This window comes from Peribacillus sp. FSL H8-0477 (assembly GCF_038002765.1).
Taxonomy (GTDB): domain Bacteria; phylum Bacillota; class Bacilli; order Bacillales; family DSM-1321; genus Peribacillus.
In genome coordinates, this window is the sequence record NZ_JBBODE010000002.1 from 1093430 (window position 1) to 1151100 (window position 57671).

The window sequence follows — 57671 nt, forward strand, 5'->3', positions numbered from 1 at the left end:
AGCGGTGTTTCTTGTTGGAACAGCGGCACTTCTTGTTGGTACTACGGCACTTTTTGTTGCTACTACGGCACTTCTTGTTGGTACTACGGCACTTCTTGTTGGTACTACGGCACTTCTTGTTAGTCCTACGGCGCTTATTAGAACAACGACGCCGATTACTGCATGTGTTCTTTCTAGAACAGGAATTGGATTCGGGGCTCTCAAACATAAAGTCGCAACCGCCGATACGATTTGCCCTTTCTACTGCTCTTTGTATATCATCATTGCAAAAATTCGACATACTATTTTCCTCCAGTTCATAGTTATGAAAAGGAATGAAATGTACTGTAGGGTGTACACAACTTATCCTTCTATAATCTATGTAGCTAGTACAACATTTGTAAACTCCAAACGCCCAGCAAGCAAAAAATTCTGAAAGACGATTTTTGGGGAAACAAGAAGGCGAGGGTTTGAGATGGAGCATACTAAAAAACTTGCTGAATATCAGCTGTTTATTCATCCCATAGATTTTAGCGAACTGAGACGGGATATTTGGATTGATGAGCCCGTTCCAGCTACGCTGACTGTAAACAAAAAAAGGTATAACATCGATTTAGCCTACCGAGGTTCGCATATTCGTGAATTTGAAAAAAAATCCTACCATATAATGTTTCGAAAGCCAGCGATGTATCGAAATGCAAAAGAATGGCATTTAAACGCTGAATATGTGGATCCATCATTAATAAGAAATAAATTATCTTTAGACTTTTTTAAAGATATTGGCTCGCTATCACCAACCTCACGATTTGTTAATCTGAAAATAAACGGGAAAAACGAAGGAGTTTATTTAGAATTAGAATCAGTGGATGAATACTTTTTAGAAACTCAAAAACTACCTAAAGGGGCAATATTTTATGCTGTAGATGGTGATGCCAACTTTTCATTAATGAGTGAACTTGACCAAGATGTAAAGAAGTCGCTCGAACTTGGGTATGAAAGAAAGTGTGGAACAATGGAAGATGAGCATGCCTTGCATGAATTCATAATAAAAGTAAATACAATTTCAAGAGTAGACTTTGAAAAGGAAATTGTCAGATACTTAAACGTTGAAAAATATATAGCCTGGCTTGCTGGAGTGGTCTTCACCCAAAATTATGACGGGTTTGTACATAATTATGCGCTATATAGAAACGGAGAGTCTGGTCTTTTTGAGATGATTCCATGGGACTATGATGCGACTTGGGGAAGGGACATCCATGGAGAATTAATGGCTGAAGATTATTTGAGAATAGAAGGGTTTAATACACTGACCGCACGAATTCTTGATGTGAAAACATTTCGTCATCAATACCAAAAGCGGTTAGAGAATATATTACAACACCAATTCACTGTAGAATATATGAAGCCTAAAATTCGAACATTGATGGAATTAATCAGGCCATATATTTCAAAAGATCGTTATGTAAATAAAAATATTCATTTGTTTGATCAAGAGGAAGAAATGATCTGTGGATATATTGAAGCACGAACTAGGTATCTTAAAAATAATATAAATATATTAAATTAATCGTATAGAGAGCGGGGTTTTGGTAGAAATGTATTCAAAATCCCGCTAAATGTGTCAATAATATACAGGAATTCATAAAATGTTCACAAAAAACATGTAAACGTTTTCAATATTATTGTATAATAAATGAGTAATAACTAATCTAATCTTTATGAAATGTAAACGCAATCATTTAACCAAAAGATTTTCCTATAGATGATCAATACATAAGAGGAGGTGATGCATCATGAGAGACTACGTTTTTATTCTTGATAATGAAAAGGAATCAAAGAAAATAACAATAGAAGCTTCTGGAATGATGGATGCATTTTTGAAAGCTAAGGATTTCCAGAAAAAGAAAAGTGAAGATAAAAAATCAAAAGTTAACCTACTTTTCCAAGGTGTTATTTATTCATAACCTATAAATGAAATCAAAACGCAGCTGTCAATTATATTGATGGCTGCGTTTTTTATATACTAGGATGATCAATCAATAAAACTCTATTATCTCTATTAATTACCTTTGTTGTATTATATTTGTAATATAGTTGTAATATAACTCCTACCATTTTACTAGTATAATAGGTTTAAGAAAGTACAACTGGGGGTATACTAAATTGGTTAAAAAGATCATTTCAACTTTGTTCTTGGGGATTTTATTAGCAGCTATGATACCAACATTTGTCGATGCAGCAATTACTAGTAAATATGTCGACGTACCTATAGATGATTCATTAAATATTCGAAAAAGTCCTAAAGCAACTGCACCTATCATTACTAAATTAGAGGCTGGCACTGAGGTCAATGTTTATTCCGAATCTAAAGGGTGGGCAAAAATCAGTTCCAATGGTATAGAGGGATATGTTAACAGCAGCTATTTAACCTCAGAAAAGATTAGCCCTGCCAGCATTTCAAGTTATAAAGTAAAAGCAATTTCAGTAGCTAAACAGTATTTAGGGACAAGGTACCGCTGGGGTGGAATTACACCAAAAGGGTTTGATTGTTCCGGTCTTGTTAAATATTCATATGCAAAAGCTGGGAAGACATTGCCGCGTACTGCAGCAGCTATGTATAAAAAAGGAAGCTCGGTCAATACGTTGAAAGCTGGCGACCTGATGTTTTTTGCGCCTAATCGAGCATCGAAACCAACTCATGTATCCATTTATATCGGCGGTGGTCAGATGATCCAATCGGCTACTTCTAAAGGGGTTTCAATCGCTTCTATAAGTAATTCTTACTGGAAGCCTAAATATATCGGAGCTAAACGAATTTAATATAAAAAGAGGGACCCTTTAAGTAGACTAAGTAGTTTAGTCCTGCTTGAAGGGTCTTTTATTTTGACCAAATTTTATTTTATATTACGACAGGAAATTGTAGGATCAGACTGTAGACAAACTCGGGTGAGATTTAAAATTGAGATGTTGATTTCCATTCCAGGCGCTTCGCTTTCCGCGGGCGGGCGGTGAGCCGCATCAATGCTCACGCTCCTGCGGGGTCTCACCTGTCCCGTTGTTCCCGCAGGAGTCTTCACGCCTTCCACTTCAATCAACCGTCTCTCTAAAATTAATCTGAATAAAACCTTGCGAATGAAAGGGCTATCCTAGAACAAATTCAGCAGGACACAAGTGATTTAAAAAGCGGATACTATGTCAATAAAGAATTATAAAATAACAGTAAGCCTATTAAATGCCATAATCTGAGTTAAGATATAGTTTTTTAATAAACTATGTATGTAAAGGATTTAACTTCATACCTTTTAAAGTGGGTTTAATCAAGTGTTGTTTATTGAAAAATCAAAAATTTATCTATACTATGGAGAGAAATAATGAATTCATCTCAGTACGTGGGAAAAAGTTTGATTACTGGGGGAAGCACATGGGTGAAAATAAAAAGTACTTTAAAATATTGTATGCGCTTATCCCAATCCTATTAGGGTGTTTATTTTATTTTATGAATCAGGATTTGTTTAAAGCGTTGACCAATGGGGATACGAAACAAATAAAGCTGCTGTTAACCGATAATATGATCTATTTATATTTGTTTATGCTTATTATTATGGTTATTCAAAACAGCTTTACACTTATTCCTTTAATACTCATTATAACCATAAATATTTCACTCTTCGGATTGGTAATTGGGTTTATATGGAGTGTATTTACAAGTATTGTGGCAGCAGTAATCATTTTTTTCTGCATCCGGTATCTTTTTCAGGATATGCTGACCAAGAAGGTTAAACCAGAGTTGATCCAGAAAGTAGAAAAGAATGGATTTATGTATGTATTCCAGGCGCGGATTTTTCCATTCGTCCCAACCAGTTTAGTGAATATTCTCGCTGGTCTTAGCTCTATTTCCTTTTATAAATATTTAGTAGCAACTAGTTTAGGGAACTTTATTTATTTTTTTGCATTAGCTCTTGTTCCGGCGGGGTTAATTTCATTAGATTTGAATAAAAACTTACTGTGGGCACTGGTTGGGGCAAGTATTGTAATCTATGTCTGCTTTAAAAAGTTTTATAAGAAGAAGAAAAAGGATTCAGCTAATTAAAGGAAAACGTTTATCATCTTTAAGTGATAAGCGTTTTTTTATTTTTATGAAACAAGTTCTTGGTCCACTCAAATGATATAATGTCATAAAAAGGAAAAGAGGAGATGGATTTGAAAGCAATTATTGTTACTGATTTTGGCAGCCCAGATGTTTTAAGATATGTTGATATGGATATTCCCGTTATTGCTCCATCGCAAGTATTAATCAGGGTAGAGAAAACCAGTGTCAATTATGCTGATGTTAAATCCAGATATGGGAAAAAGGGGAGTAATGTGTTTCCATTCGTACCAGGGCTAGATGCGGCAGGGGTAATTGTAGAGGTAGGCTCGGAAGTAGACAACTTCAAAATAGGACAAAGAGTGATGGCTTTTCCGTCCAGCGGATCTTATTCAGAATATGTTGCAGCAGAAGCCATGCTGACGTTTGAACTGCCAGATGAAGTTGATTTTGAAATGGCAGCAGCGTGCCCCACCGTTGCATTTCTATCTTATAAGCTCCTTGTTGATATTGCACGAATTGAACCAGGTGAAACCATTCTTATCCACTCAGCCTCAGGCGGTGTAGGAACAACAGCTATTCAATTAGCAAAGATTCTAGGGGCAGGAACAATTATTGGAACGGTTGGGAGTGAAAGTAAAGCAGCGGTTGCACAACATGCTGGAGCAGATCACGTTTTTTGCTATGAAAATGAAGACTTTGCGGAAAAGGTGAATTTAATAACGGAAGGAAAAGGGGTGCAGATTGTTTTAGATTCGGTAGCTGGTCCAATTACGCAAAGAAGTTTGGCATGTCTAGCACCATATGGGCGTTTAATACAATTTGGAAACTCCAGCGGACAGCCGGGTATCATTCAAACGAGTGACCTGCATTCAAGCTGCCGGTCGATTCTTGGATTTAGTTTAGGTACTACACGGATAAATCGACCCGAATCATTAAGACATACAGCTAAACAAGTACTAAATTATTTAAAAGATGGGGAACTCAACATTAAAATAAGCTACCAATTTCCTTTAGAAGAAGCGAAAGCTGCCCATAAACTAATTGAGAGCAGATTGAGTACTGGAAAAATATTATTAGATGTAAAGAAATAAGTAAAAAGACTGTAGACAAACTTAGGTGGAAATCAAGTTTGTCTATTTTTATGGCTTGTAGAACTTTCTGGCACTCGCTTTCCGCGGGCGGTCGGTGAGCCTCCTCGGCTGGCTCTCCCCTAGACACGCTTTTCCCGCAGGAGGTAGGTTTGCAAAATCGAAGAAGCCCTGGATTTTTCTTTCATTTATGAGTTGGTCAAAGATATATATTCGGTAGCAGGTCGCCTTAAGAAGAGGCAATGAACAGTCTTTATCACCAAAAAGACCTCCATGAAAAATTTCAAAACAAAGAGTTCCGGAATGTTTCATTCCAGAACTCTTTTGTCGACAAACTGAAAGGCTGTTATCTGACAGTCTTCTTTTTTTTGACCATAACAGCCCGGTCATGGAGTGCGATTTAGCAAGAATTTCTTTCATTAAGTTCAGGAGCAAATCTATAGGTTATAAATGGAGTTTGGGCTTGATTTTCAATTCGCTCCAATAATAGTTCAGCTGCCTTGATCCCCATTTGCAGGATAGGCTGTCCGATGGTGGTAACAGAAGGCTGGTAAAACTCTGAATAATCAACGTTATCAATACTAACAACGGCTACTTCTTCAGGAATGGATATGTTCTGTTTTTTCAAGTAGCTTAAAACTTCACGAAGGACTAAATCATTTCCTGCGACAATAGCTGTTGGGAGAGTGTTTTCTATAAATCTTTGGGACAATGTTTCTTTTATTTCACCGCTTGGTAAAGCATAAATACTCTCTTGATTAACCTCTAAATGATAAGCTGCCATTGCCTTCTTAAATCCTTCTATTCTCTCCACACGGGGTGTTATGGGAATATCAATCGGTAAAGTTATAAAAGTGATGTCCTTGTGCCCTTTCTCAGCAAGCATTGAAACAGCTAAAAAACTAGCTGCGTGATTATCTAAGAGAACTGAATCAGAAGCAATTCCATCCACTAAGCGATCGACAAACACCATTGGAATAGAATGGTCTACTAGATAGTTATAAACTTTAAAATCATTTCCGACTGGGAAGATAATCATTCCATCCACACGAGTAGAGATGAGCAAATCAATATACTCTTTTTCTTTTTCTGGATCATCTGCAGAGTTACAAATAAACACTTTGATGCCATTCTGCTGAAGACGTTCTTCGACAATTCGAATAATTTCAGTAGACAATGTATGTAGGATATTAGCTACTAAAATGCCAATAACCTTTGTTTTTTTTACTTTTAAATTACGGGCATTATCATTTGGACGGAAATCAAGTTCTTTAATAACTTCTTGGATTTTTTCTTTTGTGTCAGCACTCATATATCGATATCGTTGGTTGATGAACTGAGAAACCGTACTTTTGGAAACGCCTGCTTTTTCAGCAACATCGGAAATTGTAATTTTCTTTTTTTTATTCATGGTGTTCTCCTAATGGACAAATTTAGTGTTACAAATTAACTTCATCATAACAAAAGGTAGAACAGGATACCATTGCTGCCATTATCCGAAGAAAATCTTTTTTTAGAAGAAAACCCCTAACGATGAAAGTATATCGCTAAGGGTAGTTTCTTTTTTCAGTATTAACGAACGAGCCATCCGCCATCTACTGCCAAGATATGTCCATTCATATAATCAGAGGCTCTGCTTGAAAGGAAAACGACTGTTCCCATGACATCGAAAGGAGTTCCCCATTTTTCAGCAGGAATTCTTGATAAGATTTCTTTATTTCTCGACTCATCTGCACGAAGCGCTGCAGTATTGGCTGTTTCAATATAACCAGGTGCTATCGCGTTTATTTGAATATTATGACCAGCTAATTCATTGGCAAATGCTTTAGTGAGGCCGGCTACACCATGCTTGCTGGCAGTATATGCAGGGACGAATTTCCCCCCCTGGAAAGTAAGCATGGAGGCAATATTAATAATTTTGCCACTGCCTTGCTTAACCATTTCTTTAGCGGCGAGCTGACTAAGAAAATATAAGGCATTAAGATTAATATCCATAACCGCATTCCAATCTTCATCTGTATATTCTAATAGGGGAGCTCTACGGATTGTTCCAGCATTATTAACAAGAATATCTACTTTTCCATAAGCTTCAAGACAGCCAGTAATAACACCTTCTAAACTTTCTTTGTTTGTCAGGTCTGCTTGATAGAAGACGGCTCTTTGGCCAGTTGTTTCGATTAGTTCTTGTGTTTCTTTCCAGTCATCGCTATGGGCGACAATAAATACATCGGCCCCTGCTTTAGCTAGGGCAACAGCGTAACCTTGTCCTAAACCAGTATTTCCTCCTGTAACGATAGCTGCTTTTCCTTTTAAACTAAAGAAATCCATTGAAAAATCGAGTAGGCTCATCTTAATTCCTCCAAGAGTAGATTGTTGTTTGTGATTGGTTTTATTTTTTCGATATATTCTTTTGCAAGTCTAGTAATCTCAGAATAATTATCATCTTTTGCTGGCGCGATCAAGTTTCCTCCGATACCAACTGCGACACAGCCGTTATTTAGCCATTGGTCAACGTTGGTAATATCAACTCCACCGGTAGGCATTAGATTGATATCTGGAAGAGGGCCTTTAATTGCTTTCACATAATCTGGACCAAATGCGCTTCCAGGGAATAATTTAATGACATCTGCTCCAAGAGACATAGCTGAAACCATTTCTGTAATCGTTTCACACCCCGGCATATAGGGGATTTGATACAAATGACATAGTTTCATAATGTCCTCATTACATGAGGGACTTACAATGAATTGAGCTCCAGCCATAATGGCAATACGAGCAGTTATCGGATCCAAAACAGTGCCTGCACCCACAACCATATCTGGGTGCATTTTATTTAAGAGAGTGATAGCTTCTTCAGCTCTTGGGGTCGTGAATGTAATCTCAATATTTCGTATGCCGCCTTCAAGGCAAGCTTCAGATATTCGGATTGCCTTCTCTGGAGAATCCGCTCTGACTACAGCTACTAAAGGAATATTAGTGATCTTTTGAAGGATTTTCAATTTTTTCATGAGTTCCATCCTTTACTAGATTTATTAGTAAACATTACTTCATATCTGAAAGTGGGAAGGTATCCATATCTTCATACGTATAGTTTTCTCCGGCCATTGCCCAAATAAAGGTATAACTGCTGGTTGCGGCTCCGCTGTGAATAGACCATGGCGGCGAAATAACGGCCTCTTCGTTCTTCATCACAATATGTCTTGTTTCATCTGGCTCACCCATCATATGGAACATGAGCGCGTCTTTTTTCATATCGAAATACATATAAACTTCTACTCTGCGGTCATGGACATGCGGGGGCATAGAGTTCCAAACATTCCCGGACTCTAACTCGGTCATTCCCATGCACAACTGACAGCTTTGAATACCTTTTTCATGAATCATTCTTCGAATGGTACGTTTATTTGCTGTTTCATGTGACCCCATCGCGTCTCCAGGTACGTCATTGAATGCGACATGCTGGATAGGGTAATGTTTGTGTGCAGGTGCAGATACTAAATAAAACTTAGCAGGATTAGATTCTGAATCACTTATGAACTTGATGTCTTTACAGCCTAAGCCTATATATAAACAATCACGATTTTGAAGAATATATTCTTCTCCATCAACAAAGATTTTCCCAGATTCCCCTATATTAAAAATGCCTAATTCTCTTCTTTCTAAAAAGTAATCGGCCTTTATAAAATCATGACTTTCTAACTTTACTTCTTTAGATACGGGCGCAACACCGCCAACAATAATTCTGTCATCCAGTGAGTAGCATAAGGAAATTTCATCTGCTAAAAAAAGATTTTCCACAAGAAAGTTTTTGCGGATCTCCTCCGTACCAAACTGTTTGGCTTGTGTTGGGTGAATAGAATAACGTTTCTCCATTTTCATATAATAACCTCCTCATATTAGTAAAACGGTTTATCATTAAAAACAACAGATGTTAGCGCTGCCAATACCTAAAATATATATAACATTTTCCAAATAGTCAAATAAATAAAGTAGTTTAAGAGGATTATACATAGAAAACAATGGATATTATGTAGATTTGGTGAAAAAAGAAAAACATTCTGAATATTATTGTTAAAAACCGGTTTATATGATAATCTGACGTTATTACAAAAGAAAACGCTTTCTTATTTCAAGGTTTACTAAACTTTTTTCTTTAGGAGGAATAGAAATGAAAAATTTAGATGTCATTACCTTTGGAGAGCCGATGGCTATGTTCTATGCGAATGAGGTCAAACCTCTCCATTTGGTTAAATCTTTTTCTCGTGCTCTAGCAGGCGCAGAGTCAAATGTGGCTTGTGGATTAGCGCGTCTCGACTTGCATGTGGGGTATATGACGAAGCTCGGTAATGATAGTTTTGGAAAATTTATTATGGAAGAATTGTATAAAGAAAAAGTAGATACGATGGGTATTCGGTTTACTAGTGAGAAGGCTACAGGAATGCTGATTAAGTCGAAAGTGGTTGAAGGAGATCCAGAGGTTGAGTATTTCAGAAAAAATTCGGCAGCGTCTACTTTAAATGTAGATGACCTTTCTGAAGAATACTTCGGGCAAGCAAAGCACTTACATGTGACGGGGATTCCTTCAGCACTGTCTTCTGGATGCCATGAATTTTCTTTAGCGGCGATGAGGTATATGAAGCAAGAAGGAAAGACTATTTCCTTTGATCCGAATTTACGACTTAAGTTATGGAAGGATAAACAAACAATGATTAAAGAAATTAATCAGCTTGCTTGTTTGGCAGATCTATTCTTACCGGGAATGTCAGAAGCTGAGATATTGACTGGTCTTTCCACACCGGAGGAAGTGGCGGATTTCTATATAAGTAAAGGAGTTAAAACGGTTATTATCAAGCTTGGTGCGAAGGGTGCTTACTTTAAAAAGGATAGTGAGGAAGGTTACATAAATGGGTTTGCGGTTGAGGAAGTAGTGGATACGGTAGGTGCTGGAGATGGCTTCGCTGTCGGGGTGATTAGTGGATTACTTGACGGTAAAACGATTCAAGAAGCTGTTATCCGAGGAAATGCAATTGGTGCTCTTCAAGTTATGTCGCCAGGAGATATGGATGGAATGCCAACCAGATCAAAATTAGATGAGTTTATTGAAAAACAGCATAAAGTTCATAATAGTTAAATGCGGCACTCAATTATCTGATTACGAAGCTTGAGAAATCATTAATGGATATGATTGGAGAGATTATAATGAGAATAAAAGCGAGCATTGAAAAAGTTCCTGGTGGTATGATGGTTGTTCCGTTATTTTTTGGGGCCTTGATTAATACTTTATTTCCTAATACAGCTACTTACTTTGGTGGATTTACTGGCGCTTTATTAACAGGTACGGCATCGATACTAGCGGTTTTCTTCTTTTGTGTAGGAGCAACCATTGATGTGAAACAATCAGGTTACATCGCCAAGAAAGGATTGACCTTACTTATAGGGAAAGTTGTGTTTGCGGCATTATTAGGATATGCGGCTGCCTTAATACTTCCGGAAAACGGAATTCAGACAGGAATATTTTCTGGTTTATCTGCGTTAGTCCTCATTGCGGCATTTAATGAAACAAACGGCGGATTATACACGGCTTTAATGACTAAGTTAGGCAGAACAGAAGATGCAGCGGCCTTTCCTTTTATTAGTATAGAAAGCGGTCCGTTTTTCACGATGATTATTTTAGGGGTAGGCGGTCTAGCTACGTTCCCATGGCAGACTATTGTTTCAACACTAATCCCGTTTGTAGTAGGGATGATTGTTGGGAACATTGATAAGGAATGTCGAGCATTCTTTGGACAAGCGGTACCCGTTCTTATTCCGTTCTTCGCCCTGGCTCTAGGGTTTGGTTTAGATTTTGGAATGATTATTAAATCTGGATTTATGGGTATTCTGATGGGAGTAGCAGTTGTTTTCCTTTCAGGTGGAGTCTTGTATGTGTTGGATCGATATGTAACTGGCTCGGATGGAGTCGCTGGTGTGGCTGCTTCTTCGACAGCTGGTGCTGCAGTCGCTGTTCCGTTTATCATTGCTGAGTTGAATCCGCAATTTGCTCCAGTAGCTGAATCAGCAACAGCAATTATAGCGACGAGTGTGTTAGTAACAGCAATTTTAACGCCTATGCTTACAATGTGGGTAGCGAAAGTACAGGAGAAGAGAGGGATTCCTCAGCGTAGGTACAAAAAAACAACTGTTACGCCTGGATCTTCCGTTCGTAAGGCACAATAAATAAAATGTAAGCGTTACCTCCTTCAACTGTGGTTTTTTGCCGCAGTTGTTTTTGTATGTTTATAATAAGCTATATACTAGTAGAAATGGGTATAGAATTTATAGATGTAAGGGGTGATTGTCTTGAATGAAAATTCGGTGTTAAACAAGCTAAGGAAGCATACGCCGATAATATTAGGGAGCGAAGCTTTTAATAAGTATGCCGTGTTAGTGCCTCTAGTAGAAGTTAATGGAGAAACTCATATACTATTTGAAATTCGTTCTCTTGAGATGCGTAGGCAGCCGGGGGATATTTGTTTTCCGGGAGGTAGGAAAGATCCTCTTGACCGAACTGAACAGCAGACGGCAATTCGGGAGACAACGGAGGAGTTGGGTATTAAAGAAGAAAACATAACTGATGTTACTCCGCTTAACTATATCGTTTCTCCGGGGATGATCGTCTATCCATATGCAGGAGTAATTGATCCTGCTGTACCTATGAAGCTGAATCCTTCTGAAGTTGGCGGGGTTTTTACTGTCCCATTAAGTTATTTTTTGGATAATCCTCCCGCGATCTATCCAGTTAATTTAAGAGCTGAGCCGGAAGAAAACTTCCCCTTCGAGCTTGTAGTCGGCGGGGAGAACTATCACTGGCAGACGAGAAAGGTGGATGAGTATTTTTATTCTTATAAGGGGAAAGTAATCTGGGGAATGACGGCGAGGATAGTAGCTCATCTAGTAGATATTATTCGATAATCCTCAGTCTAGAAGAGTTTGAACCTGCGAATGTTATTCGCAGGTTCTTTTTTGAATTTAAATAGAAAAATTTATATACTACTACTAAATTATAGTAAGATAGATGTGAGGAGAAAATAGGGAAGGGGATTGATCAATTGTCAGGAGATCAGATTGGAACGAGAACTGAATGGATGAAGCAGACTAACGGTGGTCATATTTTTTATAATTTTTATGAGTTAAATGGCTATTATAAAAATGCGCTAACTTATATTAAGACAGCTATTGAGCAAGGAGATGAAGTGTTATTCATTGAGAATGAACGGCTATGGAGTTCTTTAAAAAAGAAACTAGTTGTGTGTTTGTCGACTGCTCAATTAAGGAAAGTTTGTTATATTAATAATTTCGACTTTTACTGTATGAATGGTGATTTTGAATCAGCTACCATTCTAGCTTATTTTAATAAAACACAAGACGAATATACGAAAAAGAACAGCTCTTTTCGCACGTGGGCCCATGTTGAGTGGGGCTGCGAGGAGGACATTGATAGAAAAATTAGTGAATATGAACGTATAGTCGATGCGACTCTTAGTAAGAGTGGACTTATATCAGTTTGTGCTTATGACGCATGCAGAGTTTCACCTTCTCTTGAAGCGATACTAAAGAAGTTCCATAACTTCTTATTATATGACGACGAAAGATTGATCCATTCGGAAGAGTATAGCGGGTTGTAAAATATGAGGTGTTAAAATGATCGTATATTTAAATGATATCAATGTAGCTCTGGCTGATGAAATCTTAGCGATACAGATTCCATCATATAATATAGAAGCAACGTTAATTGGTTTTTCGGAGATTCCGCAATTAAAGGATTCAGTAGATAGTATCATGATGAGTGGAGAGTCCTTTATTGGGTATCGACTGGAACACGAGTGGACAGGTTTTCTTTCTTATTCCGTTGAAAGGGATACCATGGAAATTTGTCGACTTGTGGTGCACCCGCGGTATTTTCGAAAAGGAGTAGGCGGAAAGTTAATAAAAGCATCATTGGCTCTAGCATCTGGGAAGAAGATTACCGTCAGTACAGGATCGAAAAATCAACCTGCTTTGAATCTTTACCGACATTTTGGTTTTGAAAAAGTAAATGAAATTGAGATTGCCCCTGGTGTTTTACTTAGTTTGCTTGAGAGGACTGTGAACGATAAGGAATTGACATAAAAATCTTTTGAAAATAAAAGTTGACTATCTGAGAAATTAGAAGTATGATTAAGGAGTCGCAAAGAAAACGACTGTTTCAGAACAAAAAAACTTCTTCGCAGAAGTTGACAACTGTTCTAGACTATGATACTATTAGTTGTGTCGCAAGTGAAACAAATTGCTCTTTGAAAACTGAACAAAACAAAGCGTCAACGTTTTAAAGAAGTGAGTACACACTATAAAAACAACCGAGCAAGTCAAACATTCTACGGAGAGTTTGATCCTGGCTCAGGATGAACGCTGGCGGCGTGCCTAATACATGCAAGTCGAGCGAATTGTTGAGTTTACTCAACAGTTAGCGGCGGACGGGTGAGTAACACGTGGGCAACCTGCCTATAAGACTGGGATAACTTCGGGAAACCGGAGCTAATACCGGATATGTTCTTTTCTCGCATGAGAGAAGATGGAAAGACGGCGTCTCGCTGTCACTTATAGATGGGCCCGCGGCGCATTAGCTAGTTGGTGAGGTAATGGCTCACCAAGGCAACGATGCGTAGCCGACCTGAGAGGGTGATCGGCCACACTGGGACTGAGACACGGCCCAGACTCCTACGGGAGGCAGCAGTAGGGAATCTTCCGCAATGGACGAAAGTCTGACGGAGCAACGCCGCGTGAACGATGAAGGCTTTCGGGTCGTAAAGTTCTGTTGTTAGGGAAGAACAAGTACCAGAGTAACTGCTGGTACCTTGACGGTACCTAACCAGAAAGCCACGGCTAACTACGTGCCAGCAGCCGCGGTAATACGTAGGTGGCAAGCGTTATCCGGAATTATTGGGCGTAAAGCGCGCGCAGGTGGTTCCTTAAGTCTGATGTGAAAGCCCCCGGCTCAACCGGGGAGGGTCATTGGAAACTGGGGAACTTGAGTGTAGAAGAGGAAAGTGGAATTCCACGTGTAGCGGTGAAATGCGTAGAGATGTGGAGGAACACCAGTGGCGAAGGCGACTTTCTGGTCTATAACTGACACTGAGGCGCGAAAGCGTGGGGAGCAAACAGGATTAGATACCCTGGTAGTCCACGCCGTAAACGATGAGTGCTAAGTGTTAGAGGGTTTCCGCCCTTTAGTGCTGCAGCTAACGCATTAAGCACTCCGCCTGGGGAGTACGGCCGCAAGGCTGAAACTCAAAGGAATTGACGGGGGCCCGCACAAGCGGTGGAGCATGTGGTTTAATTCGAAGCAACGCGAAGAACCTTACCAGGTCTTGACATCCTCTGACACTCCTAGAGATAGGACGTTCCCCTTCGGGGGACAGAGTGACAGGTGGTGCATGGTTGTCGTCAGCTCGTGTCGTGAGATGTTGGGTTAAGTCCCGCAACGAGCGCAACCCTTGATCTTAGTTGCCAGCATTCAGTTGGGCACTCTAAGGTGACTGCCGGTGATAAACCGGAGGAAGGTGGGGATGACGTCAAATCATCATGCCCCTTATGACCTGGGCTACACACGTGCTACAATGGATGGTACAAAGAGCTGCAAACTCGCGAGGGTAAGCGAATCTCATAAAGCCATTCTCAGTTCGGATTGCAGGCTGCAACTCGCCTGCATGAAGCCGGAATCGCTAGTAATCGCGGATCAGCATGCCGCGGTGAATACGTTCCCGGGCCTTGTACACACCGCCCGTCACACCACGAGAGTTTGTAACACCCGAAGTCGGTGAGGTAACCGCAAGGAGCCAGCCGCCTAAGGTGGGACAGATGATTGGGGTGAAGTCGTAACAAGGTAGCCGTATCGGAAGGTGCGGCTGGATCACCTCCTTTCTAAGGAAAATTAACGTGACGCTTTTGTTTTGTTCAGTTTTGAATGAGTAATTCATTCAACCTTGTTCTTTGAAAACTAGATAATAGATAGAAGGCAAATTTTGCATCAATTTTTAAAACACCGAATGTTTTTTTAGTAGGTTAAGTTAGAAAGGGCGCACGGTGGATGCCTTGGCACTAGGAGCCGATGAAGGACGGGACTAACACCGATATGCTTTGGGGAGCTGTAAGTAAGCGTTGATCCAGAGATTTCCGAATGGGGAAACCCACTGTTCGTAATGGAACAGTATCTTTACCTGAATACATAGGGTACTGAAGGCAGACCCGGGGAACTGAAACATCTAAGTACCCGGAGGAAGAGAAAGCAATAGCGATTTCCTGAGTAGCGGCGAGCGAAACGGAATCAGCCCAAACCAAGAGGCTTGCCTCTTGGGGTTGTAGGACACTCAATATGGAGTTACAAAGGAACGGGGTAAATGAAGAGGTCTGGAAAGGCCCGTCAAAGAAGGTAAAAACCCTGTAGTTGAAACTTCGTTCCCTCCTGAGTGGATCCTGAGTACGGCGGGACACGAGAAATCCCGTCGGAAACAGGGAGGACCATCTCCCAAGGCTAAATACTCCCTAGTGACCGATAGTGAACCAGTACCGTGAGGGAAAGGTGAAAAGCACCCCGGAAGGGGAGTGAAATAGATCCTGAAACCGTGTGCTTACAAGTAATCAGAGCCCGTTAATGGGTGATGGTGTGCCTTTTGTAGAATGAACCGGCGAGTTACGATCCCATGCGAGGTTAAGTTGAAAAGACGGAGCCGCAGCGAAAGCGAGTCTGAATAGGGCGAATTAGTATGTGGTCGTAGACCCGAAACCAGGTGATCTACCCATGTCCAGGGTGAAGTTCAGGTAACACTGAATGGAGGCCCGAACCCACGCACGTTGAAAAGTGCGGGGATGAGGTGTGGGTAGCGGAGAAATTCCAATCGAACCTGGAGATAGCTGGTTCTCTCCGAAATAGCTTTAGGGCTAGCCTCAAGATGAGAGTATTGGAGGTAGAGCACTGATTGGACTAGGGGCCCCCAACGGGTTACCGAATTCAGTCAAACTCCGAATGCCAAATACTTATTCTTGGGAGTCAGACTGCGAGTGATAAGATCCGTAGTCAAAAGGGAAACAGCCCAGACCACCAGCTAAGGTCCCAAAGTATACGTTAAGTGGAAAAGGATGTGGAGTTGCTTAGACAACCAGGATGTTGGCTCAGAAGCAGCCACCATTTAAAGAGTGCGTAATAGCTCACTGGTCGAGTGACTCCGCGCCGAAAATGTACCGGGGCTAAACGTATCACCGAAGCTGTGGATGGACACCGTAGGGTGTCCGTGGTAGGAGAGCGTTCTAAGGGCGTCGAAGCTAGACCGTAAGGACTGGTGGAGCGCTTAGAAGTGAGAATGCCGGTATGAGTAGCGAAAGAAGGGTGAGAATCCCTTCCACCGAATGCCCAAGGTTTCCTGAGGAAGGCTCGTCCGCTCAGGGTTAGTCGGGACCTAAGCCGAGGCCGAAAGGCGTAGGCGATGGATAACAGGTTGATATTCCTGTACCACCAATTTATCGTTTGAACGATGGGGGGACGCAGGAGGATAGGGTAAGCGCGCTGTTGGATATGCGCGTCTAAGCAGTTAGGCCGGAAACGAGGCAAATCCCGTTTCCATTAAGGCGGAGCTGTGATAGCGAGGGAAATTAAGTACCGAAGTTCCTGATTCCACACTGCCTAGAAAAGCCTCTAGTGAGATAAAGGGTGCCCGTACCGCAAACCGACACAGGTAGGCGAGGAGAGAATCCTAAGGTGTGCGAGAGAACTCTCGTTAAGGAACTCGGCAAAATGACCCCGTAACTTCGGGAGAAGGGGTGCTTTTTAGGGTGAATAGCCCGGAAAAGCCGCAGTGAATAGGCCCAGGCGACTGTTTAGCAAAAACACAGGTCTCTGCGAAGCCGCAAGGCGAAGTATAGGGGCTGACGCCTGCCCGGTGCTGGAAGGTTAAGGGGAGAGGTTAGCGTAAGCGAAGCTTTGAACCGAAGCCCCAGTAAACGGCGGCCGTAACTATAACGGTCCTAAGGTAGCGAAATTCCTTGTCGGGTAAGTTCCGACCCGCACGAAAGGCGTAACGATCTGGGCACTGTCTCAACGAGAGACTCGGTGAAATTATAGTACCTGTGAAGATGCAGGTTACCCGCGACAGGACGGAAAGACCCCGTGGAGCTTTACTGTAACCTGATATTGAATTTTGGTACAGCTTGTACAGGATAGGTAGGAGCCTTTGAAACCGGAGCGCTAGCTTCGGTGGAGGCATTGGTGGGATACTACCCTGGCTGTATTGAAATTCTAACCCGCGCCCCTTATCGGGGTGGGAGACAGTGTCAGGTGGACAGTTTGACTGGGGCGGTCGCCTCCTAAAGAGTAACGGAGGCGCCCAAAGGTTCCCTCAGAATGGTTGGAAATCATTCGTAGAGTGTAAAGGCACAAGGGAGCTTGACTGCGAGACCTACAAGTCGAGCAGGGACGAAAGTCGGGCTTAGTGATCCGGTGGTTCCGCATGGAAGGGCCATCGCTCAACGGATAAAAGCTACCCCGGGGATAACAGGCTTATCTCCCCCAAGAGTCCACATCGACGGGGAGGTTTGGCACCTCGATGTCGGCTCATCGCATCCTGGGGCTGTAGTCGGTCCCAAGGGTTGGGCTGTTCGCCCATTAAAGCGGTACGCGAGCTGGGTTCAGAACGTCGTGAGACAGTTCGGTCCCTATCCGTCGTGGGCGCAGGAAATTTGAGAGGAGCTGTCCTTAGTACGAGAGGACCGGGATGGACGCACCGCTGGTGTACCAGTTGTCTTGCCAAAGGCATAGCTGGGTAGCTACGTGCGGACGGGATAAGTGCTGAAAGCATCTAAGCATGAAGCCCCCCTCAAGATGAGATTTCCCATAGCGTAAGCTAGTAAGATCCCTGAAAGATGATCAGGTAGATAGGTTTGAGGTGGAAGCGTGGTGACACGTGGAGCTGACAAATACTAATCGATCGAGGACTTAACCATTCGTTTTAATTACATGCAAAAACCTTCTTATTATCTAGTTTTGAAGGAACAACGTTCCTTTATAGTCTGGTAATGATGGCGAAGAGGCCACACCCGTTCCCATTCCGAACACGGAAGTTAAGCTCTTCAGCGCCGATGGTAGTTGGGGGTCTCCCCCTGTGAGAGTAGGACATTGCCAGGCAACAAGAAAGAAAAGATCAGCTGCATAGCTGGTCTTTTTTTTGTGGCGTTTTTTGAAGTACCGCATTAAACATGATGCCCCATGGGGTATTTTTGTGCTAAAAATCGTGCCCAGACGGGATTACGGGGTATCTAGACGGGATTATGAAGGAACTGGACGGGAATAACGTGATCTCAGACGGGAATACGTGAAGACTAGACGGGATTAATGGCCGGAACAGCAGAAAAATTGATAAAATACCCCCCGGGGAAACTAATTCATCAGGTCTTCCTAAAAAGTGTATCTAAAGAAAAAGACTTAAAGATTAGCGACCCATTTTCAAACCCGTTAAAAAAATGATGCCCCACGGGGTATTTTAGAGCTGAAAATAGTGCCCAGACGGGAATATGCTGCCACTAGACGGGAATAAATAAGATCCGGACGGGATTATCGTGGTCTCAGACGGGAATACGTGAAGACTAGACGGGATTAAGAGCTGGAATAGCAGAAAAACAGATAAAATACCTCCCGGGGAAACTAATTCATCAGGTTTTCCTAAAAAGTGTATCTAAAGAAATAGACCAAAAGATTAGCGACCCATTTTCAAAAAACCTTTAAACAATCGTGCCCCACGGGGTATTTTGTGCTTAAATATAGCACCCAGACGGGAATACGTGAAGACCAGACGGGATTAACAGCCGGAACAGCAGAAAAATAGATAAAATCCCCCCCGGGGAAACTAATTCATCAGATCTACCTAAAAAGTGTATCTAAAGAAATAGACCAAAAGATTAGCGACCCATTCTAAAAACCCCGAAATAATAGGCCTCAGGGCTAAATAAACTCAAGAGTCAGCAAGTCTTCATAAAAAGTTGCAGTAACACATAAAACAAGCCCTTCTAAGGAGAAGGGCTTGCACAGTGAGTATCGCGGAAGGTTATAGAGTTTATTTATTTTCACTTAGTACGTGGTTCAGCCATTGTTTATTCTTTATATACCAGTCAATAGTTTGGTGTATTCCCGTTTCAAAGGTATATGTTGGTTTCCAGCCTAACTGTTCAAGTTTAGTTGGATCAATTGCGTAGCGTTTATCATGTCCTAGACGGTCTTCGACGTGTTCAATTAACTTCTCGGATTTTCCGATGGTATGGATGATGGTCTTAACGACGTCTAAATTTGTTTTTTCGTTATGCCCGCCTATATTGTAGACTTCGCCATTGATTCCTTTATGAAGAATGACATCAATAGCTGTACAATGATCGTATACATGCAGCCAGTCTCGTATGTTTAGACCGTTCCCGTAAATGGGTACCTTTTTATCATTGAGAATCTTGGATATGGTTAGTGGAATTAGTTTTTCTGGAAATTGAAATGGGCCATAATTATTTGAGCATCTGGTTATATTTACTGGTAATTGGTAGGTTTCTGCATAGGCGCGAACGAGTAAATCGGAAGAGGCTTTGCTTGCACTATAAGGACTGTTTGGTTGTAATGGTGTAGTTTCAGTAAAAAAATTTGTTTTATCAAAATCTAATTCTCCATATACTTCGTCCGTGGAGATATGAATGAATTTTGAGATTTTCGTTTGTTTTGCTGCTTGCAGTAAGTTCTGTGTACCAAGTACATTGGTTAAGATGAACTGTTCGGGATTAGCAATGGATCGGTCCACATGGCTTTCAGCAGCAAAGTGGATGACATAGTCGAACTCTTTTTCTATGAATAGGTTACTTAGTTGTTCGTTATCTGTGATATCTATCTGTGTAAAATGATAGTTTGGAAGATTTTCGATTACTTGATGCTTCGTTAACTCGCCAGCATATGTTAATGCATCAAGATTAACTATTTCATATTCGGGGTATTTATTTAGTATATAGTGAACGAAATTCCCACCAATAAACCCTGCACCACCAGTAATAAGGACCTTTTTTTTCACTATTTTATTTCACCTCATCATTCAATTCCGTTAAATAACGTGCGAGTGCGTCCTTCCAATTGGGGAGGGGACTAAAGCCATTTTCTATAAGTTTTGCTTTTGATAGACGGGAATTCTTGGGACGTTTTGCTTTTGTAGGGAATTCCTCACTTGTGATGGGGTGGACTGAAACAGAGCGATTTTCTAGTTTGAATAATTCTTCTGCAAAATCTGACCAGCTGCATACTCCAGAATTGGCAGCATGATATATTCCATATTGCTCTGTTTGAATCATATCAAGTAATAAGATAGACAAATCCCTTGTGTATGTTGGCGCACCGACTTGATCACCTACTACACGAACTATTGGTTGTGAATCGGCCAGCTTACGCATCGTTTTAATAAAGTTGTTGCCATTAATACCGAAAACCCATGAAATTCGCACAATAAAGAAGTGAGATAACGTGGTTTTAATTATTTGTTCGCCTTCATATTTTGTTTTGCCATAGTATCCGATTGGATTGGGTTGATCTGACTCTGTAAAGGCATTAGTCCCTTTTCCATCAAATACATAATCTGTGCTAAGATAAACAAGCTTTGCTCCTGTTTCTTTTGCTGCTTCAGCTAGATATCTTGTTCCGTTTACATTCACATCGTAACATCGTTCTTTATCGTCCTCAGCAAGATCTACAGACGTATAAGCAGCACAATGAATAATAGCGTCAGGGTTTAGTTGACGTATATAGGCTCGAACATTTTGTTCATTGGTGATATCTAAATCCTTTGATCCTGTTCCATACATCTCGAAACCTCTTTGTTTTCCTTCTCGAACTACATCGTAACCAAGCTGCCCTGTATATCCAGTGACAACTATTTTCATTCTATTTCACCAAAATGATGTCGAGCATTTTTTAATAGTGGTGCCTCTTCATCTTTTTTGGATAAAATTGGAGTGATGTCGCGGGGCCATTTAATATCAAGAGCAGGATCATTCCAAAGAATTCCGTAGTCATGTTCTTTTGAATAGAGTTCGTCTACTTTATATTGAACTTCTGTATCAGCAATCAACGTCATAAACCCATGAGCAAAACCTTTAGGAACCAATAATTGCTTTTTATTATCCGCACTAAGTTCTATGCCAACCCATTTAGTGTATGTTGGGCTGTCTTTACGGATGTCCACTGCTACATCAAAAATTGCACCTTTGGTACAGCGAACAAGCTTTGACTGAGCTTTTGGATTTAGTTGATAATGCAATCCACGAACGGTTCCTTTCTTTTCTGAAAAGGAATGATTGTCTTGTACGAAGTAAAGAGAGAGTCCAGCTTTTTTAAGTGTCTCATCGTTATATGTCTCCATGAACCAGCCGCGACTGTCCCCGAAAACCGAAGGAGTAAGTATGAACACTCCATCTAGTATGGTTTTGATGATTTCCATCTGACACCTCTTTTTTATTTTGTAAATGGTTTTTGATCAGCAATTCGAATTAGGTACTGTCCGTATTGATTCTTCTTTAAAGGGGCGGCTAATTCGAGTAAGTTATCTTTAGTAATATACCCCTGGTTATAAGCAATTTCTTCGATGCAGGCTATTTTCATACTTTGGATCTTTTCAATGGTCTCAATAAATTGCGAAGCTTCTAGTAAGGATTCGTGTGTTCCTGTATCTAACCAAGCAAATCCTCTTCCTAAAATTTCAACGTTCAGATTACCGCTTTTTAGATAGGCTTGATTAATATCCGTAATCTCGAGTTCACCGCGGGGAGAGGGTACAATTTTTTTTGCAAGTTCAACCACGGAATTGTCATAAAAATAGAGACCCGTTACCGCATAGTTTGATTTTGGGTTTAAGGGTTTTTCTTCAAGTGATATGGCTTGAGCGTTTTCATCAAACTCTACTACCCCGAATCGTTCGGGGTCATGTACATAATAACCAAATACAGTTGCTCCCGTTTTCCTGCTGGCTGCACGTCGTAGTTTTTCTGTCAGTCCATGACCGTAAAAAACATTATCGCCTAAAACTAGTGCCACATCGTCTTCTCCTATAAATTTCTCTCCAATCAGGAAGGCTTGTGCTAAGCCGCCTGGGTATTCCTGCTCTTCATAAGCGATTCGCAAGCCTAGATGAGACCCGTCATGGAACAGCTGTTTAAATCGTCCAATATCCTGAGGAGTAGAAATAATTAACATTTCACGGATTCCAGCCAGCATAAGAATAGATAATGGGTAATAAATCATTGGCTTATCATAGATAGGCAGCAACTGCTTGGACATTCCTTTGGTTAGGGGATATAATCTAGTCCCACTGCCTCCGGCTAAAATGATTCCTTTCATAGTACCACCTCTGTTGTAGTTACTTTTACGAATGATTTTATATAATATGTTTTTTGCTTGAAAGGGTGAAGAGGCAGGAAGGTGACCCTAGACAAAGCTCCTCACCAAAGATGTGAGGAGCGCTGTTTATACTTTTTCTGCAACGATTAAATATTGATAGATAAAAGCATCTGTGGTGAATGAATCTGTATCTAGGCCAAAGGCTTTTCCTATAGGACCTATGCTTGCCGCAAGGAGACGGTCAGCCTCAGAATAGCCTATTGTCGTGCCGGATAATGATGTTATGATTAAATTTTCAGGAAACAATGTGCGCATTGTTTTTCGCGTGAAAAAACGTAAATGCGTTCGATCTAATAAACCTGCATCTCGATATGAGAAATCTGCTTGCAGTAATTCTTTTATAATCTCGATATTTGCAATATTTGGTAAAGAAATAACTAATTTACCACCAACATTTAATAAGTTGGATAATTCTTTTACGATCTTCCAAGGATCACGAAGATGTTCCAAAACATCTGCACATACAATGCAATCAAATTTCCCTAACTTGGATAAGTCAAATTGCTCGACATCAGCGGAATAGACGGTATCTAGATTATGTTTGGCAAACTCTGCAACGGTTGAATCTATTTCAATTCCTATAACTTCACAATTATATTTTTCTTTTAAATTAATAGCCATTGCCCCCATTCCACAGCCTAGCTCTAGGAGCCTTTTTGTATGTGTAGGGACTAAATTAAGTACTTCTGGCCGTGGAAACATATAATAGTTTGCTTTAAAACCCCATTTTTCATAAAGTTTGGTTTGGTTTGTGTACATTAACTGATTAAAATTAATCGGACTATTTTTGAAGGTAACACTTCCATAATGATGGACAAAAGAATCTTTCGCTATATAGAGTTCATAACCTTCCCGAAGTGCGCGCAGGCATAAATCATCATCTTCGAAATTACCTATGCCAAAAGATTCATCAAATAATCCTATTGCGTCTAAAACTTCCTTTTTACATGCTAAAGCGAATCCTACTAATCTTAAGACCTTGTTCTTCTCACCTGACTTTTCTTTAACATAATCAGCAGCAAAATTCTCTAGTCCTTCTAATGTTTCTTGATTATAAGTTACTGAAATCTGTTGGTTACCGGAAACATTATTGGAAACTGGGCCCACAATCCCAATTTTTTCACTCGAATATAAGGTATTTATCAAGGAATCCAACCATCCAGGTGTTACAACCGTATCGTTATTCAGAAAGAGGATGGTTTCGCCTGTTGCTTTTTCAACACCTTGGTTATTACCTTTAGCAAATCCTTCATTTTCTTTATTTTCGATAACTGTTATATCATTTTGCTCAGATAAATAAGCTACTGTTTTATCCTCTGATCCGTTATCAACGACAATAATTTCATAGTCTAAATGAGTGTGATTTCTGATACTTTCGATACACTTTTTTGTGTAATCAATTTGATTGTGAGTCAATAGTATAATTGAAGTTTTCATTATATCCTCCTAGTTACTTGTAGATAAAATCATTTTATTTATATGAATTGTAGACGATTTGGTGCCAATTAAATGGACTTTGAAGACTGCTCCATTCACAACAAAATTACTTCGAAAAATATGAAGAGTTTCAAGAAATTCAATATTAAGTTATTAGGAATGGTATCATCGAACAAAGAATAGGAGGGAAAGTTTAATGCCGCTTTCTTTCATTTAGGTGTTTCATATTTGAGGAAGAGTATGGTAAACTGATTTAGAAGAAATTAATTGAATAACAGGGGGGCTTGCACATGCAGGCTGAGAGTAAGCGAATAGTAGCTTTGACCCTAAAACCTGATTTGGATAATGCCAACGTAGGGAATCAACTTTACATGAATGATAATGTTAAAGCGATATACCCTTTTGTGGTATATCGCTTTTTTGGTTTTTTTTGAGGGCTTTGGATGTCTCTAATCATAATTGCTACGGCACTGGTATCAATCTAAATGGAGGTAGAAACTATGGAAGAAAAAATCCTAGAGAACGTAGGACGACATACACCAATTGTTCATACTATTACTAATTACGTGACAGCTAACGATTGCGCTAATATCATCTTAGCTTGTGGCGGTTCACCAATTATGGCTGATGATTATAATGAAGTGAAAGAAATAACAAGTATTTGCAACAGTTTGGTGATTAATATTGGAACATTAAATGAAAGGACTATTCTTTCGATGATTAAATCGGGTAAAAAAGCCAATGAGCTGGGAATCCCGGTTATTTTAGACCCGGTAGGAGCAGGTGCTTCTGCTTTTCGTTCTAACACTGTTCGGAAGCTGCTTGAGGAAATTCACTTTTCGGTGATTAGGGGAAATATATCTGAAGTAAAAACTGTTTATGAAGGAAGTGGTTCGACAATGGGCGTCGATGCAGCACATATGGATGCTATAAACGAATCAAATCTAGATGAAAACATTAGGTTGGCACAACATTTAAGCGAAAAAACTGGAGCGGTCATTGCAATTACGGGTGCTGTTGATCTTGTTGCAGCCGAAAATAAGGCATATGTCATAAGAAATGGCCACAAGATGATGTCTCAAATAACAGGGACGGGCTGTATGTTGACAGCTGTGATTGGAACCTTTTGCGGGAGTAATCCAGATCAATTACTAGAAAGCACAAAAACGGCTGTATGTGCGATGGGCATTAGTGGTGAGCTTGCCTATCAAAAGACGAAGCATACAAATGGCGGTACCTCTTCCTTCAGAACCTACTTAATTGATTATATGAGTAAAATCAACACTACATTATTGAAAGAGGGTAGTAAAATTGAAAGCAGATAAACAATCCATGCTGTTGTATGCAGTCACTGACCGAATGTGGGTGGGGGAAAAGTCATTGAGTGAACAAGTAGAGGAAGCAATAAAGGGCGGAGCAACCTTTATTCAACTACGTGAAAAGACCTTAGGGTATGACGAATTTCTCCAGGAAGCTAAGCAAATAAAGGAAGTAACGGATCGTTATCAAGTTCCATTTGTGATTAATGATTACGTGAGGGTAGCCGTTGATTGCGGTGCAGATGGTGTTCATATTGGACAAGATGATCTTGGAATAGAGGAAACACGGAAATTGGTTGGCCCTGATAAAATAGTAGGCGTATCGGTTCAGACCGTTGAGCAGGCAATTGCGGCTGAGAAAAGTGGCGCGGATTATCTTGGAGCAGGTTCTATGTTCAGTACTTCAACAAAAATGGATGCAGATATGGTATCTTTCGAAACATTAAGAGAAATATGTGAAGCCGTTACAATCCCAGTTGTTGCCATAGGAGGCATTAATCAACGTAATATCCTAAAACTAAACGGCAGCGGAGTGGACGGGGCAGCTATTGTATCAGCAATATTTGCGGCACAAGATATAAAAGAAGCGAGCCGGGAATTACATGTTCTTTCAACAAAAATGATTAAAAAGTAGAAATGAGGGGTTTGTTTGAAAAAGGTACTTAGTATTGCGGGTTCAGATTGCAGCGGCGGAGCAGGTATTCAAGCAGACATCAAAACCATTACGGCACATAAAATGTATGCGATGAGTGTAATCACAGCATTGACAGCTCAAAATACGATGGGAGTAAAGGGGGTCTTGGAAACACAACCAGAATTTATAGGATTACAGTTAGATTGTATTATGACTGATATTTTCCCAGATAGCGTGAAAATTGGAATGGTATCCTCACCGGCTATTATCAACGTAATCGCTGAAAAACTGAAGGAGCATAAACCAAATCATATTGTTCTAGATCCGGTGATGATTTCTACAAGCGGCAGTCGGTTATTGAATGAAGAGGCGATGGACAGTCTCCTAACTAACCTGATGCCGCTTGCTACACTTATTACCCCGAATATTCCTGAAGCAGAAGCAATTTCGGGGATGAAAATTAATTCAAAGGAAGATATGCAAAACGCTGCTGTTAAAATTGCACAAAGCTATTCAGGAAATATTTTAATAAAAGGAGGGCATCTTCCTGCGTCAGCAGATGACTTACTGTATCTTGATGGAGAATTTATTTGGTTTTCAGGTGAAAGAATTGATAATCCTAATACGCATGGTACAGGCTGTACGCTGTCTTCTAGTATAGCGTGTAATTTAGCAGCTGGAGCAGATATGAAGACAAGTATCCAACTGTCAAAAAACTATCTTACTGGTGCACTTAAAAACGACCTTAATCTAGGCAAGGGCAGCGGACCTCTTAATCATATGTATCAACTATAAGTAAATACTGATTAAATGATAGAAAGGGTAGCAGACACATGGCTACCCTTTTTAAGTGCTTTAGCTACTGCCATGTTACTTTGTCCTACACTTTTAGGAATCAAGGCATCAATATAGATATAGTATAGGTAGATTCCTTTTGATTTAGTTCTTCGAATAATTCACCGAATGGATTTCTATTAAAAGCCCCATCGAAAGGATTTACTTTTACAGAGAACAACTTTGATTTGTTGGTAAAACCATAATTATAATAGCTGCTTTTAAACCAGAGAAAAAAACAATCCCTCATTCACAGGGAATGAGGGATTCATAGAAGGAAAGAAAAAAACTAGAGTGGTCATCGACCGTCCATTGCAGTAGTTGGTTATTGGTTACAGGTAAATGTATAATGGGTCATTGGATAATTGGTTGAGTCCTTTGCCATTTCATTTTATATTGTACCAAAGTACACAAGGATTCCTTCTATGCCTTGAAGGGGAGTCTCACCCCTTCAAGGGTTAAAAATATTTCTCGCTGTCAAATTCTAATTCGATCGTATAGTTGATGGCATTGATTAAATTTGATAGCTTGTTAGCTCGACGCTCAAGCTCAATGGCTTTGACACGATATGTTTCAGGCTCAAAGGTAGCTGTACGTACGATTGAAACGGTCTCGCTGAAGGAATGAACATACTCTTCCTTTGGAGCAGCTCCATACTCTTTGCATTTCCGTGCCTGAGCGCGAAGCTGAGTTGCAAGCTCAATGGCTTCAACAATGGGAATAGAGTTCGTATCAAACAAGATCTTGTTTTCAATATTGGCTTGATACATCAACTTATCAAGTAAGCGGAAGTCTTTTCGAACTTCTTCAATATCTTGTTCGACATTTTGCAGTGTTCGTGCTTGTTTGGGCAATTTACTGCCTTTTTCAACTTCAATAAAGGCTGCCCGGTCCATTTCATCTTCTAATTCATGGATTCTTTTTGAGAGTACACTTTTTAGCTTCACAGCTTCTGCTAGAGAAAGTTTCGCCATAAGTAGTCTCCTTTCTATGTAACTATTGTTCTAGAATATACCATTTACTAGGGTGTATGTACAACAAAGATGCTTCTCTGTAATCAGGGATAGCATCTTTTTTTTAATCAGTAGTAATCATCGGATACAACCAATTTTCACGTGCAATATTTGCGGCCAATTCTTTGTTGTTATCGTCAAAAGCTCGGAGAATGGCTTCGTGTTCATTGATTGATTCGTGCCTTAGAATAATAGATTTATGAAAATAGAGCCGGCGTACATGCGATTGTAAAGTGGAGACAGTATTTAAGATATATGGGTTATCTGTCGTTTCTATTATAATTTGATGGAATTGTTCATCGAGTTTCAAAGCAAGATGAAAATTATGATTGTTCACTGCTTCGGCAAACTGGGTATTGATCAACCGTAAGGTACGTATTGTTTTCTGATTAATGACTTCGGCAGCAATTTCTGTCGCTAAAGCTTGTAAGGCCGCTAAGGGTGGAAGTATTTTTAGAATATCTTCCTTATTGACAGGGGTTACCTGGGTACCAACGCCTGGGAACATTTCAACAAACCCTTGAACATTGAGTAATTGTAATGCTTCACGAATAGGCGTGCGACTTACGCCCAACGCATGTGCAAGATCAGCATCATTTAACTTTTCCTGTGGCTGCAGGGTACCATCGATAATCCATTCAAGAATTTGAGTATAAGCACGATTTTTAGCGGATACACGAGCTGGTGTAGAGAAGTTAACGGGTATAGGCATAATGTCTCCCCTCTATTTAGATAAATAAGATAAATTTTACTATATTTTAATTATAGCATACTATTTTTTTAGTAAAACGCAATATATTACTCTAATATATTTTGTAGATGATCGAAGAATAATGAGTTTCTGAACGATGAATTTTCATTTTTATCATGTAATATATTGCATGTATATAATTTGTATGTTATATTTCGATAATATTACCTGAATATTTCGTTAGAGAAAAAGAAAGTATGAATATGTTTTGCTAGAAATGTATCGATAAAATAGTCTAATTTTTGTGAAAAACAGAGACTATATAGTAGTGCAGCTTGAATCTTGACACAACTTAATATGTTTTTTGGAGGAATGTATGTTGACTAGAAAAGAATCGTTTTCGTTTACGATAGCAATTGGATTTATGTTGTTCGCTTTATTCTTTGGTGCAGGGAACTTAATCTTCCCAGCAATGCTTGGACAATCGGCAGGTACTAATGTTTGGAGTGCGAATGCTGGCTTTGTGGTGACAGGGGTAGGTCTACCTTTGTTAGGTGTACTTGCACTAGGTTTTTCAGGTAAAGGTGATTTGCATGCAATGGCTAGTAAAGTTCATCCGTTATTCGGTATTATTTTTACTACTATTCTATATTTAGCTATTGGACCTTTATTTGCTATTCCAAGAACCGGAAGCGTATCTTATGAAATTGGTGTTAAACCATTCTTAGGTGATGATGTTGGCTTTATGCCATTACTTATTTTCACACTGATATTCTTTGCTATAACCTGTTTCTTCTCTCTAAATGCTTCGAAAATTGTTGATATTGTTGGTAAAGTTTTAACCCCGCTGTTATTGATATTTATCGGAATTCTAATTGTTACAGCCATTGTTAATCCACTTGGCGACTTTAAAGCACCGACTGAAACGTATATGGACAATGCATTCTTTAAGGGCTTCCAAGAAGGGTACCTGACAATGGATACCCTAGCCTCTTTTGTTTTTGGAATCATTGTTATAAATGCAATCAGAGAAAAAGGAATCACAGCTAAGAAGCAAGTTATGTTCACATGTATGAAAGCAGGGTTAATTGCTGCAGGACTGCTTGCTGTTATCTACACAGCACTTACCTATATCGGAGCATCAAGTGTTGGAAAGCTTGGGTTATTAGATAATGGAGGTACTGTTTTATCTGGTGTATCTACTCATTACTTTGGGCCTAATGGAAGATTATTATTAGGATTAATTGTAGTCGCTGCATGCTTAACGACAAGTATTGGTTTAATTACGGCTTGTTCATCGTATTTTCATAAAATTTTCCCTAGTATTTCGTACAAAAAAATTGCGATTATTTTGTCCGTATTCAGTGCGCTTTTTGCAAACGTAGGGTTAATGAAACTGATTGCGATTTCCGTTCCTGTTTTGACAGCTATCTATCCGATTGCGATTTGCTTGATTTTCTTAACATTCTTGGATTCAGTATTTAATGGCCGTTCAGAAGTGTACATCGGCTGTATCGGAATGACCTTTATTGTTAGTTTGTTTGATGGATTAAATGCTGCAGGATTTACCATCAAAGTTATTGATGATTTGTTTACTACCATCCTTCCTCTGTACTCAGTAGGACTGGGCTGGATTCTTCCAGCAATTGTGGGAGGAATATTAGGGTACTTGGTCACATTGGTGACATCTAATAAAGAATATGTATAAGTAAAAATCAAAACAGGCTGTCGAGAACCATTCGGCAGCCTGTTTTAATTTGCCCTTCTTTTTTCTATGAATTACTATAAGGACAACTAAATGGGGGTGATTTTGTTGGAAAGTTTCACCATGGGGGTAATTCGTATTATTCAAGAAATTCCAGAAAGTAAAGTGATGACATATGGTCAAATAGCTAGATGTGCAGGCAACCCTAGAGCAGCGAGACAAGTGGTTAGGATTCTGCACTCAATGAGTGAAAAATATAATCTTCCGTGGCACAGAGTGATTAACGCCAAAGGGGAGTTAGGGATAGGAAATCCAGATTTATTGGCTGTACAAGTATTTGCATTAGAGCGTGAAGGAATTACGATTACAGGGGGAAACCAGGTTAATCTTAAGCGGTATCAATATATTCCATGAGACAAAAAGAACCTGAAAGTTAATTCAGGTCCTTTCTGTCTAAGTTTATAATATCCACATGCCAATGAGACCGCAGATTATACCAAGAACGACAACAGACGTCACTACAAAGGCTAGTACACGTTTTGGGAATGATTTACCGACAATGATTAACGAAGGAAGACTGATCGCAGGCAGTGTGAGTAATAACGCTGCTGCAGGACCGCCTCCAAGTCCGAAAAGCATCATGGATTGGATAATTGGAATTTCTGCCGCAGTAGGAATGACGAACAACATTCCGGTAATAGCAAAAAGGATAATGGCGATGATACCAGTTGCAGCTGCACCGCTCATCTCTGGGAATAACCAAACGCGTGCTGCTCCTAGAAGTAATACAGATAATAGATAAGCTGGAACAACATATAAAACCATCATACTAAGGCTTTTCATCCACCTAGCAATAAATGATCCCTCTGGCTGTTTCTCTTGGCTTGCAATTACAGCATCGAGATCTACAGGTTGAACGTCTTTTGCAAATCGGTTTGCTAAAAAGCTGACACCAAACACGAGAATTAAGCCGAATACAACGCGCAATACGGTGAATTTCCATGACAATACGAAGGTCATGAAAATTAATGTCGCAGGATTAAGGACAGGATTACCAAGCCAAAATGCCAAGGCTGCTCCTACGGAAGCGTTACTTTTACGAAGACCTACTGCTAAAGGAGCTGCACAGCATGTGCACATCATTCCTGGTAAAGAAGCCAATCCGGCAATGGCAGTACTGCCAAAAGATGTTTTCCCAAGGACTTTTAACAGCCATTGTGCAGGTAAAAGTACCTGAATCAAGGAACCAAGAAGAATGCCAAGTACCGCTGCTTTCCAAACAGATTGGAAGTACGTAACACCATAGCTCCAAGCGCTATCCCAAGAAAAAGGGGTATTTGATGTATCGCCAAGTATTGAATCTCCAATCGAATGAGTATTAATGGCTAAAATCGATTTATTATAATACGGCCACCATTTAACGTAGATTAATCCAACTACGGCAATTAATACGAAACTAAAAATAAACCAACCAGTTTTCTTACTTCCAGCCGGCTGTTGTGGAACGGAACTATTTGCTTGCACGATGGAACCTCCAGTGAAAAATATATAATTAGATTGCGATAAAAGTATATCACATTAAATATTGGTTTGAAGATTCTTTGCTTAGTAAATTTGGAAAATGTATGTGTAATGTAAATGATAAGCCTATTCGACTAATAAATTCCTTTGAAACATTCGTTGATATTTCTGATTGTTTCGAATATAAAAATGTTAATAATTTAAGGCCGGAATGAAGGTTTATTTTTATTTGTGATCTATAATAGTAGTATATACAGACCTAGAAAAAGAAAGGTTGTTGTCAAATGACACACACAAATAAAGTTAAATTAACCTCATTATCTTCTAAAGGCGGTTGTGGATGTAAAATTGGTCCTGCTGATTTAGCAGAAGTTATGCGTTCACTGCCCAAGCAAGCGGCGAATCCTAATCTTTTAGTTGGACTTGATACGAGTGATGATGCCGGTGTATATCAGTTGACTGATGAATTGGCATTAGTTCAGACGTTGGATTTCTTTACACCGATTGTAGATGATCCGTATGATTTTGGACAAGTAGCAGCAGCAAATGCTTTAAGTGATATTTATGCGATGGGCGGGAAGCCGCTGACGGCTCTAAATATTGTGGCTTTTCCCATTTCAGTTTTGGATAAAGAAGTCCTAGCAGATATTCTCCGTGGAGCAGGCGATAAATTGAAAGAAGCGGGCGCAACACTTGTGGGCGGCCATTCAATTGATGACAAAGAACCAAAATTCGGCTTAGCAGTAACCGGTTTAGTTCATCCTGATAAGGTTAGAGCTAATTCAGGGGCTGTACCTGGTGATCGTTTGATTTTGACTAAACCGATTGGTGTTGGGATTTCAACAACTGCCATTAAAAACAACCTCTTAAGTGAAGAGGAAATTACTCGGGTAACCAAAGTAATGACTACGTTAAATAAAACAGCCGCAGAAATAATGGAACCATTTGATGTACATGCATGTACAGATGTCACTGGTTTTGGATTATTAGGACATGCTTCTGAAATGGCCAAGGGAAGTAACGCCGGCATTCAGATTTATCAAAAACAAGTACCGCTTTTAAATCGTGTTAGAGAGCTGGCTGAAAAAGGGGCAATCCCTGGTGGAACAAAAAATAATTTTGCTCATTTAGAAGGTTCGGTTACTTTCTCAGAGTCAATGGATCAAATTGATCAATATATTCTGTGTGATGCTGTTACGTCGGGCGGGCTCTTAATTTCCGTTTCTGGAGATCAAGCTGAAGAATTGCTGGAATCTATGATTAAAGCTGGAGTTGAGGCAAGCATAATTGGCGAGGTGACAAGTAGTCAACCGGGACATATAATTGTTGAGTAATTTTTTAGATACAGAAAGGCGGAAGCATCATTGTTTCAAGATATAAACATAGATGAATTGTTGGCTTTAAGGGAAAAGAAAGAAATTGTATTAATTGATGTACGGTCTCCATCTGAATACAGAGAGGCAACCATCCCAGGCAGTCATAATATTCCGCTGTTTGATGACGCCGAACGTGCTGAGGTTGGGACAATTTATAAACAGATAAACAACCAGGCGGCGAAAAAAAGAGGTTTAGAAATTGTCTCAGCGAAGCTGCCAAACTTCATTGAAGAATTTCAGGGAATTGAGGGCCAAAAGGTTGTCTTTTGCTGGAGAGGCGGAATGCGAAGTAAAACGACTGCTACTCTTCTAAGTTTAATGGACGTACATGTCTGTCGTCTTCAAGGCGGAGTTAGGGCTTATCGGAAGTGGATTGTGGATCAGTTGGAGAAGATAGAAGTTAAAGCTGAACCAATTGTCTTGAACGGGTATACCGGAGCAGGCAAAACAGTCATCTTGCATAAGCTCGAGGAAATGGGTCATCCAGTTTTGGACTTAGAAGGGATCGCTAACCACCGAGGATCAATCTTTGGTCAGATTGGGCTTGAACCAAATAACCAAAAAAGTTTTGATTCACTGCTGGTGGAGAAACTGATTGAGCTGCAAAATGCACCATATATTTTGTTCGAAGCAGAGAGTAAACGAATAGGGAAAGCTACCATGCCTCAATTCCTTGTTGATAAGAAGGAGCAGGGTTTTCAGGTGTTTGTCGATATGCCAGTAGACGAGCGGGTACGCCATATTATTGAAGACTATCAGCCTGAAAACCACCATGAAGAATGTCTGGAGGCTTTTAGAAAAATTAAAAATAGACTCCATACGCCGATTGCTGCCCAAATTGATGCAGATTTGTCTTCAGGTGATTATGCCTCAGGTGTCCGCCTGCTTTTAGAGCATTATTATGATCCAAGATATAAACATACTGCTGAACAATTTGCCCAAAACCGCAGAATAACGATACAGCCCAAAAATGCTGATCAAGCTGTGGAACAGATTATTGATATCCTTCGTACGAAGTTTAAAACGGCAGTTTCGTAAATTATGTATTTTTAACTGGTTTTTATTTACAGATGACGATTGATGTTGTAAGGTTAAAGTAGATGAATGAGAAAGGGACGGTACTAGAATATGAAGTTATAATCTTGTTTTTTAGGAATTTACTCATGAATAAAAAAATGAGGAACCTGGAGAATGGGATTAGTCTGTCCTTTTACTTATTACAGTAGCAATCGTACACTAGTTTGTATGGTTTCTTTGCGTATAAGTCGGCCACTAGTGGCTTATTTGAACCTCTCCAGGTTTACTGGGGAGGTTCTTTGTTTAGAAAACCTCCCCATAAAAACAAGAGAATATGGGGTGTTAGTATGGCATTAATTCAAGTACATCAACTTAAAAAGAGTATAGGAACAAGGGTGCTTTTAAATGAGCTTTCATTTGACATACATGAGGGAGATAAAATTGGTCTGGTTGGCTGGAATGGCGCTGGGAAAACAACATTGGTTAAAATCCTGATGGGACTCGTGGAACCTGACACGGGAACAATAAAAAAAATTCCATCATCACTATCAATCGGTTATCTGCCGCAATCAACAGAACATTTAACATTTGAAGGGGAATTGAATGAATCTGGTGAGACACTTTTAAAATCGGCTAGTCAGCTTGGTTTAACGAAGCCGCATTGGATAGACAGCGAAACAAAGTATTTAAGCGGTGGTGAGAAGCTCAAACTATCGCTTGCAAAAATCTGGACTAATCATTCACAATGCCTGCTGCTCGATGAACCAACTAATCATCTTGATAGCAAAGGAATCAATTGGCTCATTACTGAAGTGAAATCATACGGTGGTGCGGTTATGATTATCTCACATGACCGTTATTTCTTGGATCAAACAGTGACGAAGATATTTGAATTGGAAAAAGGAAAGTTGAACATTTATAACGGTAACTATTCGACTTATCATAAGGAAAAACAAGATCAAATGATGCGGCAGCAACACGAGTTTGATAAACAGCAAAGAAAAATCGCCGATATTCAACAGCAAGTGAAAACATTAAGGCAATGGTCTGATAAAGCGCACCGGGAAGCTGGAAAGGGCGGTTCCAATGCAGAAAATCGTCAAGCGGGGTTAAGAGAACATGAACGGGTAAAGGCTAAGAAAAAGGATAGTCAAATAAAGTCGAAAATAAAGAGACTTGATCTGGAATTATCACAGCATACGGTTGAAAAGCCGGATGAAGAGATGAAGGTATCGTTCCATTTTGAGTCCACCAATAAACATGGCAAGCGGATTGTAGAAGCTAAGGATTTAATGAAACAATATGGTAAACGAGTGATCTTTGATAGAAGCTATTTTTACGTAATGAATGGAGAAAAAGTCGGTCTTATGGGGTTGAATGGTGCGGGCAAAACAACTCTAATTAAACTATTACTTGGGGAAGAAAAACCAACCAAAGGCACCCTGTGGAAAAGTGAATCCATGAAGGCGGCCTACCTAAGTCAAGATGTGAACGATCTTCCTTTAGAAAAAACAGCATTAGACTATTTACAGAACGATCGAGAGAAACAATTAAAAGCGCGGACACTATTCGCCAATATGAATATGAAAGAAGATAAACTGATTAAGCCTATGGCTGAATTAAGTCTTGGCGAGCGAACGAGAGTAAAGCTGGTTCAGATGATTCTTCAGGAATATGATTTGCTGATACTGGATGAACCGACTAACCATCTTGATTTACCAAGTCGAGAACAGTTGGAAGAAACATTAGAAAGTTTTACAGGCACATTGATTATTGTTTCTCATGACCGGTATTTAATTAATAAGCTGTGCAATCGGCTGCTTGTCATTGAAAACCAAAGAATACAGCGGATTGACATGGGAATGAATGAATATGAAAGCATTAAAAACCCTGTTAATCAGGATGAGAAAGAACGGTTGGCAGATCTGTCGGTGATTGAAACCAAAATAACAGAACTGCTCGGGAAAATTAGTTTCGTAAAACCAGGATCGGAAGAGTATCTTCGCTATGATCATGAACTAATAGAGATGATGAAGAAGAAGCAACAAAGAAAAGGATAGACGTAAAGAAAACACCGTCCGAGTTGGAGGTGTTTTCTTTGTCTTAGGACCAATTTGCTTTATAATGATAAGTAGTTAAATAAAATTATAGAATAATAATATAGCTCGAGAGAGTAAGGTATATATCGGAGGATGAATAGGCAGATGAAAATAGAGTTGGGAAACAGACCGGCCTTTATCGAAGAAGAATTAAAGAAAATTCAGGCGCAGGTATTGCCCTTGTTAAAGAAAAATTCCACGTTTAGTACATTGTCATTTATGCTGATTATTTTTTCACTAATGAACCTCATTTATCTTATGTTCATGCAGCCATCGGGTACAACATCCAAGGTCAGCATTGGCTTTTTTGCCCTTACAGGTGCGCTGGGGATGGCACTTTCCAAGGAAAGTAAGCTGCTGAATAAGGAAATTCTTAAGAATAGCAGAGTGTATATAGAAAAAAGAATTCAATCAGGGATTTATTTGAGTGATCAACGTAAAGCTGCTTACCAAAAACAAATAGCTGAACAGCCAGTCTTGGTTATGAAACACTTTATTGAGTTTTTGGCAGAAGAAGAGCGGACTAAAAAAAGAATGAATTCCTAGTAAAAAGAGGCTGTACCTGAAGTGCACCCCAAAAGTTAGAGTCATAATCTAACTTTTGGGGTGTTTTAGTATGGCTAAATATAGCGATGAGTTTAAGTTGATGATTGTGAGAGAGTATCTGAATGGTCCACTTGGCTTCAAACTACTTGTTCGTAAATACGAGATAAAATCACCTACGCAATTAAGAAATTGGGTAAATATATACAAGAACCAAGGCGCAGTTGGACTTTCTAGAAAGAAAACCAATGAATTTTATTCTGTTCAATTCAAGCTTGATGTACTAAGCTTTATGAAAAGGACAGGCGCTTCTTACACTGAAACTGCTCTTCACTTCGGGTTAACCAATCCACCTTTGATTGCTTCGTGGAAAGGAAAACTCCTTGAGAGTGGTGTGGAAGGCCTACTTAAACCGAAAGGACGGCCAGCCATGTCAGACAAAGCGAAGAACAATCAAAGAAGAAAACAGCCTGTAAAAGAGATGACCGTTGAACAGAAACTCAAAAGGGAAAATGAACTTCTGCGTTTGGAGAACGAGTACCTAAAAAAGTTGCGCGCTTTTCAGATGGATCCGGACGGTTATCTCGAAAAGCACAAGCAGCGCTATCATACGAACTCAAAGAAGAATTCCGACTGAAGGATGTACTTCAGTTCATAGGTATTCCCGAATCTTCTTATCATTACCATGTGAAAAAAATGAAGCAAGAAAACCCTCATCAAGAAGTAGAAGAAATCATTCAAGCTATTTTTGAAGAGCATAATGGCAACTATGGGTATCGCAGGATTCGTTTAGCGTTAAAGAACCAGGGGCTCCTAGTGAATCATAAGAAAGTACAACGCATCATGAGAAAGCTTGGATTGAAAGGGGATAAGTTCACCCGTAAATCACGTCGATTTAGTTCGTACAAAGGAACAATTGGCACGGTAGCGAAGAACAGAATCCATCGCCGGTTTAAGACCCCTATTCCCTATCAAAAACTCACCACCGACATCACAGAATTCAAGTGTGCGGATGGAGGTAAACTCTACCTCAGTCCGATTTTGGATATGTATAATGGTGAAATTCTTTCATATGGGATGAGTATGCATCCGACACTGGACTTTGTAATAGAGCCTTTGAAGGAAACTCTTCGAGTAGTAAAAGAGGCAAGATACCGAACGACCATCCATTCAGATCAAGGCTGGCATTATCAGCATAGAAAATGGGTCCATACATTGAAAAAACATAACGTGTTCCAAAGCATGTCCCGAAAGGGAAACTGCTTAGATAACTCGCCTATGGAGAACTTCTTCGGATTATTAAAGCAAGAGATGTATTATGGTGAACCACTTCGCACGTACGAGGAACTGAAACGGGCTATCGAGTCCTACATTTATTATTATAATAACCAACGCATTAAACAGAAATTGGCTGGAATGAGTCCGGTACAATACCGTCTTCAAACCAACCAATTGGCTGCGTAATATAAAACTCTAACTTTTAGGGGTCACATCAACCGCGTACAGCCTCTTTTATGTTGTTATTTTATTTTTTGTACACGGCCTACTTGACCATCCGTCAATCGGACTTTTATACCGTGAGGATGAGAACTTGAATTAGTTAAGATATCCTTAACCGTACCAGTCGTCAGCTTTCCTGTACGCTGGTCTGCTTTTAAAACAATTTCAACCTCAATGCCCGGCTTAATATCCTTGCGATTTTGTCCGTTCATTATACACCGGTCCTTCTATGTTGGTTATTCGGTTTTTTTGGAAGCTGGCTTTTCATTTTTTGGGTTTGAACGGGACCCGTATTTAATTTCCCTGCTGACCCCTGCCCCTTCTTATTAGCGAGCTGCTCCTTGATGACCTCTTGCAGACTGATTTTCTTTTTTTGTTCTGACATTAAACATTCCTCCTGAACAGGCTTTATCGTATATACAGTATAGCCTATTTTGCAGGTAATATGGAACAAAACATATTCTTACTAAAAAAATTAATCATCTGAATTTTTGCTGAAGGATGTTAATTAAGCCGAATTGGTGCTCTTGCAATTGTATGCATTAGGATAGAGGTTTAAAAAAACTATTTCTAAAATGTTGCTGATTATTTTTTTTTTGATAAGATATAAATAATTATTTAAAAAAACTAAGACAATTATATGAACAGGGAGGATTGTATGAATTTAGTTTATCAGAAAGACGATGGAGTAAAAGAATTTATAAATAAAAATAAAGATATATTTAAAGAAAAACTATTATCAGAAGCAGTAAATGTACGTAGTAAAATTGAAGAAATCTTATTAATCGGGAATATTGATTTATTAAATAATGCTAATAAATTAACAATGTATATTGTTGAAGAGAGAGAGGAAGAACTGATTAGCTTTGCCAAACAGGAAGGTGTCGTTTGGGCAACGCATGCGCTTACTCTATCCTTTAAGTTAGAATGGGTCCATGCAATTAGAAGAACCATTTGGGATTTTTTCTACCATTATAATCATGTTACTGGTCATTCACAGGATGTAAAACAGTTCTTTAACATGGAAAAGAAAATTAATGATCAAATTGATACTTTTTTAAATACTTTTATTGTAAGTTATTCAGATTACAAGGATAAATTGATTAGAAGGCAGAAAGAAATGGTTGAGGATCTATCCGTACCGATTATTCCAATTACTCCTACGGTGTGTATTCTCCCATTAATTGGTTCGATTGATTCGTTTAGGACCCAGATAATAGAAGAAAAAGTGCTAATTGAAATCGGTCGATTACGGATTCAGACCTTGATTATGGATTTATCTGGAATTGCTAAAATGGAGTCAAACGTTATTGATAATCTCATGAAAATCATTGAAGGCACATCGATGATGGGATGTAAAACGACTATTACAGGGCTCCGGCCTGAAATTGTTCGTGAAGTAGTGAACCTTGGTCGTTCTTTTGAAAAGAACGTAGAAACGAAGGGAACCTTACAGCAGGCTTTAAAGGATTATTTAATTATTGAATAATGATATATAGCCAGATCAACCAGCTGAATAAGCTGGTTTTTTCATTTTTCAGGGAAGATTTGTTGACCAAAATGATTTTGACGCATAGACTATAAGTAAACATATGAATACTTGCTCATATATAGTTTGTGAAGGGAGTTAACATGGATACTAATTATGATATGAAAAATATAAAAGCAATAGATATTGAAGTGTGCGGACAGACAGTCATCCATCCGGATGTCATTCAGCAGGTGAAGTCGAAGATGCCTGATCATGAAGCAGTCAAAAATTTAGCGGAACTTTTTAAAATTCTTGGAGATCCTACACGAACAAGAATTCTCTATGCGCTGTATGACTCCGAAATGTGTGTATGTGATTTAGCTGCTTTATTTTCAATGAGTCAATCATCCATTTCTCATCAGCTGCGGGTGTTAAAACAGGCAAAGCTGGTCAAATATCGTAAAGAGGGAAAAATGGTTTTTTATTCACTTGCAGATAACCATGTGATAACAATCTTTGAACAGGCATTTCAACATGTAAATGAAGGATAACGCCAGGAGGTGAGGAAATGGCTGAATCAGGAGTAAAAAAAGAGTATCTTTTAGAGGGCTTAGATTGTGCTAATTGTGCAGCGAAAATCGAAAGAAATGTGAGTGGATTAACGGGTGTAACAAATTGTTCCGTTAATTTTGCAACAAAGACTCTTAAGCTAGAGACCGAACCAGATGAAACTGGACAGATTATCGCTTCTACGGAAAGCATGATTAAAAAGCTAGAACCTGATGTGAAAATGAAAGATAAAAGTAAACCCGTTTCGTCTCGTCAGACGTTTTATCTAGAAGGCTTGGATTGCGCGAACTGCGCTATGAAAATTGAAAAACAAGCCGGTTTATTAACGGGTGTGTCAACGTCACATGTCGATTTTGTTTCAAAGAAACTTATTTTAGGTACTGAAAAATCCTACGATCTATCCGCTGAGGTTAGTGAGATTGTCAGAAAGCTAGAGCCTGATGTCGTGGTAATTCCAGAACAGGACTATAAGTCAGCGAAGGAAGATACTCATAATCACGGATCTTCAGGAATAAAAGTTCTATTGATGAGAATTGCGGCAAGTGCAGTGTTAACGTCCATTGCTGTTTTTGCTGGTCTGCCACTTTTCGCGGAACTTAGTTTATTTATACTAGCATATATCTTTGTCGGCGGTGATGTACTGCTGAAAGCCGGTAGAAACATATTCCGAGGTCAAGTGTTTGATGAAAATTTTCTTATGGCGATTGCGACCTTAGGCGCCTTTGCTATTGGAGAATACCCTGAAGCAGTGGCTGTTATGTTATTTTATCAGGTAGGTGAGCTGTTCCAGAGCCTGGCTGTGAATAAATCTCGAAGGTCCATTAGTGCTTTAATGAACATTCGTCCAGAATATGCAAATTTAACTACAAAAGATGGCACAATTAAGGTGTCGCCAGAAGAGGTTCATATTGGTGATTTAATTCTGGTCAAACCTGGTGAGAAATTTCCTTTAGACGGAGTCGTAACATATGGCAATGCTGCTGTAGATACCTCGGCACTTACCGGTGAGTCCATTCCTCGGGATGTGGAAGCAGGCAGTGAGGTTTTGAGCGGCTTTATTAATAAAGATGGGGTTGTAACCGTAAAGGTCCAGAAAGAATTCAGTGAATCAGCGGTTTCAAAAATCCTAGAGCTAGTAGAAAATGCAAGCAGTAAAAAGGCACCAACAGAGAATTTTATTACTAAATTTGCCCGCTATTATACACCGGTTGTAGTAATAACGGCCCTGATACTTGCAGTAATACCTCCATTGTTCATCACAGATGCGCTGTTTTCTGATTGGATCTACCGTGCATTAGTTTTCCTTGTGATTTCTTGTCCGTGTGCACTTGTTGTTTCTATTCCTCTAGGATTCTTTGGAGGAATCGGGGGTGCTTCTAAAAAAGGGATTTTAATCAAAGGAAGCAATTATTTAGAAGCGCTTAACGATGTAAAATATGTTGTTTTTGATAAAACGGGAACGCTGACTAAAGGTGTTTTTGAAGTGACGGAAATTGCCGCAGCGGCTGAATTTTCTAATGAAGAATTACTAGAATATGCAGCCTTCGCCGAAGTTCATTCAAGCCACCCTATTGCGTTATCCATAAAAAAAGCATATGGAAAAACAGTAGATGAGAAGATGCTGCAGGATTATCTAGAAGTAGCTGGCCAAGGAATTAAGGTTACTGCTGAAGGAAGGGAAATTCTTGCTGGTAACCGTAAATTGATGATTGAAGAGAAAATCAACTTTGCGGAACCCAAAGAAGGTACAGTTGTTCATGTAGCGGTTGATAGAAAGTATGCTGGATACATCTTGATCTCAGATCAGGAAAAAGATGATGCGAAAACAGCGATTCAGCAACTGAAGGCATTAGGCATTAAGAAGACAATTATGTTGACTGGAGATGCAAAAGGGGTAGGAGAAGCAGTTGGGAAGAATCTTGGGATTGATGAAGTTTATGCCGAGCTGCTTCCACATCAGAAGGTCGAAGAACTAGAAAAACTATTTGAACGGAAATCTCCGAAGGAAAAATTAATCTTTGTTGGAGATGGAATTAATGATACACCCGTTCTTGCAAGAGCTGATATTGGTATAGCTATGGGAGGACTTGGTTCAGATGCGGCAATTGAAGCAGCAGATATCGTCATTATGACAGATGAACCCTCTAAAATAGCAGAGGCACTTAAGCTCGCCAGACGTACCAAAGGGATCGTTTGGCAAAACATCATTTTTGCTTTAGGCGTTAAAGCGATTTTCCTACTTCTTGGCGCATTTGGAATTGCAACCATGTGGGAAGCCGTATTCTCCGATGTAGGAGTAACTGTCCTTGCCGTGCTTAACTCAATGCGTGTACTGAAAGTGAAAAATTAACATAGAAATCGAGTGTAGAATCGTTCTGATTTTACACTCGATTTTTTGTTGTTAGTTGCGGATAATAAAAAAATGTTTTATAGTATTTACAAGAAAAAAATGGAATTGGAGGGTTTTATATTAAAAGATTATCTGCCATTTTTTTATCACTTGTAATAATCCTTGGTTTTACATTGATGACAAATGAAACAGCGGACGCCAGACCGAATAAAAATAAATCATATAAAAATTGTATGGCATTAAATAATGTATATAAGGGGGGCGTGGCAAAATCTCGAACAACTAAAAATAAGGGAGCCAAAATAAAAAACAAACCATTTGTCTCTAAAACACTCTATAATAAAAATAAAAAAAATGACCGTGATAAAGATGGAATAGCATGTGAACGATAAGTGCGCTAGATGCTCATGTTAAGGAACAGACAAACATGATGCTTCAAGCGCCTTTTTTGTTTTCATTTTCTAAGGCAACCCATCTAAAAAAATCTCACCATCCTGTGCACTTCGGGCTTATAGAAAAATACATACTTTGAAACATGTGCTGGTCGATTATAGCTAGATTAAGAAAAGAGTGTGTGCAGAAATGAGGGAATGCTGTGCACTTCGGGCTTAAAGGTGTGCAGAACAGCCTTAAAACTGTGCAAAACAGACCAAAAAGTGTGCAAAAGCATTTTGAACCTCCGGAGAAATAGGGGTAATTAGGGTTTACGACTAAAGTGAAAAAGAAAAACTGCCGAGGATTCCTCGACAGCTGTTACGGGTAGAGTGATATTGATTAGTCAGTTTACACCGACCGCTGTAAATGCATTTTTGACTGTGGTCGTAGCTGCACTTGTGGATCCATATAAATCAGATGCTGATTGCACAAGTGCTGCCCGAGCTTGCGAGAAGGTAGACCAAGAGGTCAAATAGACCGTATTCGCTCTGTAAAAAATTGCTCCCAATTTATCCACACCAATTCCAGTAACGGACACGTTATGATGGGTACCGCCGGCTGCAATTAAATAGGCAGCTTTATTAATAATCCCGCTGTTTGTGTGTACTCCACCGTTATCCCCTGTTCCTATATAACGATTCTCATAATAATCCGGGTCACCATTTAAGGCAGGGTTTTCCATCGAACGCAACGCATCACCGGAAGTATTCGGTGTGTAGATGTCTTCTCCAATTAAATAGTCAGCTTCACCTGCTTGGTATTTAAATTCGACGACCGTTCCAAATATATCAGAAATGGCTTCGTTTAATGCACCTGATTCATTTTGATAGATTAAGTTTGATTCAGTTGATGTGACCGCATGAGTCAACTCATGGGCAACGACATCAAGACCGCCCGATAACGGAATAAAGGTAGTTCCGTCGCCATCACCATATACCATCTGTGAACCATTCCAAAAAGCATTATTATAGTTGCGGCTATAATGGACGGTCGATTTAATGATTGCACCGCTGCCATTATAAGAATTACGATTAAATGTGGATTTATAATAATCATACGTTTTTCCAGCATAGTAGTGAGCGTCGACGGCAGCTTTGTTAGTAGTTGCGGTAAACGCATTGCTTGTATTGCTTACAAGTGTTCCTGGGAGGCTTGTCCGATTATTCGCGTTATAAGTGAAAATCCCATTGCCGCGAGTATTGTCTTGTAAATAGTAACTTCCACTTGCGAGCGTTGTATTTAATGGGGAAACAGCATTATTTAATACGCCTGTTCCACTTCCGACTGCATTACTGCCAGTCACTTCGTGAAGTGTATTGTACTTATTTAAAATTTCACCCGTAGTGACAGCGATGAAATAATAATAGTTTCCCGGTTCAGGATCAAGGAAATTTAGATTTACCTTAAAAGCAAAATTCGCCTTGTCGCCATCTGCATAGACAACTAGTTCAGTAGTAGGCGATTGCTCATAGTCTGGGACAAATCCTAAATCAGTTTCAGCTAGCTTAACAGCTTCTGCTGAACGGATACCCTTTTTAGATTTTTTTCCTAATTTGTCTTCAAGATTGGCTTCAACTGTTCCAGAAACAACAGTCAACACACCTTTTTTATCAATAACTGCGGCCTGAGTAGATCCCCAAACTGGTACGCCTTCAAAAGTCTGCTGAAGCTTTAATATCGTGTTGCCAAGTTCATCTGTGCTTTGCTTCTGAATGATAAAGGAGTCTTTCGCCTTCTTTTTACCTATCTTATAGGCGTTTTTATTTTTCTCGAAAAAGGCTAGAAGGATATCTTCGGCTTTGTCTGAGGAAGGCTCAGACAAATTACCAGCTTTAAATTCTAACGAATCCTTCTTCTTGTTATACCGTTCTTCGCTCAACACATTTTTTGCTGCGAAAGCTTGTTGCTGGGGAATAACAGAAAATAATAATCCAACAGATAATGCCGTTCCTAACAATACTCTACCCTTCATACGTTCAACTCCTTCATCAGATTAGTCTATTTTTATATCAATTTTCAAAAATAGACAAACCCCTAAAGTCCAGAAAAAAGAGTTCTTTTTAGCGTATTTAAACGAAAAATATAATATTTAATAGAAATCTTTCAGTTGAATATTCCTCTGGTTATATTTATTCACTTTCACTATAATTGGTAATATATAGAATAGCAGAATTTAAATAAAGATAGTTGGGAGATATGGGATTGATAAAAAATAGACTATACCTAGCCAGTTCAATTGTTGTAATCTTATTTCTGGTAATCTTTGGAAAAGAAGTTAGTGCTGCGAGTAGTGAATCTCAAGGGAAATCGAAACATAAGCCAATAACGGTTACGGTTACGGGAGATATATTATTAGATAAGAGTGTAGGGGAAAGAATTAAAGAGTTTGGAGTCGATTACCCCTTCAAATCAGTGGGGCCGATATTAAAGAAAAGTGATCTTACGGCAGGAAATCTAGAAACGTCAGTTACGGTTAGAGGGACCGCTCAACAAAAGCAGTTCACATTCCGCTCTAAGCCGAGGACATTAAAGGGCGTGTATAATGCAGGTTTTGACATGGTTAGTTTAGCGAATAACCATACGCTGGATTACGGACAGATAGGACTTACTGATACAATGGCTAATTTGAAAAAATATAAAATTGGCTATAGCGGCGCAGGAAAGAATGAAAAAGAAGCGTTTCAGGCGTATCAGAAAGTAGTCAATGGGAAGAAAATTGCGATTTTGGGCATCAGCAGAGTTCTTCCAGAAACAAGCTGGATGGCAGGAATATCTAAACCAGGATTGGCAAGCGGTTATTCACCTGAACCGATGATGAAATATGTGAAGAAAGCAGTAAAAAGCTCTGATTATACGATAGTCATGATTCACTGGAACAAAGAAAGTACGGATTATCCGGAGGCTTATGCCCGTGAAATGGCGAAGAAGTTTATTGATGCTGGAGTAGATGCAGTGGTAGGCAGTCATAGTCATACGTTAATGGGAATTGATTATTATAAAAATAAACCAATTTTCTATAGTATGGGTAATTTTGTGTTTACGTCTTCGAGTGCTAAAAGCTCGGAAACAATGATGGCGACTATAACCTTTGATAATAACAAAGTAGGTATTAAGCTTATCCCTGCAAAAATAGTAAATGGACAGCCAAAGCTGATGAACGATGCCTATAATCAGAAAGTGATCAAGAAGTTGAATGGTTTATCAACCCGTGCGAAGATCTCAAAGAGTGGAAAGGTTAGTAAAAGGTAAGGTCTCTTTTCATCTAAAGATTGGGATACTAAGAATATGGTAAGAGAGGCAACTAATTATGAAATCTAGGTTAGCCCCATTTAATTCATTAAGAAATCAAATTTCCATTGTCTTTATTCTGGTAATGATTATTGTTTTAGGAATTGTAAGTATTTTAACTTTTAACTTAGTGGGAGTCATGCTAAAAACGAATGCTGAAAAGCAAATCCAACAAACTGCCGTCCAGGCAAATGGGCGATTTGATACGTTATATCAACAAATTGACATGTTGACAAATCAGGTTGTAACAAATGAAACCGTTCAAACACTTATGCAAAATATAATGAATGGAGAAGAACTAGAAGAAGTTGAACTCCAACAACGTCAATCTTTATTGAAAGTAGTCAATACATTTCCGGCCTATTCAAAAGGTATTCATTCTTTTGAGTTATATACAGCTGACAAAATCAGACTGTTTCCGATGGATAAAAAAAAATTAACTGCACGAATTGAACCGAGTTGGATTGAAAAGGCCAATTCTGCTAAAGGCCAGCTTGTCTGGATTGGGGATGACTTGAAATATCCCGATTCCTTTCTAGCTATACGTAGAGTAAGCATAATGAACCAATCGTTCTCCGGAGGCGGATACTTACTAGTAAGAGTGGAACGCAGTTATTTACAATTTTTAGAGGTAGATGGGGAGAGTCAGGGAAATGAGACTCATATTCTACTAGATAGTATGGACAATCCAATTAGTGATAGTTATGAAGGAGATAGTAAGAAGCTCATCAATGAATACCGCCGCACCATTAGCGTCAACAAAAAGGATTTTCTAATCATCAAACATACATCTGAAATCACAGGCTGGACGCTTTTTATCTTAACACCCGTTGATGAACTGACTAGAGGATTCACCAGTTTAAAGATAGCCATTTTAATATCTGGTATTATTGGTTTTCTAATTTTTATCTTTTCATCGATCTTTATTTCAACGATGATAACGAGGCCAATCTTCAACTTAACTAAAGCAATGAAACACGCAACAGAGGGTGAGCTGGTGACAAATCCAGATACTTCATCAACGCTTGAAATCATGGAATTAAATCAAACGTATAATCAGATGGTCGAAAATACAAATTATTTGATTCAGGTTGTCTATGAAAAGGAAATAATGAGAAGCCGAACTGAGTTGGAAGCCTTACAAGCCCAAATAAATCCACATTTCCTATATAACACGCTGAACGCCTTTTACTGGTCGCTTATCGAAAAGGAAGAGGAAGAGCTTGCCGAGAATGTTGTTGCCATGTCAGATCTCTTTCGGTACACGATCAGTCATCCCAAGAAGGATGATTGGGTGACTGTTGGAGAAGAACTAGAACAAATTGAAAGATACATGAAGTTAATGAAGATGCGGTTTGGAGATCGGTTGATTTGGCGGATAACCGCACCAGAGGATAGTTTAAAGATCGAAATACCAAAACTTATCATTCAACCATTAGTTGAAAATGCAATTCTACATGGTATTGGAAATCAATTAGGTACAGGTACCGTGTTTGTTAAGTTGGAAAGGTTCCCCAATAACATAAGAATTTCAGTTATAGATGATGGACCAGGGATGAGTAAGCAAACAGTTGAAAGTATTCAAGAATCAATTGAGGGAATAACTTCTTCAGTAAAGAAGAATGGCATGGCACTTGTAAACGTCAATAAGCGACTGCGCCTCTACTACAATGATGACCCTGAGGCAGGACTCTCGATAACGAGCCAATTAGGCCAAGGGACCTGCGTTTCCTTTAGAATACCTATTAAAAGGGGCTTTTATGATGGCTGAAAAAAGGATTTTAATTGTAGATGATGAACCGAATACTAGAAAAGGTTTAGCTAAAATGCTCGAAGTCTGGTCAGCGGGCAGGTATCAAATCCTTCAGGCAGAAAATGGTCAAGAAGCAAGGGAAATAGTTGAGAAAGAAAAAATTCATTTGTTAATTACGGATATCCGTATGCCTGAAATTACCGGATTAATGTTGGTGGAAGGTTTTAAGAAAGCAGGGAAAGATTTTGTTGTCATTATCATTTCCAGCTATTCAGAATTTACGTATGCACAGGAAGCGATTCAGCTTGGGGTGAAGAACTATTTATTAAAGCCTTTAAATAGACAGAAATTGATTGAGGCAGTTGAACAGGCCTTGGTAGACGAAGAAAGAAATGAAAGAAATGGCGTTATTGAAAAAGTTATTGACGAACATCTCTACCATATAGAAGTTAAAAATGATCAAACACGCTTACCAATAAAAGAAGCTTGTCAGTATATAAATGATCACTTAAACGAACCGTTGAGTCTGAGGGATGTGTCACAATCTGTCCATTTAAACTCAAGCTATTTCAGCTTCTTATTTAAAGAACAAATGAATGTCACCTTTAGTGAATATGTGACGCGGAAACGACTGCAAGCCGCTAAGAAATTATTAATGTGTACAGATTTACAAATAGGCGATATATCGGCTGCAGTAGGATATAAAACTGATAAATACTTTATAAAATTATTTAAAGAACACGAAGGAATGACTCCCAGTAAATATCGAAAAAATGTTTGAAGAGGGTCTAAAGATAATGGGGTTTTCCCCAATCGTTGTGTCCTTACCCTTGACTAGTAATGATGGTAAACTTTGAGTGTAAGCAATTCAAGGGGGGATTAAAGATGAATAAGAAAGCGCATACATTACTATTGGCGCTCATGTTAGCGGTATTTTCAATACTTACTGGCTGTTCTAGTTCAGAAGAAACAAATGGAGATACGAAGAAGACGATAAAATTCATGCATCTTTGGCCTGCAGGAAGCGCAAAACAGCAAAATAAAATTTTAACTGACATTATTAAACAATATGAGACAGACCACAAGGATATAAAGGTGGAAGTAGAGGTTCTAGATAATGAACAATATAAAAATAAAATTAAAGTATTATCTTCTTCCAACGAGCTTCCAGATGTAGGGTTTACATGGGCAGCTGGTTATTTAGAACCCTTTGTAAAAGGTGAATTATTTGCTCCCCTCGATGACGTTCTAGACGGTGGATTAAAGGAATCATTTGTTGCGGGTACTACTGAAGCGTATGCGATTGAAGGAAAAACATATGGACTTCCGTTGGAATTAAATATTGCCCCAATTTACTATAATAAGAGTATTTTTGCTAAATATAATTTAGAAGTTCCTGAAACATATGAAGAGTTTGAAACTATTGTGAAAACACTCGCTGCTAAAGGAGTGGCACCAATAGCGCTTGGTAATAAGGACCGCTGGACAGGGTCGCTGTGGTATATGTATCTGGCTGATAGAATCGGCGGATCAGAAGTGTTAACAAAAGCTATTGATCGTACAGGTTCATTTGAAGATCCAGCACTTAAAACAGCGGCTGAAAAAATTCAAAACTTAGTGGATGAAAAAGGATTTATTAAAGGCTTTAATGGTCTGTCAAATGATGAAGGTAAATCAGAATTCATGAATGAAAAGGCCGCTATGTATCTAATGGGCTCATGGGAACTGCCAAATTTCACGACAAATGAAGAAATAGCTCAAGAGTTTAAGGATAATATCGGATACTTTAAGTTTCCTGTTGTTGAAGGTGGAAAAGGGGACATTAACAGCTGGGTTGGCGGACCAGGTGTAGGAATGTTCGTTTCTGAAAATTCAAAGGTAAAAGATGATGCAAAAGATTTTGTTAAATTCTTCGTTGAAAAATGGGGAGAGCAATCGGTGACCGATGCTGGGGTGATACCTGCGACAAAAGTTGATACAGCAAAGGTTGACCTTCCTAAATTTTATATTGACGTATTAACTGACTTGAATAATGCCAGCAATCTAACACTCTTTGCTGATGTACAAATGAGTGCATCTGTCGCAGAGACTCATTTAAATCTAATCCAGTCACTGTTCGGCAAGGAAGTTACACCTGATGATTATGTAAAACAGCATGAGGAAGCTCTATCTAAGGAATAAGCTGACGGCAGGCAAATAGAAGAAAGGACATGCCGCAATATAGAGGGATGTCCTTTCTTTTTCTAAAAACAGGAACATATGTTTTATTAAAGGAGTTGAATGATTGTGAATAATGTGATGTCAAATAAGAAAATTATTGCGATTTACGTACTCCCAGCACTAGTGTTAATCCTCGCATTAATATATGTTCCTATTGTTCTAACTGGTTATTACGGGTTGATGAAATGGGATGGAATCGGAAAGATGGATTTTATTGGTCTTACTAATTATACCACCCTAATTAAGGATCCAAAATTTTGGGGTAGTGCCTACCATTCATTTTTACTAGCCTTATTTTCAGCAATCAGCTTAATTGGTTACTTACTGATTTCAATCATACTGGCTGGGAAAATTAAGGGCGCAGATTTTTTCAGGAAAATATATTTAATTCCCATGTTACTTGCATCAGTAGCTATTGCCCAGTTATGGTTAAAGATTTATCATCCTACGAATGGAATCTTAAATAATTTATTGACATCTTTAGGGGTGGAAAATACGCCGGAATGGCTTGCGGACCCGAAAATTGCTTTGTTTGCTATTTTCATTCCAATCATATGGCAATATGCTGGATTTTATATATTGATCTATTATGCAGCACTAAAAAATATTCCCGAAACATTAATTGAAGCAGCGAAGATTGATGGAGCAAGTGCCTGGCAAATTGCTGTGAAAATTAAGCTGCCTCTGATTATGAACGTAATCAAAGTTACGATTGTTCTTGCTGTCGTTGGTTCTTTAAAATATTTCGATTTGATTTATGTCATGACCGGCGGGGGACCAAATGGTTCTAGTGAAGTAATGGCTTCTTATATGTATCATCAAGCATTTAGAGGATTTGACTTCGGATATGGAAGTGCCATTGGATTTTTCCTATTAATTATTTGTCTGGTGGTTACATGGGTGATCACTAAGCTTACCGCTTCTGACGAAGACGCTAATTATTAACTAGAAGGAAGGAGGAAACACGATGAGCAGTTTACAAACCAAACCAAGTGCACTACCTGGTAAAAAAACAAGCAACCCTTTATCAGGAGTAGGAAGTAAAACAGCATATAGTCTTTTATATGTGGTATTAATCATTCTAGCGATCTTTCAAATATTCCCTATCGTTTGGCTGTTTCTTTTTTCTCTAAAAAACAATCAGGAAGTATTTAATATGTCTCCGTTGTCTATTCCAACAGATCCGAAATGGGAAAATTATGTGCGGGTATGGACAGAAGGAAATATCAGTCAATACTTTCTTAATAGTGTAGTGTATACCGTATCTGCCGTAGTCTTAACGGTATTATTAGCGAGTATGGTGACTTTTGCAATAACACGTATGAACTGGAAATTGAATAAACTCGTTCTGGGTTTATTTATGGTCGGACTAATGATTCCCGTTCATTCAACCTTGATTCCTCTATTCAATACATTTTCTAAACTTAATCTGATTGATAATCCGCTATCCATCATTTTGTCATACACAGCTTTTAACTTGCCGATTACGATTATGATCTTATTGGGCTTTTATCAAACACTTCCGAAAGAGGTTGAAGAAGCTGCTGTAATGGACGGGGCATCTGTTCACCGAATCTTTTTCCGGATTTCCTTACCCATGTCGATGCCAGTCATGGCAACAGCAAGCATTATCAATATGATTTATAACTGGAATGAATTTGTTTTTGTTAATACGTTTATTAGTTCAGAGAAGTACAAAACATTAACCGTCGGCATCCAAAACTTTATTGGTCAATATACCACAGATTGGGGAGCAATCGGAGCAACATTGATGATCAGTATTCTCCCAATATTACTAGCCTTTTTAGTAATGAGCAACCGGATTGTTGAAGGAATCGCAGCGGGATCTGTTAAAGGATAGGAAACAACAAACTTAAAGAAAGTGGTGAAAAGCATGCCTGAAAACCTTTTTTTTAATGCACATCATTCTCCTATTGGCGCTTTTTCAAGTTTTACCTTAGGCTTTCCAGGAAACGGGGGAGGATTTGATTTAGAATTGGGCCGGTCACCAAGGCAGAATGTTTTTATTGGAGCAGAATCTCTTTCTAAGGAAGGGATGTATGAGACATTTCCGTTTTTCTCTCTTCCCGATGAAGATGAAAGTAAGCGATATGATATCGAAAATCCTGATCCTAATCCTGATAAACCACGAATTCTGAGTCCTTTTCCCAAAGACGAGATTACACGTGAATTCAAGCTTGGAACAGATACATGGGCTGCTGGAGATATGACCTTTACCATCTACTCGCAGGCAAAAGCGGTTCCAAATCCAGAGACAGCAAGTGAAGAGGAATTGAAACAGACACTTGTTCCAGCTGTTCTTGCAGAGTTTACGATTGATAACACAGGAAGCTCAAAGTCGCGGCGGGCCTTTTTTGGATACCAGGGCACCGACCCCTATAGCTCAATGCGGCGTCTTGATGAAGCGTCCTCAGGCGTAAAGGGAGTTGCACAGGGACGATTAACAGCCATAGCTACGAATGATTCTAGTGTGAAATCTGCGCAGCACTTTAGTTTAGAGAATATTTTAACGGAAACACAAGAAGAAAATTGGACATTCGGTCTTGGTTCGGTCGGAGCACTGATTATGGACGTGCCTGCGGGAGTATCTCGTACCTATCAATTCGCATTATGCTTTTATCGCGGGGGACTTGTCACAGCAGGCATGGACAGCTCCTATTATTATAGTAAATACTTTTCTTCTATAGAGGATGTTGCCTCCTATACATTGAATCGTTTCCAGCTGTTAAGGGATTCGGCTATCGAGGCAAATCAATTAACAGAGAGAAAGCATTTATCCGATGATCAAACATTTATGCTGAATCATTCCATTCGCAGTTATTATGGAGCAACGCAGCTCCTCGATACTGAAGATAAGCCTTTCTGGGTAGTTAATGAAGGTGAATATAGGATGATGAATACCTTTGACTTGACAGTCGATCAGTTGTTTTTTGAATTAAAAATGAATCCTTGGACAGTGAAAAATGAACTTGATATGTTTGTAAAGCGTTTTAGCTACCACGATCGAGTGAGATTTCCTGGTGAGGAAAAAGAATATGATGGAGGAATTTCTTTTACTCATGACATGGGTGTAGCAAATACCATTTCTAGACCAAAGTACTCTTCCTATGAGTTATACAGTATTGACGGGTGCTTCTCCCATATGACTCATGAACAGCTTATTAACTGGATTCTTTGTGCTTCCGTCTATTCAGAGCAAACGAAGGATCATGATTGGTTACAACGTAATATGGAAGTCTTAGAAGCTTGTTTTCAAAGTATGCTTAATCGAGATCATCCTGAGCCGAACAAAAGAAATGGAATTATGGGTCTGGATTCATCAAGAGTCATGGGCGGTGCAGAAATCACAACTTATGACAGCCTTGATGTTTCACTTGGGCAGGCACGTAATAACTTGTATCTAGCAGGAAAATGCTGGGCCTCCTATATTGCTCTCGAAAAGCTGTTTACTGAAAATGGAAAACCTGAGCTTGGCCAACTAGCGGGAGAACAAGCAGTGAAGTGTTCAGAAAGTATTGTCAGTTACCAGACTCCGGAAGGGTATATTCCAGCTATTCTTGGTGAAGGGAATGATTCGAAAATAATTCCTGCTATCGAGGGGCTGTTGTTCCCTTACTATATGAATTGCCGTGAAGCTTTGGAAGAAAACGGTCGATTCGGTCCGTATATTCAGGCGCTGAAACAGCACTTTGAGACAATTATGACAGAAGAAAATTGTCTGTTTGAAGATGGAGGCTGGAAAATCTCCTCGACTAGCAATAATTCATGGTTGAGTAAAATTTATTTGTGTCAATTTATCGCTAGAGAAATATTAGGCGAAGTATGGGACGAGGCAGGTGCTAGAGCGGATAAAGCCCATGTAGAATGGTTGACACACCCTGAATTATCAATATGGAGCTGGAGTGATCAGATTATCTCAGGAGAAATAGCAGGAAGTAAATATTATCCTAGAGGGGTTACCAGCATTCTTTGGCTGGATGAAGCCTAAAGGATGGAGGAGGTGACAACAATGGATCCAAAAACAGCAGGCAGTTTTTATACTCTTTGCAGCTGGGTCACAAAAATAGCTTATGTTAATCTATTATGGATCGTTTTTTCTGTAGCAGGCCTTCTATTACTTGGGATCATGCCAGCGACCATTGCTATTTGTACCGTAGTAAGAAAATGGTTTTTGAAGGATCCTGAATTTGCGATATTCCCTGTCTTTATGTCCACATATAAACAAGAATTTTTTTCAGCAAATAAACTCGGGTTTATACTATTGTTAACGGCTGGTTTTTTACTTGCTGATGTTCTTTTCCTGCAAAGTGTCGGTGGGTTGATTCAGGTGATTTTCACGGTACCACTTATCATTGTAATCTTCCTGCTTACTGCTATAATCCTGTACGTTTTTCCGGTTTACGTACATTTTGAACAATCCTTCTTTTTGCAGATTAAAAATGCACTGCTGATAGCCATTGTGAATCCATTGCACCTTTTCTTAATGATGATCACCATATGTGCAGTAAGTGTTATCTATTGGCTGCTGCCTAGTTTAATTCCGTTCTTTGGAATATCTTTGATTACAGTTCTCGTGATGTTCTTCGCATTAAAGAGCTTTGCTTCTCTTGAATGTCGCCAAAAGGAAACAATCTAAAATAAAAAGATTCCTAGTAATGTGACCCCCGAAAGTTATTGTCTAACTTTCGGAGGTTCCTACATAGTGAGTCTTTTTTTGTTTATCTTTATGATTTTGTAGGGTACTGAATTAGTTTATATCGGTCTGAATATGACAGCAGATTAAAGGGGAACTTTAAAAATAGATAAGTAAATTATTGTAAAATTCGTAAAAACCAGATATAATACAATTAACAATTAGTTAATCATTAATGGAAGGGATGGAGGTGATTTTTTGCTGGATGAGTTTATTGATCCTAAAGAAGCTTTAAAGGCGTACGATGTAAAGAAATATCGTACGCCTGATGGATATACAAGTGATATAGCGATTTTCACAATCACTCATGACGAAGCAGCGGTTTATGGCCGTTCGTTAAGGATTCTTCTTATAAAAAGATCTCTTTCTAATGCTGATGGTTCACCCAATATTGAGGGAGGCAAGTGGGCGCTGCCTGGAGGATTTATTGATCCGCATGAAACAGCTATTGAAGCGGCAGCACGCGAGTTAGCGGAAGAGACAGACATCCGAGGTCTTCATTTAAAGCATTTTGGTGTGTATGACAGGGAAGGGCGCGATCCACGGGGTTGGATGATAACGAACGCACATTACGCGGTCGTTCCTGAACATCTTTTAGAGAATCGAAAAGCCGGAGACGATGCAGCAGACGTCAAAGTCCTTGAAGTAAGGGATGCTCTTAATCAGGAACTTGCTTTTGACCACAGATATATTATTAAGGATGCATTGGCGCAAATTCGATTGGATATGGTTCAAACGACTTTGGCAAAAGAGTTCCTACCAGAAGAATTTACATTATCTGAACTACGCAATGTTATTCTTTGTACTGCCGGGGATATTGTGAATGAAGTGGTAAAGTCTGAACCGTTTTTCTGGAGAAAGGCCCCGAAATTTCCGTTTCTTGAAGCAGTTCTTAATGAGGACAATAGTCATAAAACGACACAAAGAAACTCGAAATTTAAAACAAAGCTCTATCGTTTTACAGATTATATTCCTATAAAGAGTATCTATAAATAAGCGGGCTCTAAAGATTAAACCACTTTATCTAAAAGGAGTGTCGGGCTATGAATAAAAAAGCTTTGATTAATATTGATTACACGAACGATTTTGTGAATGGTGCTCTTCCAGTAGGAAAACCTGGTGAAGAAATAGAAAAGAAAGTTGTTTCATTAACGAAAGAATTTCTAGAATCCGAAAATTATGTTGTGTTAGCTATTGATGTCCATGTAAAGGATGATCCATTTCATCCTGAAACGAAATTATTTCCTCCACATAACCTAGCTGGAACAAAAGGACGTGAATTATATGGTGGTTTAGCGGAATTCTATGAAGAGAATAAGAATTCCGAAAAGGTTTTATATATGGATAAAACTCGATATTCTGCGTTTGCTGGGACCAATTTAGATATCTGGCTTCGTGAACGCGGTGTAACAGATCTTCATTTAATTGGTGTCTGTACGGATATATGCGTCTTGCATACTGCGGTAGATGCTTATAATAAAGGCTATAAAATCACGGTTCATGAAGAGGCTGTGGCAAGTTTTAATCAAGCAGGACACGAATGGGCGTTGGGTCATTTTAAAGGCAGTCTCGGAGCAACTATTCTTTAAGTGGGAGTGGGGAAAGTTATGAAGCAATACAATGATGATGGATGGGCATTGCATACAGATTTATACCAAATAAATATGGCAGAAACATATTGGAAAGATAATATTCATCAAAGAAAAGCTGTTTTTGAACTGTATTTTCGAAAGCTTCCGTTTGGCAATGGCTATGCCATTTTTGCTGGACTAGAAAAAGTAATCGAGTACATTAATAAATTCCATTTTACCGATAGTGATATAGCTTATCTAAAGGATGAACTTCACTATTCAGAAGAATTCTTATCCTATCTTAAAGAGATGACCTTCACCGGTACGATTAAAGCGATGTCGGAAGGAGAGCTTGTCTTTGGAAATGAGCCCATATTGCGTGTGGAAGCACCCCTTGCTGAAGCGCAGATTATTGAAACAGCCTTGCTGAATATTATCAATTATCAAACGTTGATTGCGACTAAGGCATCAAGAATCAAACAGGTTATTGGGACGGAAACAGCGATGGAATTTGGAAGCAGAAGAGCACAGGAAATGGAAGCTGCCATTTGGGGAACGCGGGCCGCTTTTATTGGCGGGTTTGATGCAACGAGTAATGTGCGTGCCGGTAAAATGTTTGGTATCCCAGTTGCGGGTACCCACGCCCATGCATTAGTTCAGGCATACCAAGATGAATACAAGGCTTTTCATAAATATGCTGAAACGCATAAAGATTGTGTATTTCTAGTGGACACCTATGATACGTTAAAGTCGGGTGTTCCAACTGCTATTAAAGTAGCAAAGGAATTAGGAAGCAAGATTAATTTCAAAGGGATACGCCTCGACAGCGGAGACCTTGCCTATTTATCTAAGGAAGCTCGGAAAATGCTGGATGATGCAGGCTTCCCAAATGCAAAAATCACTGCTTCTAATGATTTAGATGAATATACCATCATAAACTTGAAGTCACAGGGTGCCCGAATAGACAACTGGGGCAT

Annotated in this window: 50 protein-coding genes, 3 rRNA genes, 1 pseudogene and 1 riboswitch (1 of these 55 cut by a window edge); of the genes and pseudogenes, 39 read left to right on the forward strand and 15 right to left on the reverse strand. The window is 39.3% G+C overall.

Translation table 11 applies throughout. From position 1 onward, the window contains the following. Positions 1-454: 454 nt before the first annotated feature. The 5 genes from MHI18_RS17055 to MHI18_RS17075 all read left to right on the forward strand — a co-directional run bounded on the left by MHI18_RS17055 (position 455) and on the right by MHI18_RS17075 (position 5160). Positions 455-1546 (forward strand): CotH kinase family protein, encoded by a 1092-nt coding sequence (locus MHI18_RS17055; RefSeq protein WP_340849018.1) that lies wholly within the window; start codon positions 455-457, stop codon positions 1544-1546. Between the two features lie 226 nt (positions 1547-1772). Then, a complete protein-coding gene (locus MHI18_RS17060) occupies positions 1773-1943 on the forward strand; it encodes a hypothetical protein (protein ID WP_340849019.1) in 171 nt (56 codons plus the stop codon). A gap of 199 nt (positions 1944-2142) precedes the next feature. Beyond that, the gene (locus MHI18_RS17065; RefSeq protein WP_340849020.1) at positions 2143-2799 is read left to right on the forward strand and encodes a C40 family peptidase; all 657 of its coding nucleotides are present in this window, start codon (positions 2143-2145) and stop codon (positions 2797-2799) included. Between the two features lie 511 nt (positions 2800-3310). Beyond that, positions 3311-4069, forward strand: a complete 759-nt coding sequence (locus tag MHI18_RS17070; protein ID WP_340849021.1) for a TVP38/TMEM64 family protein — start codon at positions 3311-3313, stop codon at positions 4067-4069. A 110-nt stretch (positions 4070-4179) separates the two neighbouring features. Further along, the gene (locus MHI18_RS17075; RefSeq protein ID WP_340849023.1) at positions 4180-5160 is read left to right on the forward strand and encodes a quinone oxidoreductase family protein; all 981 of its coding nucleotides are present in this window, start codon (positions 4180-4182) and stop codon (positions 5158-5160) included. A gap of 397 nt (positions 5161-5557) precedes the next feature. On the opposite strand, the gene MHI18_RS17080 is transcribed toward MHI18_RS17075, so the two are convergent. The 4 genes from MHI18_RS17080 to kduI form a co-directional block, all read right to left on the reverse strand. Next, on the reverse strand, positions 5558-6568 hold the full coding sequence (locus MHI18_RS17080) for a LacI family DNA-binding transcriptional regulator (RefSeq protein ID WP_340849024.1): 1011 nt from the start codon (positions 6566-6568) through the stop codon (positions 5558-5560). A gap of 161 nt (positions 6569-6729) precedes the next feature. Further along, a complete protein-coding gene (gene kduD, locus MHI18_RS17085) occupies positions 6730-7506 on the reverse strand; it encodes a 2-dehydro-3-deoxy-D-gluconate 5-dehydrogenase KduD (RefSeq protein ID WP_340849029.1) in 777 nt (258 codons plus the stop codon). Beyond that, positions 7503-8165, reverse strand: coding sequence for a bifunctional 2-keto-4-hydroxyglutarate aldolase/2-keto-3-deoxy-6-phosphogluconate aldolase (locus tag MHI18_RS17090; RefSeq protein ID WP_340849031.1), 663 nt, complete (start codon positions 8163-8165; stop codon positions 7503-7505). The genes kduD and MHI18_RS17090 overlap by 4 nt, the downstream gene beginning before the upstream one ends. 34 nt (positions 8166-8199) lie before the next feature. After that, positions 8200-9030 carry a 5-dehydro-4-deoxy-D-glucuronate isomerase gene (gene kduI, locus MHI18_RS17095; RefSeq protein WP_340850313.1) on the reverse strand — a complete coding sequence of 277 codons (831 nt, stop codon included), beginning with the start codon at positions 9028-9030 and terminating at the stop codon, positions 8200-8202. Between the two features lie 295 nt (positions 9031-9325). Between kduI and MHI18_RS17100 the strand changes: the two genes are divergently transcribed. From MHI18_RS17100 to rrf, 8 genes are all read left to right on the forward strand, one after another. Continuing rightward, positions 9326-10288: a sugar kinase gene (locus tag MHI18_RS17100; RefSeq protein WP_340849033.1), complete on the forward strand. Its 963-nt coding sequence runs from the start codon at positions 9326-9328 to the stop codon at positions 10286-10288. A gap of 68 nt (positions 10289-10356) precedes the next feature. After that, positions 10357-11373: a 2-keto-3-deoxygluconate permease gene (locus MHI18_RS17105; RefSeq protein WP_340849036.1), complete on the forward strand. Its 1017-nt coding sequence runs from the start codon at positions 10357-10359 to the stop codon at positions 11371-11373. A gap of 123 nt (positions 11374-11496) precedes the next feature. Further along, positions 11497-12108 carry an NUDIX hydrolase gene (locus tag MHI18_RS17110; RefSeq protein WP_340849037.1) on the forward strand — a complete coding sequence of 204 codons (612 nt, stop codon included), beginning with the start codon at positions 11497-11499 and terminating at the stop codon, positions 12106-12108. Between the two features lie 137 nt (positions 12109-12245). Further along, entirely contained in the window at positions 12246-12821 is a 576-nt protein-coding gene (locus tag MHI18_RS17115; RefSeq protein ID WP_340849038.1) for an MEDS domain-containing protein, read from the forward strand. A gap of 16 nt (positions 12822-12837) precedes the next feature. Then, a complete protein-coding gene (locus MHI18_RS17120; protein WP_340849039.1) occupies positions 12838-13305 on the forward strand; it encodes a GNAT family N-acetyltransferase in 468 nt (155 codons plus the stop codon). Positions 13306-13549: 244 nt separating this feature from the next. Beyond that, positions 13550-15096 (forward strand): 16S ribosomal RNA (locus tag MHI18_RS17125). Positions 15097-15235: 139 nt separating this feature from the next. Beyond that, positions 15236-18168, forward strand: a 23S ribosomal RNA gene (locus MHI18_RS17130). A 65-nt stretch (positions 18169-18233) separates the two neighbouring features. Beyond that, positions 18234-18349: ribosomal RNA gene (gene rrf, locus MHI18_RS17135) — 5S ribosomal RNA — on the forward strand. The 16S, 23S and 5S rRNA genes sit together here, the layout of an rRNA operon. 925 nt (positions 18350-19274) lie before the next feature. Here rrf and rfbB read toward each other — a convergent pair. From rfbB to MHI18_RS17160, 5 genes are all read right to left on the reverse strand, one after another. Next, positions 19275-20264, reverse strand: coding sequence for a dTDP-glucose 4,6-dehydratase (gene rfbB, locus MHI18_RS17140; protein ID WP_340850314.1), 990 nt, complete (start codon positions 20262-20264; stop codon positions 19275-19277). 1 nt (position 20265) lies between these two features. Continuing rightward, a complete protein-coding gene (rfbD, locus tag MHI18_RS17145) occupies positions 20266-21120 on the reverse strand; it encodes a dTDP-4-dehydrorhamnose reductase (protein ID WP_340849040.1) in 855 nt (284 codons plus the stop codon). Beyond that, positions 21117-21677, reverse strand: coding sequence for a dTDP-4-dehydrorhamnose 3,5-epimerase (gene rfbC / locus MHI18_RS17150; RefSeq protein WP_340849042.1), 561 nt, complete (start codon positions 21675-21677; stop codon positions 21117-21119). Before rfbC ends, rfbD begins: the two co-directional genes overlap by 4 nt. A gap of 14 nt (positions 21678-21691) precedes the next feature. Continuing rightward, on the reverse strand, positions 21692-22573 hold the full coding sequence (gene rfbA / locus MHI18_RS17155) for a glucose-1-phosphate thymidylyltransferase RfbA (RefSeq protein ID WP_340849044.1): 882 nt from the start codon (positions 22571-22573) through the stop codon (positions 21692-21694). A 126-nt stretch (positions 22574-22699) separates the two neighbouring features. Further along, positions 22700-24070 carry a bifunctional glycosyltransferase family 2 protein/class I SAM-dependent methyltransferase gene (locus tag MHI18_RS17160; protein WP_340849046.1) on the reverse strand — a complete coding sequence of 457 codons (1371 nt, stop codon included), beginning with the start codon at positions 24068-24070 and terminating at the stop codon, positions 22700-22702. A gap of 266 nt (positions 24071-24336) precedes the next feature. Continuing rightward, positions 24337-24447, forward strand: a riboswitch (TPP riboswitch). Positions 24448-24570: 123 nt separating this feature from the next. Here MHI18_RS17160 and thiM point away from each other — a divergent pair. The 3 genes from thiM to thiD are packed head-to-tail and all read left to right on the forward strand — an operon-like array spanning position 24571 to position 26818. Beyond that, the gene (gene thiM / locus MHI18_RS17165) at positions 24571-25395 is read left to right on the forward strand and encodes a hydroxyethylthiazole kinase (protein WP_340849047.1); all 825 of its coding nucleotides are present in this window, start codon (positions 24571-24573) and stop codon (positions 25393-25395) included. Next, positions 25382-26023 (forward strand): thiamine phosphate synthase, encoded by a 642-nt coding sequence (gene thiE / locus MHI18_RS17170; RefSeq protein WP_340849048.1) that lies wholly within the window; start codon positions 25382-25384, stop codon positions 26021-26023. The genes thiM and thiE overlap by 14 nt, the downstream gene beginning before the upstream one ends. Positions 26024-26038: 15 nt before the next feature. Next, entirely contained in the window at positions 26039-26818 is a 780-nt protein-coding gene (gene thiD / locus MHI18_RS17175) for a bifunctional hydroxymethylpyrimidine kinase/phosphomethylpyrimidine kinase (RefSeq protein ID WP_340849050.1), read from the forward strand. A 497-nt stretch (positions 26819-27315) separates the two neighbouring features. Here the strand turns inward: thiD and MHI18_RS17180 are convergent, their stop codons facing one another. Beyond that, on the reverse strand, positions 27316-27831 hold the full coding sequence (locus MHI18_RS17180) for a hypothetical protein (RefSeq protein ID WP_340849051.1): 516 nt from the start codon (positions 27829-27831) through the stop codon (positions 27316-27318). 103 nt (positions 27832-27934) lie between these two features. Next, a complete protein-coding gene (locus MHI18_RS17185) occupies positions 27935-28582 on the reverse strand; it encodes a GntR family transcriptional regulator (protein WP_340849053.1) in 648 nt (215 codons plus the stop codon). 358 nt (positions 28583-28940) lie between these two features. Here MHI18_RS17185 and brnQ point away from each other — a divergent pair, with 358 nt between their 5' ends. Both brnQ and MHI18_RS17195 read left to right on the forward strand, forming a co-directional pair. Continuing rightward, positions 28941-30269, forward strand: coding sequence for a branched-chain amino acid transport system II carrier protein (gene brnQ, locus MHI18_RS17190; RefSeq protein WP_340849054.1), 1329 nt, complete (start codon positions 28941-28943; stop codon positions 30267-30269). 120 nt (positions 30270-30389) lie between these two features. Beyond that, complete coding sequence (locus MHI18_RS17195; protein WP_340849055.1) at positions 30390-30680, forward strand: MGMT family protein; 291 nt, start codon at positions 30390-30392, stop codon at positions 30678-30680. A gap of 45 nt (positions 30681-30725) precedes the next feature. On the opposite strand, the gene MHI18_RS17200 is transcribed toward MHI18_RS17195, so the two are convergent. After that, entirely contained in the window at positions 30726-31793 is a 1068-nt protein-coding gene (locus MHI18_RS17200) for a permease (RefSeq protein WP_340850315.1), read from the reverse strand. Positions 31794-32071: 278 nt separating this feature from the next. Between MHI18_RS17200 and selD the strand changes: the two genes are divergently transcribed. The 6 genes and pseudogenes from selD to MHI18_RS17230 all read left to right on the forward strand — a co-directional run. Further along, entirely contained in the window at positions 32072-33121 is a 1050-nt protein-coding gene (gene selD, locus MHI18_RS17205) for a selenide, water dikinase SelD (protein ID WP_340849056.1), read from the forward strand. A 30-nt stretch (positions 33122-33151) separates the two neighbouring features. After that, positions 33152-34201, forward strand: coding sequence for a tRNA 2-selenouridine(34) synthase MnmH (mnmH, locus tag MHI18_RS17210; protein WP_340849058.1), 1050 nt, complete (start codon positions 33152-33154; stop codon positions 34199-34201). Positions 34202-34527: 326 nt separating this feature from the next. Then, positions 34528-36240, forward strand: coding sequence for a ribosomal protection-like ABC-F family protein (gene abc-f, locus MHI18_RS17215; protein WP_340849060.1), 1713 nt, complete (start codon positions 34528-34530; stop codon positions 36238-36240). 144 nt (positions 36241-36384) lie between these two features. Further along, a complete protein-coding gene (locus MHI18_RS17220) occupies positions 36385-36825 on the forward strand; it encodes a DUF5392 family protein (protein WP_340849061.1) in 441 nt (146 codons plus the stop codon). A gap of 70 nt (positions 36826-36895) precedes the next feature. Then, positions 36896-37459, forward strand: coding sequence for a helix-turn-helix domain-containing protein (locus MHI18_RS17225; protein WP_340845507.1), 564 nt, complete (start codon positions 36896-36898; stop codon positions 37457-37459). Then, positions 37453-38286, forward strand: a pseudogene (locus MHI18_RS17230) (IS3 family transposase); the annotation flags it as partial. The gene MHI18_RS17225 and the pseudogene MHI18_RS17230, both read left to right, overlap by 7 nt. Positions 38287-38342: 56 nt before the next feature. Here the strand turns inward: MHI18_RS17230 and MHI18_RS17235 are convergent. Both MHI18_RS17235 and MHI18_RS17240 read right to left on the reverse strand, forming a co-directional pair. Next, the gene (locus tag MHI18_RS17235) at positions 38343-38534 is read right to left on the reverse strand and encodes a YwbE family protein (protein ID WP_340849063.1); all 192 of its coding nucleotides are present in this window, start codon (positions 38532-38534) and stop codon (positions 38343-38345) included. Beyond that, positions 38534-38707: a hypothetical protein gene (locus MHI18_RS17240; protein ID WP_340849064.1), complete on the reverse strand. Its 174-nt coding sequence runs from the start codon at positions 38705-38707 to the stop codon at positions 38534-38536. Before MHI18_RS17240 ends, MHI18_RS17235 begins: the two co-directional genes overlap by 1 nt. A 273-nt stretch (positions 38708-38980) precedes the next feature. Here MHI18_RS17240 and MHI18_RS17245 point away from each other — a divergent pair, with 273 nt between their 5' ends. The 4 genes from MHI18_RS17245 (at position 38981) to MHI18_RS17260 (ending at position 43105) form a co-directional block, all read left to right on the forward strand. Then, entirely contained in the window at positions 38981-39811 is an 831-nt protein-coding gene (locus tag MHI18_RS17245; RefSeq protein WP_340849067.1) for an STAS domain-containing protein, read from the forward strand. A 161-nt stretch (positions 39812-39972) separates the two neighbouring features. Beyond that, entirely contained in the window at positions 39973-40344 is a 372-nt protein-coding gene (locus tag MHI18_RS17250) for an ArsR/SmtB family transcription factor (RefSeq protein WP_340850316.1), read from the forward strand. Positions 40345-40361: 17 nt separating this feature from the next. Continuing rightward, positions 40362-42713 carry a heavy metal translocating P-type ATPase gene (locus MHI18_RS17255; RefSeq protein ID WP_340849069.1) on the forward strand — a complete coding sequence of 784 codons (2352 nt, stop codon included), beginning with the start codon at positions 40362-40364 and terminating at the stop codon, positions 42711-42713. A gap of 176 nt (positions 42714-42889) precedes the next feature. Further along, positions 42890-43105: an excalibur calcium-binding domain-containing protein gene (locus MHI18_RS17260; protein WP_445670010.1), complete on the forward strand. Its 216-nt coding sequence runs from the start codon at positions 42890-42892 to the stop codon at positions 43103-43105. Positions 43106-43491: 386 nt separating this feature from the next. On the opposite strand, the gene MHI18_RS17265 is transcribed toward MHI18_RS17260, so the two are convergent. Beyond that, positions 43492-45120, reverse strand: coding sequence for a M4 family metallopeptidase (locus MHI18_RS17265; RefSeq protein WP_340849071.1), 1629 nt, complete (start codon positions 45118-45120; stop codon positions 43492-43494). A 233-nt stretch (positions 45121-45353) separates the two neighbouring features. On the opposite strand from MHI18_RS17265, the gene MHI18_RS17270 reads away from it, so the two are divergent. The 11 genes from MHI18_RS17270 to MHI18_RS17320 form a co-directional block, all read left to right on the forward strand. Then, positions 45354-46397, forward strand: a complete 1044-nt coding sequence (locus MHI18_RS17270; protein WP_445670042.1) for a CapA family protein — start codon at positions 45354-45356, stop codon at positions 46395-46397. 58 nt (positions 46398-46455) lie between these two features. Continuing rightward, a complete protein-coding gene (locus tag MHI18_RS17275; RefSeq protein WP_340849077.1) occupies positions 46456-48207 on the forward strand; it encodes a sensor histidine kinase in 1752 nt (583 codons plus the stop codon). Continuing rightward, a complete protein-coding gene (locus MHI18_RS17280) occupies positions 48197-48970 on the forward strand; it encodes a response regulator transcription factor (RefSeq protein ID WP_340849079.1) in 774 nt (257 codons plus the stop codon). Before MHI18_RS17275 ends, MHI18_RS17280 begins: the two co-directional genes overlap by 11 nt. A gap of 104 nt (positions 48971-49074) precedes the next feature. Next, complete coding sequence (locus tag MHI18_RS17285; protein ID WP_340849081.1) at positions 49075-50370, forward strand: extracellular solute-binding protein; 1296 nt, start codon at positions 49075-49077, stop codon at positions 50368-50370. Positions 50371-50475: 105 nt separating this feature from the next. Next, entirely contained in the window at positions 50476-51354 is an 879-nt protein-coding gene (locus MHI18_RS17290; RefSeq protein ID WP_340849084.1) for a carbohydrate ABC transporter permease, read from the forward strand. 22 nt (positions 51355-51376) lie between these two features. Then, the gene (locus MHI18_RS17295) at positions 51377-52270 is read left to right on the forward strand and encodes a carbohydrate ABC transporter permease (RefSeq protein WP_340849087.1); all 894 of its coding nucleotides are present in this window, start codon (positions 51377-51379) and stop codon (positions 52268-52270) included. A 33-nt stretch (positions 52271-52303) separates the two neighbouring features. Further along, complete coding sequence (locus MHI18_RS17300) at positions 52304-54418, forward strand: glycoside hydrolase family 52 protein (RefSeq protein WP_340849090.1); 2115 nt, start codon at positions 52304-52306, stop codon at positions 54416-54418. Between the two features lie 21 nt (positions 54419-54439). Continuing rightward, entirely contained in the window at positions 54440-55066 is a 627-nt protein-coding gene (locus tag MHI18_RS17305; RefSeq protein WP_340849093.1) for a YesL family protein, read from the forward strand. A 255-nt stretch (positions 55067-55321) separates the two neighbouring features. Next, a complete protein-coding gene (locus MHI18_RS17310) occupies positions 55322-56119 on the forward strand; it encodes an NUDIX domain-containing protein (protein ID WP_340849096.1) in 798 nt (265 codons plus the stop codon). 47 nt (positions 56120-56166) lie between these two features. Beyond that, positions 56167-56712, forward strand: coding sequence for a cysteine hydrolase family protein (locus tag MHI18_RS17315; RefSeq protein ID WP_340849099.1), 546 nt, complete (start codon positions 56167-56169; stop codon positions 56710-56712). Positions 56713-56730: 18 nt separating this feature from the next. Then, positions 56731-57671, forward strand: the 5' portion of a protein-coding gene (locus MHI18_RS17320; protein ID WP_340849101.1) for a nicotinate phosphoribosyltransferase. The gene runs 529 nt beyond the window's last position; the window shows 941 of its 1470 coding nt (coding positions 1-941); its start codon is at positions 56731-56733; its stop codon lies beyond the right edge, outside the window.

What these genes read in the sequence shown, in the direction of transcription:
- MHI18_RS17280 (WP_340849079.1), top strand. Translation starts at nt 48,197, where the DNA reads ATGATGGCTGAAAAAAGGATTTTAATTGTAGATGATGAACCGAATACT.
- MHI18_RS17080 (WP_340849024.1), bottom strand. Translation starts at nt 6,568, where the DNA reads ATGAATAAAAAAAAGAAAATTACAATTTCCGATGTTGCTGAAAAAGCA.
- MHI18_RS17105 (WP_340849036.1), top strand. Translation starts at nt 10,357, where the DNA reads ATGAGAATAAAAGCGAGCATTGAAAAAGTTCCTGGTGGTATGATGGTT.
- selD (WP_340849056.1), top strand. Translation starts at nt 32,072, where the DNA reads ATGACACACACAAATAAAGTTAAATTAACCTCATTATCTTCTAAAGGC.
- thiM (WP_340849047.1), top strand. Translation starts at nt 24,571, where the DNA reads ATGGAAGAAAAAATCCTAGAGAACGTAGGACGACATACACCAATTGTT.
- rfbA (WP_340849044.1), bottom strand. Translation starts at nt 22,573, where the DNA reads ATGAAAGGAATCATTTTAGCCGGAGGCAGTGGGACTAGATTATATCCC.
- MHI18_RS17060 (WP_340849019.1), top strand. Translation starts at nt 1,773, where the DNA reads ATGAGAGACTACGTTTTTATTCTTGATAATGAAAAGGAATCAAAGAAA.
- MHI18_RS17055 (WP_340849018.1), top strand. Translation starts at nt 455, where the DNA reads ATGGAGCATACTAAAAAACTTGCTGAATATCAGCTGTTTATTCATCCC.
- MHI18_RS17295 (WP_340849087.1), top strand. Translation starts at nt 51,377, where the DNA reads ATGAGCAGTTTACAAACCAAACCAAGTGCACTACCTGGTAAAAAAACA.
- MHI18_RS17160 (WP_340849046.1), bottom strand. Translation starts at nt 24,070, where the DNA reads ATGAAAACTTCAATTATACTATTGACTCACAATCAAATTGATTACACA.
- rfbD (WP_340849040.1), bottom strand. Translation starts at nt 21,120, where the DNA reads ATGAAAATAGTTGTCACTGGATATACAGGGCAGCTTGGTTACGATGTA.
- kduD (WP_340849029.1), bottom strand. Translation starts at nt 7,506, where the DNA reads ATGAGCCTACTCGATTTTTCAATGGATTTCTTTAGTTTAAAAGGAAAA.
- MHI18_RS17120 (WP_340849039.1), top strand. Translation starts at nt 12,838, where the DNA reads ATGATCGTATATTTAAATGATATCAATGTAGCTCTGGCTGATGAAATC.
- MHI18_RS17285 (WP_340849081.1), top strand. Translation starts at nt 49,075, where the DNA reads ATGAATAAGAAAGCGCATACATTACTATTGGCGCTCATGTTAGCGGTA.
- MHI18_RS17300 (WP_340849090.1), top strand. Translation starts at nt 52,304, where the DNA reads ATGCCTGAAAACCTTTTTTTTAATGCACATCATTCTCCTATTGGCGCT.
- MHI18_RS17185 (WP_340849053.1), bottom strand. Translation starts at nt 28,582, where the DNA reads ATGCCTATACCCGTTAACTTCTCTACACCAGCTCGTGTATCCGCTAAA.
- kduI (WP_340850313.1), bottom strand. Translation starts at nt 9,030, where the DNA reads ATGGAGAAACGTTATTCTATTCACCCAACACAAGCCAAACAGTTTGGT.
- MHI18_RS17305 (WP_340849093.1), top strand. Translation starts at nt 54,440, where the DNA reads ATGGATCCAAAAACAGCAGGCAGTTTTTATACTCTTTGCAGCTGGGTC.
- MHI18_RS17225 (WP_340845507.1), top strand. Translation starts at nt 36,896, where the DNA reads ATGGCTAAATATAGCGATGAGTTTAAGTTGATGATTGTGAGAGAGTAT.
- MHI18_RS17255 (WP_340849069.1), top strand. Translation starts at nt 40,362, where the DNA reads ATGGCTGAATCAGGAGTAAAAAAAGAGTATCTTTTAGAGGGCTTAGAT.
- MHI18_RS17245 (WP_340849067.1), top strand. Translation starts at nt 38,981, where the DNA reads ATGAATTTAGTTTATCAGAAAGACGATGGAGTAAAAGAATTTATAAAT.
- MHI18_RS17100 (WP_340849033.1), top strand. Translation starts at nt 9,326, where the DNA reads ATGAAAAATTTAGATGTCATTACCTTTGGAGAGCCGATGGCTATGTTC.
- MHI18_RS17250 (WP_340850316.1), top strand. Translation starts at nt 39,973, where the DNA reads ATGAAAAATATAAAAGCAATAGATATTGAAGTGTGCGGACAGACAGTC.
- MHI18_RS17265 (WP_340849071.1), bottom strand. Translation starts at nt 45,120, where the DNA reads ATGAAGGGTAGAGTATTGTTAGGAACGGCATTATCTGTTGGATTATTA.
- rfbC (WP_340849042.1), bottom strand. Translation starts at nt 21,677, where the DNA reads ATGGAAATCATCAAAACCATACTAGATGGAGTGTTCATACTTACTCCT.
- MHI18_RS17315 (WP_340849099.1), top strand. Translation starts at nt 56,167, where the DNA reads ATGAATAAAAAAGCTTTGATTAATATTGATTACACGAACGATTTTGTG.
- MHI18_RS17240 (WP_340849064.1), bottom strand. Translation starts at nt 38,707, where the DNA reads ATGTCAGAACAAAAAAAGAAAATCAGTCTGCAAGAGGTCATCAAGGAG.
- MHI18_RS17260 (WP_445670010.1), top strand. Translation starts at nt 42,890, where the DNA reads ATGACAAATGAAACAGCGGACGCCAGACCGAATAAAAATAAATCATAT.
- abc-f (WP_340849060.1), top strand. Translation starts at nt 34,528, where the DNA reads ATGGCATTAATTCAAGTACATCAACTTAAAAAGAGTATAGGAACAAGG.
- MHI18_RS17195 (WP_340849055.1), top strand. Translation starts at nt 30,390, where the DNA reads ATGGGGGTAATTCGTATTATTCAAGAAATTCCAGAAAGTAAAGTGATG.
- MHI18_RS17220 (WP_340849061.1), top strand. Translation starts at nt 36,385, where the DNA reads ATGAAAATAGAGTTGGGAAACAGACCGGCCTTTATCGAAGAAGAATTA.
- MHI18_RS17275 (WP_340849077.1), top strand. Translation starts at nt 46,456, where the DNA reads ATGAAATCTAGGTTAGCCCCATTTAATTCATTAAGAAATCAAATTTCC.
- MHI18_RS17180 (WP_340849051.1), bottom strand. Translation starts at nt 27,831, where the DNA reads ATGGCGAAACTTTCTCTAGCAGAAGCTGTGAAGCTAAAAAGTGTACTC.
- MHI18_RS17090 (WP_340849031.1), bottom strand. Translation starts at nt 8,165, where the DNA reads ATGAAAAAATTGAAAATCCTTCAAAAGATCACTAATATTCCTTTAGTA.
- MHI18_RS17235 (WP_340849063.1), bottom strand. Translation starts at nt 38,534, where the DNA reads ATGAACGGACAAAATCGCAAGGATATTAAGCCGGGCATTGAGGTTGAA.